General features: G+C 63.2%; 53 protein-coding genes, 1 other RNA gene and 2 pseudogenes (1 of these 56 only partly in view). 30 read left to right on the top strand and 26 right to left on the bottom strand.

Annotated elements, in window-relative coordinates; genetic code table 11:
* Positions 1-69: 69 nt before the first annotated feature.
* A complete protein-coding gene (locus AC1D0I_RS13865; protein ID WP_477395707.1) occupies positions 70-351 on the top strand; it encodes a hypothetical protein in 282 nt (93 codons plus the stop codon).
* Positions 352-494: 143 nt separating this feature from the next.
* On the opposite strand, the gene AC1D0I_RS13860 is transcribed toward AC1D0I_RS13865, so the two are convergent.
* On the bottom strand, positions 495-1070 hold the full coding sequence (locus tag AC1D0I_RS13860; RefSeq protein WP_095086996.1) for a TMEM175 family protein: 576 nt from the start codon (positions 1068-1070) through the stop codon (positions 495-497).
* 166 nt (positions 1071-1236) lie between these two features.
* Positions 1237-2709 carry an MATE family efflux transporter gene (locus tag AC1D0I_RS13855; protein WP_477227003.1) on the bottom strand — a complete coding sequence of 491 codons (1473 nt, stop codon included), beginning with the start codon at positions 2707-2709 and terminating at the stop codon, positions 1237-1239.
* Between the two features lie 143 nt (positions 2710-2852).
* Between AC1D0I_RS13855 and AC1D0I_RS13850 the strand changes: the two genes are divergently transcribed.
* A complete protein-coding gene (locus AC1D0I_RS13850; RefSeq protein ID WP_477395705.1) occupies positions 2853-3641 on the top strand; it encodes a L,D-transpeptidase in 789 nt (262 codons plus the stop codon).
* A 55-nt stretch (positions 3642-3696) separates the two neighbouring features.
* Here AC1D0I_RS13850 and AC1D0I_RS13845 read toward each other — a convergent pair whose 3' ends face one another.
* On the bottom strand, positions 3697-5178 hold the full coding sequence (locus AC1D0I_RS13845) for an esterase-like activity of phytase family protein (protein WP_457151464.1): 1482 nt from the start codon (positions 5176-5178) through the stop codon (positions 3697-3699).
* Positions 5179-5487: 309 nt separating this feature from the next.
* Between AC1D0I_RS13845 and AC1D0I_RS13840 the strand changes: the two are divergent.
* The 4 genes and pseudogenes from AC1D0I_RS13840 to AC1D0I_RS13825 all read left to right on the top strand — a co-directional run bounded on the left by AC1D0I_RS13840 (position 5488) and on the right by AC1D0I_RS13825 (position 10690).
* A pseudogene (locus tag AC1D0I_RS13840) lies at positions 5488-7900 on the top strand (GcvT family protein).
* Between the two features lie 12 nt (positions 7901-7912).
* Entirely contained in the window at positions 7913-9466 is a 1554-nt protein-coding gene (locus AC1D0I_RS13835) for a trimethylamine methyltransferase family protein (protein WP_477395703.1), read from the top strand.
* A 98-nt stretch (positions 9467-9564) separates the two neighbouring features.
* Positions 9565-10320 (top strand): bestrophin-like domain, encoded by a 756-nt coding sequence (locus AC1D0I_RS13830; protein WP_095087013.1) that lies wholly within the window; start codon positions 9565-9567, stop codon positions 10318-10320.
* A 55-nt stretch (positions 10321-10375) separates the two neighbouring features.
* Positions 10376-10690 carry a ferritin family protein gene (locus AC1D0I_RS13825; protein ID WP_095087016.1) on the top strand — a complete coding sequence of 105 codons (315 nt, stop codon included), beginning with the start codon at positions 10376-10378 and terminating at the stop codon, positions 10688-10690.
* Between the two features lie 43 nt (positions 10691-10733).
* Here AC1D0I_RS13825 and AC1D0I_RS13820 read toward each other — a convergent pair whose 3' ends face one another.
* A complete protein-coding gene (locus tag AC1D0I_RS13820; RefSeq protein WP_477395701.1) occupies positions 10734-11759 on the bottom strand; it encodes a LacI family DNA-binding transcriptional regulator in 1026 nt (341 codons plus the stop codon).
* Positions 11760-11957: 198 nt separating this feature from the next.
* Between AC1D0I_RS13820 and AC1D0I_RS13815 the strand changes: the two genes are divergently transcribed.
* The 5 genes from AC1D0I_RS13815 (at position 11958) to AC1D0I_RS13795 (ending at position 16933) form a co-directional block, all read left to right on the top strand.
* Entirely contained in the window at positions 11958-12992 is a 1035-nt protein-coding gene (locus AC1D0I_RS13815) for a Gfo/Idh/MocA family protein (RefSeq protein ID WP_477395699.1), read from the top strand.
* A complete protein-coding gene (locus tag AC1D0I_RS13810; RefSeq protein ID WP_206073730.1) occupies positions 12992-13897 on the top strand; it encodes a sugar phosphate isomerase/epimerase family protein in 906 nt (301 codons plus the stop codon). The genes AC1D0I_RS13815 and AC1D0I_RS13810 overlap by 1 nt, the downstream gene beginning before the upstream one ends.
* 105 nt (positions 13898-14002) lie before the next feature.
* Positions 14003-15010 carry a substrate-binding domain-containing protein gene (locus AC1D0I_RS13805; protein ID WP_477395697.1) on the top strand — a complete coding sequence of 336 codons (1008 nt, stop codon included), beginning with the start codon at positions 14003-14005 and terminating at the stop codon, positions 15008-15010.
* Between the two features lie 85 nt (positions 15011-15095).
* Complete coding sequence (locus AC1D0I_RS13800; protein WP_095087031.1) at positions 15096-15893, top strand: ATP-binding cassette domain-containing protein; 798 nt, start codon at positions 15096-15098, stop codon at positions 15891-15893.
* Positions 15890-16933, top strand: coding sequence for an ABC transporter permease (locus AC1D0I_RS13795; RefSeq protein WP_477395695.1), 1044 nt, complete (start codon positions 15890-15892; stop codon positions 16931-16933). Before AC1D0I_RS13800 ends, AC1D0I_RS13795 begins: the two co-directional genes overlap by 4 nt.
* 57 nt (positions 16934-16990) lie before the next feature.
* Here the strand turns inward: AC1D0I_RS13795 and AC1D0I_RS13790 are convergent, their stop codons facing one another.
* Entirely contained in the window at positions 16991-19654 is a 2664-nt protein-coding gene (locus AC1D0I_RS13790) for an ATP-dependent helicase (protein ID WP_477395693.1), read from the bottom strand.
* An 81-nt stretch (positions 19655-19735) separates the two neighbouring features.
* On the bottom strand, positions 19736-20767 hold the full coding sequence (locus AC1D0I_RS13785) for a DUF2059 domain-containing protein (protein WP_477395691.1): 1032 nt from the start codon (positions 20765-20767) through the stop codon (positions 19736-19738).
* Here AC1D0I_RS13785 and AC1D0I_RS13780 point away from each other — a divergent pair.
* The gene (locus tag AC1D0I_RS13780; protein WP_477395689.1) at positions 20754-23069 is read left to right on the top strand and encodes a glucose/quinate/shikimate family membrane-bound PQQ-dependent dehydrogenase; all 2316 of its coding nucleotides are present in this window, start codon (positions 20754-20756) and stop codon (positions 23067-23069) included. The two genes, AC1D0I_RS13785 and AC1D0I_RS13780, sit on opposite strands and share 14 nt — an antisense overlap.
* Positions 23070-23099: 30 nt before the next feature.
* Here AC1D0I_RS13780 and AC1D0I_RS13775 read toward each other — a convergent pair whose 3' ends face one another.
* Both AC1D0I_RS13775 and AC1D0I_RS13770 read right to left on the bottom strand, forming a co-directional pair.
* The gene (locus AC1D0I_RS13775; RefSeq protein ID WP_477395687.1) at positions 23100-23534 is read right to left on the bottom strand and encodes a hypothetical protein; all 435 of its coding nucleotides are present in this window, start codon (positions 23532-23534) and stop codon (positions 23100-23102) included.
* A 9-nt stretch (positions 23535-23543) separates the two neighbouring features.
* Positions 23544-23699: a hypothetical protein gene (locus tag AC1D0I_RS13770; protein WP_477227016.1), complete on the bottom strand. Its 156-nt coding sequence runs from the start codon at positions 23697-23699 to the stop codon at positions 23544-23546.
* Positions 23700-23955: 256 nt separating this feature from the next.
* Here AC1D0I_RS13770 and AC1D0I_RS13765 point away from each other — a divergent pair, with 256 nt between their 5' ends.
* Positions 23956-24831, top strand: coding sequence for a dienelactone hydrolase family protein (locus AC1D0I_RS13765; RefSeq protein WP_477395685.1), 876 nt, complete (start codon positions 23956-23958; stop codon positions 24829-24831).
* 84 nt (positions 24832-24915) lie between these two features.
* Here the strand turns inward: AC1D0I_RS13765 and AC1D0I_RS13760 are convergent, their stop codons facing one another.
* The 3 genes from AC1D0I_RS13760 to AC1D0I_RS13750 all read right to left on the bottom strand — a co-directional run bounded on the left by AC1D0I_RS13760 (position 24916) and on the right by AC1D0I_RS13750 (position 27566).
* Positions 24916-25365, bottom strand: a complete 450-nt coding sequence (locus AC1D0I_RS13760) for a response regulator (RefSeq protein WP_477395684.1) — start codon at positions 25363-25365, stop codon at positions 24916-24918.
* A complete protein-coding gene (locus AC1D0I_RS13755; RefSeq protein ID WP_477395682.1) occupies positions 25362-26510 on the bottom strand; it encodes a histidine kinase dimerization/phosphoacceptor domain -containing protein in 1149 nt (382 codons plus the stop codon). Before AC1D0I_RS13755 ends, AC1D0I_RS13760 begins: the two co-directional genes overlap by 4 nt.
* Before the next feature lie 141 nt (positions 26511-26651).
* The gene (locus AC1D0I_RS13750; RefSeq protein ID WP_477395680.1) at positions 26652-27566 is read right to left on the bottom strand and encodes an EamA family transporter; all 915 of its coding nucleotides are present in this window, start codon (positions 27564-27566) and stop codon (positions 26652-26654) included.
* Positions 27567-27655: 89 nt separating this feature from the next.
* Here AC1D0I_RS13750 and AC1D0I_RS13745 point away from each other — a divergent pair, with 89 nt between their 5' ends.
* Positions 27656-28135, top strand: coding sequence for an Lrp/AsnC family transcriptional regulator (locus AC1D0I_RS13745; RefSeq protein ID WP_477395678.1), 480 nt, complete (start codon positions 27656-27658; stop codon positions 28133-28135).
* 24 nt (positions 28136-28159) lie between these two features.
* On the opposite strand, the gene AC1D0I_RS13740 is transcribed toward AC1D0I_RS13745, so the two are convergent.
* Both AC1D0I_RS13740 and AC1D0I_RS13735 read right to left on the bottom strand, forming a co-directional pair.
* A complete protein-coding gene (locus tag AC1D0I_RS13740; RefSeq protein WP_095087062.1) occupies positions 28160-28357 on the bottom strand; it encodes a hypothetical protein in 198 nt (65 codons plus the stop codon).
* Positions 28358-28500: 143 nt separating this feature from the next.
* Positions 28501-28986 carry a thioesterase family protein gene (locus AC1D0I_RS13735; RefSeq protein ID WP_477302102.1) on the bottom strand — a complete coding sequence of 162 codons (486 nt, stop codon included), beginning with the start codon at positions 28984-28986 and terminating at the stop codon, positions 28501-28503.
* Positions 28987-29191: 205 nt separating this feature from the next.
* Here AC1D0I_RS13735 and AC1D0I_RS13730 point away from each other — a divergent pair, with 205 nt between their 5' ends.
* A complete protein-coding gene (locus AC1D0I_RS13730) occupies positions 29192-30604 on the top strand; it encodes an FAD-binding oxidoreductase (RefSeq protein ID WP_477395676.1) in 1413 nt (470 codons plus the stop codon).
* A gap of 78 nt (positions 30605-30682) precedes the next feature.
* Here the strand turns inward: AC1D0I_RS13730 and AC1D0I_RS13725 are convergent, their stop codons facing one another.
* Complete coding sequence (locus tag AC1D0I_RS13725) at positions 30683-30901, bottom strand: hypothetical protein (RefSeq protein ID WP_477395674.1); 219 nt, start codon at positions 30899-30901, stop codon at positions 30683-30685.
* A 143-nt stretch (positions 30902-31044) separates the two neighbouring features.
* On the opposite strand from AC1D0I_RS13725, the gene AC1D0I_RS13720 reads away from it, so the two are divergent.
* Positions 31045-32532, top strand: coding sequence for a winged helix-turn-helix domain-containing tetratricopeptide repeat protein (locus tag AC1D0I_RS13720; protein ID WP_477395672.1), 1488 nt, complete (start codon positions 31045-31047; stop codon positions 32530-32532).
* Positions 32533-32675: 143 nt separating this feature from the next.
* Here the strand turns inward: AC1D0I_RS13720 and AC1D0I_RS13715 are convergent, their stop codons facing one another.
* The gene (locus AC1D0I_RS13715) at positions 32676-33662 is read right to left on the bottom strand and encodes a Dyp-type peroxidase (RefSeq protein WP_477395670.1); all 987 of its coding nucleotides are present in this window, start codon (positions 33660-33662) and stop codon (positions 32676-32678) included.
* Between the two features lie 178 nt (positions 33663-33840).
* On the opposite strand from AC1D0I_RS13715, the gene AC1D0I_RS13710 reads away from it, so the two are divergent.
* On the top strand, positions 33841-37755 hold the full coding sequence (locus AC1D0I_RS13710) for an AsmA family protein (RefSeq protein ID WP_477395668.1): 3915 nt from the start codon (positions 33841-33843) through the stop codon (positions 37753-37755).
* Between the two features lie 31 nt (positions 37756-37786).
* Here the strand turns inward: AC1D0I_RS13710 and AC1D0I_RS13705 are convergent, their stop codons facing one another.
* From AC1D0I_RS13705 to AC1D0I_RS13695, 3 genes are all read right to left on the bottom strand, one after another.
* Positions 37787-38668 (bottom strand): sigma-70 family RNA polymerase sigma factor, encoded by an 882-nt coding sequence (locus tag AC1D0I_RS13705; RefSeq protein ID WP_477395666.1) that lies wholly within the window; start codon positions 38666-38668, stop codon positions 37787-37789.
* A gap of 15 nt (positions 38669-38683) precedes the next feature.
* Entirely contained in the window at positions 38684-38989 is a 306-nt protein-coding gene (locus tag AC1D0I_RS13700) for a hypothetical protein (protein ID WP_477227026.1), read from the bottom strand.
* A 124-nt stretch (positions 38990-39113) separates the two neighbouring features.
* Complete coding sequence (locus AC1D0I_RS13695; RefSeq protein ID WP_477227027.1) at positions 39114-39545, bottom strand: MarR family winged helix-turn-helix transcriptional regulator; 432 nt, start codon at positions 39543-39545, stop codon at positions 39114-39116.
* A 152-nt stretch (positions 39546-39697) separates the two neighbouring features.
* Here AC1D0I_RS13695 and AC1D0I_RS13690 point away from each other — a divergent pair, with 152 nt between their 5' ends.
* A complete protein-coding gene (locus AC1D0I_RS13690) occupies positions 39698-41500 on the top strand; it encodes a chloride channel protein (RefSeq protein WP_477395664.1) in 1803 nt (600 codons plus the stop codon).
* A gap of 112 nt (positions 41501-41612) precedes the next feature.
* Here the strand turns inward: AC1D0I_RS13690 and AC1D0I_RS13685 are convergent, their stop codons facing one another.
* The 4 genes from AC1D0I_RS13685 to AC1D0I_RS13670 form a co-directional block, all read right to left on the bottom strand.
* Positions 41613-41834, bottom strand: coding sequence for a ribbon-helix-helix domain-containing protein (locus AC1D0I_RS13685; protein ID WP_477395663.1), 222 nt, complete (start codon positions 41832-41834; stop codon positions 41613-41615).
* A 20-nt stretch (positions 41835-41854) separates the two neighbouring features.
* Positions 41855-42100 (bottom strand): DUF4169 family protein, encoded by a 246-nt coding sequence (locus AC1D0I_RS13680; RefSeq protein WP_477395661.1) that lies wholly within the window; start codon positions 42098-42100, stop codon positions 41855-41857.
* 15 nt (positions 42101-42115) lie between these two features.
* Positions 42116-42658 (bottom strand): SspB family protein, encoded by a 543-nt coding sequence (locus AC1D0I_RS13675; RefSeq protein ID WP_477395659.1) that lies wholly within the window; start codon positions 42656-42658, stop codon positions 42116-42118.
* Between the two features lie 118 nt (positions 42659-42776).
* Positions 42777-43466 carry a TetR/AcrR family transcriptional regulator gene (locus AC1D0I_RS13670; RefSeq protein WP_477395657.1) on the bottom strand — a complete coding sequence of 230 codons (690 nt, stop codon included), beginning with the start codon at positions 43464-43466 and terminating at the stop codon, positions 42777-42779.
* Positions 43467-43655: 189 nt separating this feature from the next.
* Between AC1D0I_RS13670 and AC1D0I_RS13665 the strand changes: the two genes are divergently transcribed.
* Complete coding sequence (locus AC1D0I_RS13665; RefSeq protein WP_477395656.1) at positions 43656-44861, top strand: multidrug effflux MFS transporter; 1206 nt, start codon at positions 43656-43658, stop codon at positions 44859-44861.
* A 42-nt stretch (positions 44862-44903) separates the two neighbouring features.
* Here AC1D0I_RS13665 and AC1D0I_RS13660 read toward each other — a convergent pair.
* A pseudogene (locus AC1D0I_RS13660) lies at positions 44904-45454 on the bottom strand (AAA family ATPase).
* 114 nt (positions 45455-45568) lie between these two features.
* Positions 45569-45928: a transfer-messenger RNA gene (ssrA, locus tag AC1D0I_RS13655) on the bottom strand.
* 169 nt (positions 45929-46097) lie between these two features.
* On the opposite strand from ssrA, the gene AC1D0I_RS13650 reads away from it, so the two are divergent.
* Positions 46098-46409, top strand: coding sequence for a DUF2853 family protein (locus AC1D0I_RS13650; protein ID WP_095087099.1), 312 nt, complete (start codon positions 46098-46100; stop codon positions 46407-46409).
* A 224-nt stretch (positions 46410-46633) separates the two neighbouring features.
* Positions 46634-47428 carry a thymidylate synthase gene (locus AC1D0I_RS13645; RefSeq protein WP_477395654.1) on the top strand — a complete coding sequence of 265 codons (795 nt, stop codon included), beginning with the start codon at positions 46634-46636 and terminating at the stop codon, positions 47426-47428.
* Between the two features lie 38 nt (positions 47429-47466).
* Here AC1D0I_RS13645 and AC1D0I_RS13640 read toward each other — a convergent pair whose 3' ends face one another.
* The gene (locus AC1D0I_RS13640) at positions 47467-47673 is read right to left on the bottom strand and encodes a TOBE domain-containing protein (protein ID WP_095087103.1); all 207 of its coding nucleotides are present in this window, start codon (positions 47671-47673) and stop codon (positions 47467-47469) included.
* Positions 47674-47823: 150 nt separating this feature from the next.
* On the opposite strand from AC1D0I_RS13640, the gene modA reads away from it, so the two are divergent.
* From modA to AC1D0I_RS13615, 5 genes are all read left to right on the top strand, one after another.
* Positions 47824-48618 carry a molybdate ABC transporter substrate-binding protein gene (gene modA, locus AC1D0I_RS13635; RefSeq protein ID WP_477302130.1) on the top strand — a complete coding sequence of 265 codons (795 nt, stop codon included), beginning with the start codon at positions 47824-47826 and terminating at the stop codon, positions 48616-48618.
* A 16-nt stretch (positions 48619-48634) separates the two neighbouring features.
* Positions 48635-49339: a molybdate ABC transporter permease subunit gene (gene modB, locus AC1D0I_RS13630; protein WP_477286977.1), complete on the top strand. Its 705-nt coding sequence runs from the start codon at positions 48635-48637 to the stop codon at positions 49337-49339.
* Complete coding sequence (gene modC, locus AC1D0I_RS13625) at positions 49336-50448, top strand: molybdenum ABC transporter ATP-binding protein (protein WP_477302133.1); 1113 nt, start codon at positions 49336-49338, stop codon at positions 50446-50448. Before modB ends, modC begins: the two co-directional genes overlap by 4 nt.
* An 81-nt stretch (positions 50449-50529) precedes the next feature.
* On the top strand, positions 50530-50871 hold the full coding sequence (locus AC1D0I_RS13620) for a winged helix-turn-helix domain-containing protein (protein ID WP_095087111.1): 342 nt from the start codon (positions 50530-50532) through the stop codon (positions 50869-50871).
* 528 nt (positions 50872-51399) lie between these two features.
* Positions 51400-52023 (top strand): methyltransferase domain-containing protein, encoded by a 624-nt coding sequence (locus tag AC1D0I_RS13615; RefSeq protein WP_477395652.1) that lies wholly within the window; start codon positions 51400-51402, stop codon positions 52021-52023.
* A gap of 32 nt (positions 52024-52055) precedes the next feature.
* On the opposite strand, the gene cobF is transcribed toward AC1D0I_RS13615, so the two are convergent.
* Positions 52056-52835 (bottom strand): precorrin-6A synthase (deacetylating), encoded by a 780-nt coding sequence (cobF, locus tag AC1D0I_RS13610; RefSeq protein ID WP_457153340.1) that lies wholly within the window; start codon positions 52833-52835, stop codon positions 52056-52058.
* Between the two features lie 131 nt (positions 52836-52966).
* On the opposite strand from cobF, the gene AC1D0I_RS13605 reads away from it, so the two are divergent.
* From AC1D0I_RS13605 to hflC, 4 genes are all read left to right on the top strand, one after another.
* Complete coding sequence (locus AC1D0I_RS13605) at positions 52967-53983, top strand: DUF4424 domain-containing protein (protein ID WP_477395651.1); 1017 nt, start codon at positions 52967-52969, stop codon at positions 53981-53983.
* On the top strand, positions 53983-54501 hold the full coding sequence (locus AC1D0I_RS13600; protein ID WP_477227042.1) for a dihydrofolate reductase: 519 nt from the start codon (positions 53983-53985) through the stop codon (positions 54499-54501). The genes AC1D0I_RS13605 and AC1D0I_RS13600 overlap by 1 nt, the downstream gene beginning before the upstream one ends.
* Before the next feature lie 150 nt (positions 54502-54651).
* Entirely contained in the window at positions 54652-55764 is a 1113-nt protein-coding gene (hflK, locus tag AC1D0I_RS13595; protein ID WP_095087121.1) for an FtsH protease activity modulator HflK, read from the top strand.
* Positions 55764-56291, top strand: partial view of a protease modulator HflC gene (hflC, locus tag AC1D0I_RS13590; protein WP_477395649.1) — the 5' portion only. 462 nt of this gene lie beyond the right edge of the window; only the first 528 of its 990 coding nucleotides appear in the window; its start codon is at positions 55764-55766; its stop codon lies off the right edge, out of view. The genes hflK and hflC overlap by 1 nt, the downstream gene beginning before the upstream one ends.

Genomic DNA, 56291 nt, shown 5'->3' with positions numbered 1-56291 from the left:
CCCGGCCGAGGCTGCGCATGTTGCCGCGGCAAAAGGAGACTTTTGCCGTGAGAGATGGAGATTTCCTGATTGACGGACTGGGTCGCAATTCTGAAGGAACAGACCGCCACGGGCGATCAGATGAGCCGCGAGGTGCCGCAGATGCTGGCCAACCCCAACATCAGCGAAGCGCAGGTGAAAACGCTCTTTTCCGCGCTGGAGAAACAAGCCGAGTTCGTCGAGAAGCTGCGCATGGCACTGGAGAAATTCGGCCATGATTTCTCGATCATCAAGGCGGCGGAACGGCTGGAGGAGCGCTATGCCGACCTTGCCGCCTCGGTGGCGGAAAAGCTGAAGGCGATGCGAAAGTGAAGCAATTCCAGGAAAAGTGTGAAACGGTTTTCCGTCCGGAATTGCGTAAGACATAGGTAGAGAAATTCCGTGAAAAGTGTGAAGCGGTTTTCGCGGGAAAAGCGCGTAGCGCTTTCCCTGGGAATCGCGTCAGACAAAAAGCGCTATTTTTCGATCACCCGGGCGAAGCGCCTATCCGGCACAAACCAGATCATCGCAACCAGCACATAAAGCGCGACGCCGATCCACTGACTGACGAAGGTCAGCAGGACGCCTGCGATGTAGAGGCTCAGCGAGATCTTGCCCTTGCGGTCATTGCCCAGCGCCTTGGCAAAGGCGGTCTCGTTGCCATGCAGGCGATGCAGTGCTGCGGCCAGTATCGTATAGGCGACGGCGCATAGCACGAGATCGATGCCATAGACGGCGACCGGCACCGGTGCGAAGTGGTTCTCGCCCATGAAGGCCGTCGTCACCGGCATCAGCGACAGCCAGAACAAAAGATTGAGGTTCGCCCACAGCACGCGGCCGTCGACGCGCTGCACGGTGTGGAACATGTTGTGCAGATTGTTCCAGTAGATGCCCACGTTGATGAAGGACAGCACATAGCTGAAGAAGATCGGCCACAACGGCAACAGGGCGGAAACATCCTCGCCATGCGGCACTTTCAGCTCGAGCACCATGATGGTGATGATGATGGCCACGACGCCATCGGTGAATGCCTCGACCCTGCCTTTGCCCATAAGTCCTCCCCCACTGTCGGCGAAATCTACGCGATGGCGGGACAGGCGGCTACCCGCCATGTGGCTGGGCGACCACCTCTGAGGACGGAACGGATCGGGGCGGTTCGGGTGGAAGAAGAACAATACGCCGCCGTTGCCGGCGAAGTGCGGAGGCATTGCTTGTCTTTCAGCCGTTGGGCATCTCGGGCGCCATATTCGCGCGCTGGCGCGGCACACCAAGGCCGGTATCCGGAGGCTCGCCGGCAGCCGGCCTGTCCTCGATCATGTGCAGRGTGCGCCAGCGGCCGAAGCGGTAGTAGGCCGCGGCCAGCACCAGCGAGGTGATCGAGCCGGCCGGGAAACTCCACCACAGCGCTTCCTCGCCGATCACGCCGCGCATGAAATAGGCGAAGCCGGTGCGCACAACCAGCACCGAAATCACCAGGATGACGAGCGGCGGCATCACAGCGCCGGTGGCGCGCACGGTGGCGAACAGCACGATGGTGATGCCGAACAGGATGAACGACCAGGACGCAACATTGTTGATGTGGGCGGCGATGTCGATCGCAGCGCTGTCGTTGCTCAGGAACAGGCTCAGCACCGAACGGTCGAAAAGCCAAAGCACGGCAACCAATGCGCCGGTCAGCACCAGGTTGAAGCCGACACCGGAGGCGGCGATGCGGCCGATCCGGTCCCAGCGGCCGGCGCCGACATTCTGCGCCGCCATCGAGGAGACCGCCGCACCGATGGCGAGCGCCGGCATCTGGATGTAGGTCCAAAGCTGCGCGGCGATGCCGTAGGCGGCGGCGACCTGCGAACCGTAGGAGTTGACGATGCCCATCACCGTCAGCGCCGCCACCGAGATGACGATCATCTGCAGGCCCATCGGCACGCCCTTGAACACGATGATGCGCAGCAAGGCAGGGTCGGGCCGCAGCAGAGCGAGGTTGGCGCCGGCCAGCCGCAGCGGGTGCTTGCGCACATAGAGCACGATCAGAATGGCGATTGCGCTGACCGTCTGGCCGATCAGCGTCGCGGTGGCGGAGCCAGCGATGCCGAGTTCCGGGAATGGCCCGATGCCACGGATGAGCAACGGGTTGAGCACAATGTCGAGGACGACGGCGAGCGCCATGAACGAAAAGGGCGTGCGTGAATCGCCGGCGCCGCGCAGCACGGTCATGACGAAGGACAGAAGGTTCATCATCGGCACGGCGACAAAGATGATGCGCAGATAGGAGCGCGCCAGCGGCAAGGCATCGGCCGGAGTGCCGAGCGTGTTGAGGATGGCGTCGACCCATATCCAGCCGCAGACCGCGAAGATGACCGAGATGAGGAAGAAGAAGGTCGCGCTGGTGCCGACGATGCGGCGCGCCTCGGGCAGGTCGCGGGCGCCGACCGACTGTGCCACCAGGATGGTGGCGGCCATGCCGACGCCGAACACCGTGCCGAGGATGAGGAACAGGACGAGGTTGGCGTTGGAGGTAGCCGTCAGCGCCGATTCGCCTAGAAAACGGCCAACCCAGACGGCGTTGATCGAGCCGTTGAGCGACTGCAGCACGTTGGAGCCGAGCACCGGCAAGGCGAACAGCAGCAGCGTGCGCGGGATCGGGCCACTGGTCAGGTCGCCGGTGCGCCGGCGCGTGGGCATCTTGTCGTCCATGGCAAGGCAACTCGGCGAAGGCTTATGTCAGGTCCGGTCCGTGCCTTGATCTAATCATGTTCTCAAAGCTTCCGTAATCGGATAGTGGTTCTGGGCGCGTGGGGCGCGTTCCTTACTTGATCAAACTCGTAAGCCGGGGGTTCATGTCCGATATTCCGCTGTTTTTTAAGCGCCTGAACAGGCGCTCGTTTCTCGGTGCCTCCGCTTTGGGCGCGGCCTCCGTGGCTCTTTCGGCGTGCACCACGACGGAGGTGGTGACGCCGCCAGTGGCAGCGCCGCCAAGCGATCCGGCCTTCGGCGATGTCGCAACCATGTATGAGGCGCGCGTCGACGAGGGCTATCAGCTGCCGGCGATCCCGGTGGCCAAGATGGATCCGAAGTTCGTGCGTCAGATCGTGTCCGACCCGACCGGAGAAAAACCTGGCACGATCGTCGTCGATGTCTCCGAGCACTTCCTCTACCTGGTGCGCGACGGCGGCAAGGCTATCCGCTATGGCGTCAGCCTGGGCAAGGCCGGTTTCGGATGGACCGGCAGCGCCGTGGTCCAGGCGAGGAAGAAGTGGCCGGTCTGGACGCCGCCGCCGGAAATGATCCAGCGCCGGCCGGAACTGGCGAAATACAAGGACGGCATGCCGCCCGGCCCGCAGAGCCCGCTAGGCGCCCGCGCGCTGTATCTCTTCCGCGACGGCAAGGACACGATGTATCGGCTGCACGGAACACCGGAGTGGGATTCGATCGGGAAGAACGCTTCGTCCGGCTGTGWGCGCTTCATGAACCAGGACATCATCGACCTCTACGGCCGCGTCAACGGACCCGCGCCGGTCTTCGTACGCGCAAATCTGTCGGCCGCCGCGAAGATCACCGCCGTGTCGAACAGGACGGCCGAGCCGATCGACGCGGGCGTACCGAAGGACGCGGAGATGTTGCAGTAAGTGTGCCTTCACGATCTGTAGGCGGACGCGCTTGGCGTCCGCCTGGGTCGTGTCGTTACTTCTTGGCGAGGCCGGGAAGCGTGACCTGATAGACCGTGAACATGGTGTCGACATCGGCGCCGTCCTCGGCCTTGTAGGGTGCGCCGACCTGGAACCCGTCCTGGGTGAGGAAGTCGTTGTCGTTGGCCACGAACAGGAAATAGTCGTCCGGCAGCTTGGGATCGAGCACGCTGACCACCGACATCGCCTCCCACTTTTCCGAAAGGTTGTTCTTGTCGTTCGGCGCGCCATTGTGCAGGCCGAAGCGGCCGAGTTCGCCCTTGTCGTTGAGGTCGATGAACGGCGTCAGCTTGGCCGGCGTCACCGATGGGTCGAGCACGCCCTTGGGTGCCACCGGCTTGTCGGCGGCGTCGAAGGCGCCACCGGCGATGTCGGTCGCAGCGGAGAGATCGACGATGTTGATCTGGCGAAGCAGCGAGGTGTCGCCCTTCAACCCCTGGCCGTTGCCGCTGTCGCGGGTCAGCATCAGGAAGGTCTGGTCGGACAGGGCGACGATCTCGCTCTGCGCCGCCACCTTGGTCTTGCCCTTGGCATCCTTGAACACCGGCAGCGGCACGACATATTCGTGCGCCAGCTTGAGATGGGCGAGGTCGGAAGCGTCATAGACCAGCGCGCGCGTGTTCTGGCGCGTCGCGCCGGAATCGCCGCCATCCTGCCGGGGCGCCGACTGCAGCACGGCGATCAGGAACTTGCCGTCCGGCGTCATCGCCATGCCTTCGAGGCCCTGGTTGTTCTGTCGGCCGGTATCGGGATCCTTCGGATCGGGCTCGGCAGCACCTGGACCTGGATTGTCCGAGGCGAAGTTCGGCGCGCCATGGCGCATCGGCACGAGGGCAGCCGGCGGCTGGGTCGCCGACAGCAGGCGGCCTTCAGCGGAAAACCGATAGATGTTCGGGCCGTATTCGTCGGAGATGAACATCGAGCCGTCGGCTAGCCGCACGATCGCCTCGTTGTCGAGCGCCAGCTTGCCGTTGGCCTCGGGCAGGATCGGCATGTCGCCGCTTGCTGCGCGCACGCCGTTGAGCGGGTCGAGGCCCGTGGCATCAGCGCCCTTGTCGTCGGTCAGGAGCATGGTGTCGGCGAGTGTCGCCTTGACGCCGGACTGCTCCTGGCCGGCAGCGGGTGCCGCACCAGGCGCGGTTGGCGCGAACTCGATGCCGATCGTGTTGAGGCGCGGCCGGTAGTCGGTGGTGCCGACGACATTGTAGCCGCGGTCCGGCAGCAGCCAGAGCGAACCCTTGTAGCCGTCGGCACCATGCGTCCAGCCGGCGGTGTCGATCGCCATGCCGGAACCTGAGCCGAACGTTTCGCCGAACTTGTCCTTCTGGCTGGCCGGGATGCGGCCGACGCCGACCAGTCCCTTGTTGACGAAGCTGATGCCGCCGACGGTCGCGGTGCTGTCGGCCAGCGCCGGCGTCAAGGCGGTGAACAATGCCAGCGCGACGCCGAGCGACGCGGTTCGGTGCAGGTGTTTCATGGATGATCCTCTTTGTAACAAAGCGTGCCGGAGCGGCCGATGGCGAAAGAGCTGAAAGAGGTGCGGCATCGATGATGCCGCGCGCGCCTCCCCGAAAGCGGTCTACGGCGCAAACATGATGCTTGCGTGACAGCGCGCGCAATGCCCCGTCGGGTTCTTCACACGCCGATAATAACCTGTGGTCGCACCAAAGAATTGATCACTCCCTTCTAGCTCAAGTCGACAAAGCGTGGTGTGCGTGCATCGTACTAGACACATATGTCCAGTGCGTATATGGTGCAGCCTTCGGACTAACCGGGGAGGGAAGCCTTGAAGTCGCACTACCGCGCAGTCGTCATCGGGGGTGGCGTGGTCGGAGCCTCGGTGCTCTATCATCTGACACGGTTCGGCTGGAGCGATGTGGCGCTGATCGAGCGAGCCGAACTGACGGCCGGTTCGACCTGGCACGCGGCGGCCGGGTTCCACGCGCTCAATGCCGATCCCAACGTCGCGGCGCTGCAGGACTACACCATCAAGCTCTATCGCGAGATCGAGGCCGAATCCGGCCAGGACGCGGGCCTGCACATGACGGGCGGCGTCAACATGGCCAGCGATCCCCAGCGCTGGGAGTGGCTGAAATCGGCCTGGGCCGTGTTCCAGTCGGTCGGCATCGAAACGGCTCGCCTAGTGACACCGGAAGAGATCAAGGAGATCTGCCCGATCGTCGATGTCAGTGACGTGCTCGGCGGCCTCTATGATTCCAACGAAGGCCATCTCGACCCTTACGGAGCGACGCATGCCTATGCCGGCGCCGCGAAAAAGCGTGGTGCCGACGTGATCCTGCGCAACCGCGTGGTCGCGTTGAAGGCGCGTGCCGACGGGCACTGGGATGTCGTCACCGAGCAAGGCACGATCGTGGCCGAGCATGTCGTCAACGCCGGCGGGCTATGGGCAAAGCAGCTCGGCCGCATGGCCGGCGTCGACTTGCCGGTGACGCCGATGGAGCACCACTATTTCATCACCGAAGACATTCCGGAGGTTGCCGCTCTCGACAAGGAACTCGGTCTTGCGGTCGATCTCGACGGCTTTTCCTACCTCAGGCAAGAGCGCAAGGGCGTGCTGCTCGGCGTCTACGAGCAGAACCCGAAGCACTGGAACATGGATGGCGCGCCATGGGATTACGGCATCGAGCTGATCCCGGAAGACATCGACCGCATCAGCCCGGAACTGTCCAAGGCCTATGAGCGCTTTCCGTGCCTGAGGACGGCCGGCATCCGCAAATGGGTCAACGGCGCCTTCACTTTCACCCCCGACGGCAATCCGATCGTCGGGCCGGTGCGCGGGCTGAAGAATTACTGGCTTGCCTGTGGCGTCATGGCCGGCTTCAGCCAGGGTGGCGGCGTCGGCAAGTCGCTGGCCGAGTGGATGATCCATGGTGAGCCGCAGGCCGACATCTTCGGCATGGATATCGCCCGCTATGGCGCCTTCGCGGCCAACCGCGAATATCTCAGGCAGACGACGCGCCAGTTCTATTCGCGCCGCTTCGTCATGACCTTTCCCAATGAGCGGCTACCCGCCGGCCGGCCGCTGAAACGCCCCGGCGCCTATGACGGCATGACGGCGGCGGGATGCGAATGGACGGCGTCCTGGGGTCTGGAAATCCCGGCCTATTTCGCACCGATGGGGTTTCGCGAGAACACGACGCTGCGGCGTTCCAACGCCTTCGACATCGTCGGCGACGAGGCGCTGCAGGTTCGGCGTGCCGCCGGTCTCGTCGATATCTCGGCCTATGCGCGTTATGCGGTCTCGGGGCAAGGGGCCGAAGCATGGCTTGACCAGTTGCTTGCCTGCAGGCTGCCGAAGCCGGGACAGGCGAGGCTGGCGCCGATGCTCGGCCATGACGGGCGGCTGAAGGGCGACCTCACGGTCATCAACTGGGGTGGCGGCGACTATTGGCTGATGGGCTCGTACTATCTCAGGGAATTCCACATGCGCTGGTTCGAGAGCCATGCGGCGGAGGGGATCACTGTCACAGACCTTTCCGACACGATGAGCGGCTTCCTGCTGACCGGGCCGAATGCACGCAAAATCCTGGCGCGCACGACGCATCAGGACGTGTCGGGCGCGGCACTGCCGTTCATGGCCTGCGGGGCATTCGACATCGGTATGGTGCCCGCGCGGGTTGCCCGCCTTTCGATCGCCGGTGAGCTCGGTTTCGAGATCAGTTGTCCGGTCACCATGCATGCCAGCTTGCGCGAAACGCTGCTGGCCGCCGGCGAGGATCTCGGCCTTGCCGAGATCGGCTATTACGCGCTGAATGCGCTGCGGCTGGAGAAGAGTTTCGGCATCTGGTCGCGGTGAATTCACCCAGGGCTACACACCCGATCAGGCCGGTCTCGACCGGTTCATCGCGTTTGGGAAGGGTGACTTCACCGGTCGCGAGGCGGCATTGAAACAGCGGGAGGGCGGCAGCGGCCAATGCCTGGTGACGCTGGAGATCGATGCCATCGACGCCGACGCCAGCGGCTTCGAGCCGGTCTGGCATCAAGGCCGGCGCGTCGGCTTCGTCACTTCGGGCGGCTATGGCTATACTGTCGGCAAAAGCCTGGCGCTGGCGCTCGTCGACCGTGATTTCGCAGGCGAGGGCACCGCGCTCTCGGTGCACGTCGTCGGCACGGAGCGGCCGGCGCGCGTCATCGCGGCCTCCCCCTACGACCCCGAAGGCAAGGCGATGCGGCAATAAGGAGGATTTCTGATGGTCGATGAGGCGGCACGTGATAGCAGGCGCGAGCGCCGGCGTGGACGGACGGGCGAAGCCGGCTCGGAAACCAGCCGCCGCCCCAATTACCGTTCGCTGAGGAACCCGTTCCTGCCGCAGCCGATCTTTTCGGATGATCAGGTTGCCGCCATCCACGACACGGCGCTGCGTGTGCTGGAAGAACTCGGCATCAAGGTGCTGCTGCCGCAGGCGCGTGAGCATTTCGCCCGCGCCGGCGCCCTGGTCGATCCGGACACCGATATGGTGCGCATCGGCCGTGACATGGTGACGGCGGCGCTGGCCTCGGCGCCGAAGTCGATCCATGCTCATGGCGGTGCCCGCGCCCGCGATCTGACGCTCGAACTCGGCTCGATGACTTTCCTGGCTGGATGCGGGGCGCCGAACGTCACCGATCTCGAGCGCGGCCGGAGGCCGGGCACGCTGGCCGATTTCGAGGATCTGATACGGCTGGTGCAGCATTTCGATGTGCTGCATATGCTGGGACCCTGCATCGAGCCGCAGGACGTCGACAACCGCTTTCGCCACTATGCGGTCAACCGCGCGCAGCTGACGCTCTCCGACAAGCTTCCGTTCGTCTTCGCGCGCGGCACGCCGCAGGTCGAGGACGGCTTCGAGATGCTGCGGTTGGCGCGCGGCCTGTCGGAGGACGAATTCCTTGCCGGCGCGCACTGCTACACCGTCATCAACACGAACTCGCCGCGCCAACTCGACATCCCGATGGCGCAAGGCATCATCGATTTCGCCAGGGCCGGGCAGATCTCCGTCATCACGCCCTTCTGCCTGGCGGGCGCGATGGCGCCGATCACGGTCGCCGGTGCGCTGACGCTGCAGCATGCCGAAGCGCTGGCGGGACTGACGCTGGCGCAGATCGTGCGGCCGGGCGCGCCGGTTGTCTATGGCTCCTTCTCCTCCAATGTCGACATGAAATCCGGGGCGCCGGCCTTCGGCACGCCGGAGCATGTCAAGGCGACGCTGGGCGCCGGCCAACTGGCGCGCTTCACCGGGCTGCCATGGCGGTCCGGCGGCGGCAGTGCGGCCAACATTTCGGACGCGCAGGCGGCGCACGAGACGCAATTCGCGCTGTGGGGCTCGGTGCTGGCCGGGGCGACGATGTGCATCCATGCCGCCGGCTGGCTGGAAGGCGGCTTGAGTGTTTCCTTCGAGAAGCTGGTCACCGATATCGAGGCGCTGCAGACGGTGGCTGAACTCTGCGCCCCGACGCCCGGCGACATCGATTCCATCGGCTTCGAGGCAATCGCCGAGGTGCAGCCGGGCGGTCACTTCTTCTCGGCCGGCCACACCATGGCGCGCTACCGCACCGCCTTCTACGAACCGCTGGTCGCCGACTGGTCGAATTTCGGCAATTGGACGCAAGGCGGGTCGAAGACGGCGAGCGAGCGCGCCACCGGTGTCTGGAGACGGGCGCTGGCCGATTTCGTGCCGCCGGAATCGGCTATCGCGACCGCCAGCGTCCTCGACGCGTTCATCGCCCGGCGCACGCAAGAGGGCGGCGCAGCACCGGTGTCCTGAGGGCGGGAGCAGTCGCGCAAGACGCGTGACGCAGCTTTCGCGACGTGATCGGTGCCGGGGTCATTGGCAATCGGCGCATCCCGTGCAGAAATGGGCGCATGCGCGAAGCTTTGATCGCAGTGATGATCTTCCTGTGCCTGACAGCGGCGCCGCTGGCCAGCATGGCGATCTGGCCCAGGCTGCCGGTCAGACATCGCGACGAAGATACGAACAATGTGGTTCGGCTCGCCGCGAACCTGTTTGGGGTCATGACCTCGCTTGTGCTCGGCCTGATGATCAACTCGGCCAAGAACACGTTCGAATCGATTGATCACAACGTGCACGACTATGCGACGGAGCTGATCCTGCTCGACAGGACCATGCGCGAGTATGGCCCGGAGACCGACGAGGCGCGCCAGCTGCTGGTCGTCTATGTGCAGAGGGTGGCGGGCGACGCTTCGCCGACCGGTGAAACTCCGGTCGTCGCCAACCGGCTGTCCGAACATCTGCTGACGGAGATCGGCACCCGGCTGAGGGCGCTGGAGCCGGCCGACGCGGCGCACAGCGCCCTTCTGCAGGATGCCGGTCAGCGTCTGCAGAAAGTGGTGGAGTTGCGATGGATTCTGATCGAGCAGTCGGAGGGCACGATCCCTGCGCCGCTGATCGCCATGCTGGTTGCGTGGCTGGTGCTGATCTTCGCCAGCTTCGGGTTCAGGGCACCGCGCAACGCCATCACGGTTTCGACCTTCGTGGTTTCGGCCGTGCTGATCGCCGGTGCGATCTACCTCATCCTGGATATGGACATACCGTTCTCCGGCCCGATCCAGATTTCGCCGGCGCCCCTGCAGAGGGCATTGGCGGAATTGCAGCGATGATACGGAACCGGCGTCGATCCCGGGCATTCTGTGAGATGGCTCCACGGAGGATGACATGGGATTCGACCAGTATCACGAACCGCCTGAAGAACTGTCACAGAAGGTGCGGACCTTTGCCCGCATGATCACCTCGCTGATCGAGGAGGCGGAAGCGATAGGCTGGTACGAACAGCGCATCTCGGTGGAGAAGGACCCGCAGGCCCGCGCCATCATGAAGAACGCGCAAGGCGAGGAGTTCAAGCATTTCGGCATGGATCTCGAATTCCTGCTGCGCCAGAAAAAGGATTGGCGGGCGGAACTGAAGGAAATCCTGTTCACCACGGGCGACATCGTCAAGGCCGGCGAGAGGGGTGAGAAAAAGGTGGATTGAGGCCTGATAGGTAGCGACCGATCTGACTCTGCTTTCGGCCAGATCAATCGCTGTCGCGCGCCACAAGCTCCAGCGGCCAGACCTCGCGCATGATCCGCGGACCTTGTGGGCCGGCGAAGGCCGGGATCGAGGCCAGCAGTATTTCAGCGAGCCGCTGACCCATCGGCTCCAGGGCAGGGCGGAAGGCGGTCAGCGCCGGCGAGAAGTAACGGCAGAGCGGCGTGTCGACGATGACGGTCACCGCCATGTCGTGCCCCGGCCTGATCCCCATCTCGGCCAGCGCCTTGCAACCGCCAAGCGCCATCGCGTCATTGTTGAAGATGATGGCGGTCGGCGGGTCCTTGGAGCGCATGACCTGCGGCGTCACCTCGTAGCCGCCGGCCTCGTTGATGAAGCCGGACGCGATCAGCTCGGGGTCCACTTCGATGTCGTGCCGCCGCAAGGCCTTGCGATACCCGTCGAGGAACAGATAGGCGAAATTGAGATTGAGCGACGGGCGGATGGCGGCAATGCGGCGGTGGCCGCGCGCCACCAGGCGGTCGACTGCATCGGCACCGGCCTTTTCGAAATCGAGGTCGAGCGAAGGGTAGGACTTGGCCCCGGAGCGGCTGCGACCGAGCGTGGCGAACGGGAAGCCGGCCTGGGTGAGATAGTCGATGCGCTCGTCCTCGCGCCGCGTCCAGGCCAGAACCACGGCATCGGCGCGGCGTGTCTCGACGACACGGCGCAGACGTTCCTGCTGGTAGTCGCCCGGCGCGCCCATGACCACGATCAGGTCGAGGCCGCTCTCGGCGAGCTTCGCCTGCAGCCCGATCAGGAACGGAATGAAGAACGGCTCGCCATATTGCTGGTCTCCCGGATGCGGCTGCAGCATGAAGGCGATCGAATGGGTGGCGCCCTGCCGAAGGCTGCGGCCGGACTGGTTCGGCGAATAGTTCAGCGTCCTGGCCGCCTCGAGCACGCGCTGGCGCGTGTCGGCATTGACGTCGGCGCGGCCGTTGAGGGCGCGCGACACGGTGCCGATCGAAATGTTCAGGTGACGGGCAAGGTCATGAATGCTGGACGCCAAGTGACTGTTCTCCCCCTTGCTTGGCTAGCACCGGTAACCGCTCAGGCCAAGGCGACAAGACAATTTTTTGCGAGCGGCCAATTGACATTCTACACCTTCGGGTGTGTTCTCGTAAACGTTTACGGAAAAACGTTTACGGCCATGCCGTCAATGCCGTGACGATCGGTCTGGAGGGACCGAGCGGAGGAGGAGTGCTGGATGATCAATGTCGTCCTGGCCGGCTGCGGAGCGATGAGCAAGCAGTGGCTCGATGCCGTGAGGCAGATCGACGGGCTTTCCGTTGTCGGCCTTGTCGACCTCGACGCCGACAGGGCGAAGGCGAGGGCGCGCGAATACGACCTCACCAGCGCCGTCACCGGCACCAGCCTCGACGCGGTGCTCGACCGGACCAGGCCGGACGCAGTGTTCGATGTGGTGGTTCCCGCCGCCCGGCGTGAGGTCGCGTTCTCGGCCTTTGCCCATCATTGCCATCTCCTGACGGAAAAGCCGCTCGCCGACAGCCCCGAGAATGCGCGCGCCATCGTCGAGGCCGCGCGCCGGGCCGGGCGTATCCATGCCGTCGTCCAGAACCGCCGCTACGTCGCCAATGTCAGGCGTATCCGGCGCTTTCTCTCTTCCGGCGCCATCGGTGCCGCGACCAGCATCCATGCCGACTTCTTCGTTGCGCCGCATTTCGGCGGTTTTCGCGAGGAGATGGCCCACGTCCTGCTGCTCGACATGGCGATCCACACCTTCGACGCCGCCCGCTACATGGTGAATGGCGAGCCGGCCGGCGTCTACTGCCAGGAATGGGAGCCGGCGAGTTCCTGGTACCGGCAGGGATCGTCGGCCAGCGCCGTCTTCGATCTCGGCGGCGGCAAGGTCTTCACCTATGCCGGCTCCTGGTGCGCCGCCGGCTTTCGCACCAGCTGGGAGAGCACATGGCGCATCGTCGCCGAGCGCGGCAGCCTGGTCTGGGACGGCAATGACGAGTTGAAGGCCGAGGTCGTCCTGCCAGCCCGTGAAGGCCTGTTCGACCGTACCGAGCCGATCGCCGTGCCGCCGCTCGATCCCGCCGACCGTGTCGGCGGCCATCTCGGCATCATCCAGGATTTCATGCGCGCGATCGAGACCGGCACCGAGCCGGAGACGCACGGCGCCGACAACATCAAGAGCCTGGCCATGGTCTTCGGCGCTATCGAAAGCGCCGAGACCGGGCGCCGGGTGATGATCTCTTCGCAGGAAGGACAGTGATGCCAAACCCGCTTCTCGACATCAGGATCGGCACCATGGTGCGGGCCAATCTCGATGACCCGGCCGCCTATATCAAGGCGATCCTGCCGCTCGGTTTCGAGTGCATCCAGCCCTTCTTCTGGCAGACGCTGGGCGGCAAGGATCTGCCGCGGCTTGCCGGCCAGATCCGCGAGGCGATCGGCGATGCCGACGTCACGGTCTCCTCGATCGGCGTGTTCGGCAATCCGCTCGAGAGCGGCGACGTCGATCGCGGTGTGCTCCAGGCCTGGGAAACGGTGATCGACAACGCCCATCTGTTCGGCACCTCGATCGTCAGCGGCTTCACCGGCCGCCTCCGCGGCAAGCCGTTGCCCGACAGCCTGCCACGCTTCAAGGAAGTCTGGGGTCCGCTGGCCAGGCGCGCCGCCGATAAGGGCGTGCGCATCGCTTTCGAGAATTGCGCCATGGACGGCAACTGGGCTGGCGGAGACTGGAACATCGCCCACAATCCGGATGCCTGGGAGCTAATGTTCAATGAATTGCCAGACGACAATCTCGGCCTCGAATGGGAGCCCTGCCACCAACTCGTCTACCTGATCGATCCCCTGCCGCAGATCCGCAAATGGGCGCCGCGCATCTTCCATGTCCACGGCAAGGACGCGACGGTGCGCTGGGATGTGATCCGCGAACACGGCGTGTTCGGCCGGCTGCCGTTCGTACAGATGCGCACGCCGGGCTTCGGCGACAGCGACTGGACGCGGGTGATCAGCGAACTGCGGCTGGCCGGCTACAAGGGCGCCATCGACATCGAAGGCTGGCACGATCCGGTCTATCGCAACGAGCTGGAGATCACCGGGCAGGTACGTGCCCTGGACTATCTGAAGCAATGCCGGGGAGGTGCCAGCTACCTGCCTAACCCGGTGTGAGAGCGAGCCGGCGGGAGGTGCCGGCTGGCCAAGATTGCGGCGCACTGCCGAAGCGATCGTCGAAAACCCCTCGGCCTAGCCAGGGAAAAAAGGGAGGATAAGTGCATGAGCATGACGATGAGAAGGACACTTCTGCGCTCGACCATCGTGGCCGCCGCCACGACGCTCGCCGCTGCGATCTCGACCTTGCCGGCGCAGGCGCTCGACGCCCAATGGTGCAAGGACGTCCACATCCGTTTCTTCGTCGGCGGCGCCGAGGGCGACGCCTTCGGCACCATCGTCTACAATGGCGCCAAGCAGGCGGCAGCCGATCTCGGACCAAAGGTCGATTACATCTTCTCCGGCTGGGATGTCGAAAAGATGGTGCAGCAATTGCGCGAGGCGGTCGCGGTGAAGCCAGGCGGCATCGCCATGATGGGCCACCCGGGCGACGCGGCGATCATGCCGCTGGCCGAACAGGCGCATAAGGACGGCATCAAGATGATGTACCAGAATGTGCCGGTGCCGACGGTGACGGCGGCGTTCGGCGGAGGCTATGTCGGCGCCCAGCAGGAGCAGCAGGGCCGCGCGCTCGGCGCCGAGGCGTTCAAGCTGGCCAAGCTGAAGGCCGGCGACAAGGCGATCATGATCGGCCCGTTCGAGAATGAGAGTCGCGGCGCGCGCGAGCGTGGGACAGTCGCCGCGCTGAAAGAGGCCGGCATCGATGTCGTTCAAATCAATTCTCAAACCGAATGGGCAGCCGATCCGAATCTCGCGATCCCGTTGATCACCGCCGCGTTGCTCAACAATCCCGACGTCAAGGCGGTCGGCTATCCCGGCGGACAGATGCTCGGCAATGTGCCGACATACATGCAGGCCGCAGGGAGGAAGGCCGGCGACATCTTCAACTTCGGCTTTGACACCAGCCCGCAGATCGTCGAGGCCTTCAAGGGCGGCTGGGTACAGCTGACGGCCGACCAGCAACCGTTCCTGCAGGGCTATCTGCCGATCCTCAGCCTCTGCCAGCAGGTGGTGCTCGGTCTGGCGCCGATGAATGTCGACACCGGCGCCGGCTTCGTCACGGTTGAAAATTACGAGATCGTCGCCGAACTCGCCAAGCAGGCACTGCGCTGACCTCCCAAGCTGCCGGCCGGGGCTGAGCCCGGCCGGCAGGACCGCCGGCAGAGACGCTGGCAGCGACAACAGAGGTGAGGATCCGATGGCCGAACGCATCATCGAACTGCGCGATATCAGCAAGTCCTATGGCCAGGTCTATGCACTGGGCGGGGTCAATCTCAGCGTCGATCGGGGCGAAGTGGTCGGCCTGATCGGCGACAATGGCGCCGGTAAGTCGACGCTGATCAAGATCCTGTCCGGCGTGGTCAGGCCGACCAGCGGCGAGATTCTCGTGCGCGGAAAGGCGGTGACGGGATGGAGCGCGGCGCGTTCGCGCGACGCGGGCATCGAGACGGTGTTCCAGGACCGGGCGCTGGCCGTGCAGCAGACGATCGTGCGCAACATCTTCATGGGCCGAGAACTCACCGGCTTCCTCGGCTGGCTGAAGGTCAACAAGGAGATCGAGGAAGCCAGCCGGCTGATGCGCGAGATCGGCTTCACCTCGAAAGTGTTCACGCCGCAGTCGATCGTCGGCCAACTGTCGGGCGGCGAGCGCCAGGGCGTGGCGATCGCGCGCGCCATCTACAAGCAGGCGGAACTGATCATCCTCGACGAGCCAACGACGGCGCTGTCGCTGACCGAAACCGCCAAGGTCTTCCATTTCGTGCGCCAAGTGCGGGCGAGCGGCCGCTCGATCCTGTTCATCGGCCACAACATCCATCATGTCTTCGACATCGCCGACCGCTTCGTGGTGCTCGATCGCGGCAAGGTCGCGCTCACCGCCGACCGCAGCGAGGTCAAGTCGGCCGAGGACCTCATCAACTTCATGGAGGATGTCGCACATCCCGGCGGGCTGGCCGGGTTGCACGACACCGGCGACGCCGAGAGGGCAGTGCGATGAGCAAGACCATGGAACCCGATCTGCACGAGCCGTCCACCGCCATTCCCAGCCCACAGAAGGAGTGGAGACACCCATCCGATCAATGGCTGCGCGGCTTCATCCTCGACAATCGTGCTTCGCTCGGCACGCTCGGCGTGTTCATCGTCATGATGGCGGTGTTCATGATCGCCAACCCGACCGTGTTCACCACCTGGTATCTCTACAGTTCAGTGCTRACCACGCTGCCGGTCGCGCTGTTCGTGGTGGTGCCGCTGGTCTTCGTCGTTACCTGCGGCGAGATCGACCTGTCGTTTCCGGCGACGATGGGTTTTGCCTCATGGGTCTTCGCGCTGGTCGTGCAGGCCGGCTACGATCCGTTTCTCGGCATTGCCGCGGCGCTCGTCACCGGCATACTGCTCGGCTTCCTGGTCGGCTCCCTGGTGGTCTATGGCGGGCTGTCGTCGCTGATCGCCACGCTCGGCATGAATTTCCTGCTGCGCGGCCTGATCCAGATCATCAACGAAGGCAAGTCGATGGCGCTGACCAACCTTGCCGACAGCTGGGCCTATAAGATTTTCTCCAGCCAGGTTTATGGCATCCCGGTGCAGATCTTCTGGGCCATCGCCTTCGTCGTGCTGTCGGCGATGCTCTACAACTGCCATCGCTTCGGCGCGCAGGTGAGGGTCGTCGGCGACAATCCCGATAGCGCCCAGCAGATGGGCATCGACGTCAAGCGCGTGCGGGTGAAAGTGTTCGTCTTCGTCGGCATTGGTGCGGCGATCGCCGGCACCTTCTCGGTGATGATCAACTTCACCTGGTGGCCGACCGCCGGCGACGGCTATCTCTWGCCGGTGCTGGCATCGGTGTTCGTCGGCGGCACCCCGACCTGGGGCGGCATCGGCACCGTCGTCGGCGGCGCCATCGGTGCGGTCACCGTGTCGTTCATCCAGACCGGCGTCGTGGCGGCGGGCCTGAGCGGCTTCTACGTGCAGTTCTTCAACGGGCTGATCATCATCCTGTCGCTGCTCGGCCACAAATGGAACCAGGCGCGGTATCGGTGACGGGTGGAGATTTCTGGCTGGGGCGGTCGCTTGTAGGACAACGGGACAAGTGGGCGCTCAAACCGCCGCGACAAACCCGTCCAGCACGCGCTTCTGGCCGGCCTTGTCGAAGTCGATGGTCAGCTTGTTGCCTTCGATGGCGGAAATGTTGCCGTTGCCGAATTTCTGGTGGAAGACGCGATCTCCAACGCTGAAGGCGGATGGCGTATCCGAGACGGATTTGGCGACCAGCTCGCCGTCGATGGTGCGGCCTTTGACGCTGGTGCGGCCGGCGCCGTAACCGGAGTCGGTCTCGCCATAGCCGATGCGCTCGACCTGATGGCCGGAGCGCGAGCCCCAGTTGCGGTCGGTCGCTTCGGTGCGGTTTTGTTGCGCGCGCTGCCAGCCCGGCGTCGCATAGGTGTTGGAGAAGGCGCCCGATTTTTCGGTGTTGGCGCCGACATTGTCGAAGCGCGAGGCGCCATAGGGATTTTGCCGGCCACCGCGACCAGAGGCGAATGAGCCCCCGCCATAGGAATTGCCATAGCCGCCATAGGAGTTGCCGCTTTCGGCGACATCGACATGGGCTTCCGGCAGTTCTTCTAGAAAACGCGACGGGATGGTCGACTGCCAGAGGCCATGGATGCGGCGGTTGGAGACGAACCACAAATGCAGGTTCTTCTTGGCGCGTGTCAGGCCGACATAGGCCAGACGCCGCTCTTCCTCCAGCCCGGAGCGGCCGCCTTCGTCGAGCGCGCGCTGGTGCGGGAACAGGCCTTCCTCCCAGCCGGGCAGGAAGACGGTCTCGAATTCGAGGCCCTTGGCCGAATGCAGCGTCATGATGTTGACGGCGTCGAGCTCGGCATTCTGCTCGGCGTCCATGACCAGCGCCACATGCTCGAGGAAGGAGCGCAGCGATTCATACTCCTCCATGGAGCGGATCAGCTCCTTCAAATTCTCCAGCCGGCCGGGCGCTTCGACCGAGCGGTCGTTCTTCCACATGTCGGTGTAACCGCTCTCTTCCAGAATGGTCTCAGCGAGTTCGGTGTGCGGCGTGGTCTCCAGCGCCTTCTGCCAGCGCTCGAAATTGGCGGCCACTTCGCGCAAGGCGGCGCGCGGCTTCGGCTTCARCTCGTCGCTTTCGGCGAGYTTGGYSGCSGCYTCCAGCATCGGSAYGCGCARCGCGCGCGCSGTGTCGTGRATCTGGCGGATGGTGGYTTCGCCMAGCCCGCGCTTCGGCACGTTGACGATGCGCTCGAAGGCGAGGTCGTCGGCGCCTTGCGCGACGACGCGGAAGAAGGCCAACGCATCGCGGATTTCCATGCGCTCGTAGAAGCGTGGGCCGCCGATGACCCGGTAGTTGAGGCCGAGCGTGACGAAACGGTCCTCGAACTCGCGCATCTGGAACGAGGCTCGGACCAGAATGGCCATGTCGTTGAGATTGTGCTTCTGGCGCTGGTAGGCCTCGATGGTCTCGCCGACGGCGCGGGCTTCCTCCTCGGAATCCCAAGCGGCGTGGACATGCACCTTGTCGTCCTCGGGCTCGTCGCGGTCGGTGAACAGCGTCTTGCCGAAGCGGCCCTCATTGTGGGCGATGAGGTGGGAGGCAGCCCCAAGGATATGCGCGGTGGAGCGGTAGTTGCGTTCCAGCCGGATGATGGTGGCGCCCGGAAAATCCTTGTCGAAGCGCAGGATGTTGTCGATCTCGGCGCCGCGCCAGCCATAGATGGATTGATCGTCGTCGCCGACGCAGCAGATGTTGACTTTGTTGTCGCTCACGGGCTGTTCCGCGCCCGCCGGCGCGGGCCCTCCGCCGGGGCCTCGCAACGGCTCGGACGGACGGTCGTCCTTGCGGCCCTCGGCCGACTGCAGACCGGCGGTCGACGAAGATTGGCGCGACGGTTGCGGCCGCTGCGCCAAAAGGCGCAGCCACATGTATTGGGCGGTGTTGGTGTCCTGATACTCGTCGACGAGGATGTATTTGAAGCGCTTGTGGTATTCCTTCAGCACATCCGGATTGGCGCGGAAGATGCGGATCGGATGGCACAAAAGGTCGCCGAAGTCGCAGGCGTTCAGCGTCTGCAGCCGCGCCTGGTAGGCCTTGTAGAGTTCGCGGCCCTTGCCGTTGGCGAAGGCGCGGGCGTCGCCCTCGGCGATGTCGGCCGGGCCTTGTCCCTTGTTCTTCCAGCCGTCGATCATCTGGGCGAACTGCTTGGCCGGCCAGCGCTTGTCGTCCAGCCCCTCGGCCTGGATCAACTGCTTGATCAGCCGCACGACATCGTCGGTGTCGAGGATGGTGAAGTCGGAGCGCAAACCGGCAAGCTCGGCGTGTCTGCGAAGCAGCTTCACGCCAATCGAGTGGAAGGTGCCGAGCCACGGCATGCCTTCGACATTGCCTTCGCCGATCAGGATGCCGATGCGCTGCTTCATCTCGCGCGCGGCCTTGTTGGTGAAGGTGACGGCGAGGATCTGCGAGGGGAAGGCCTTACCGGTGGCGAGGATGTGGGCGATGCGGGTGGTGAGCACCCGCGTCTTGCCGGTGCCGGCGCCGGCCAGCACCAGAACCGGGCCCTCGGTGGTTTCCACCGCCAGCCGCTGCTCGGGGTTCAGCCCTTTCAGATAGTCGGGCGCGTTGTTGTGGCCGCTGCGGGCAGCCATGGCGCGCGCGGCAATGCCCGACGGGGCCGCGGGCCGCGCATTGGGTTCGTCGAAAAAGGGCATGTCTTCGGAAAAGCCGGACATCTCCCCCGAATGTAGTGATTCGGCGGCGAAAGGCCAGAAGTGTCTACGTTTTGTTCCGCTAAAGTGTCTGATATGGGCCGTTCAGGCCTTGCGGTAACCGAGGGCGACGAAAAATCGATGTCCGAAGGAGCGCGCCTCGTCGGTCATCACGGCGCCGAGAGCGACCTGCATCTGGTCGTAATAGTGGCTGCCGGCGGGCGATGTCAGGAAAGTCTGGTAGAGCTTGAGATCGTCAAGCGGCAGATCCCGGTAGATGTAGGCCACCGATGCCATGACGTCCGTTTCGATGTCATGGCGAAGGCCTTCGGATCGCTGACGCAGCAGGGCCATGATCTGGTCGTCGGGCAGGGGCTTTCCGGCTGCTCCCAGCATCTCGGAAAGCATTGCATAGCCCATGTTCAAGGCCACGGCTTCTCCGGTATCGACAGCGCTGAGATCGTCCACGAGCTTCTTGTACAGTGCGAGCCGAGCCGGATCCCTGGATGGAAGTTCGCCCAGGATCTTGGGACCTTCGATCGTCTTGCGTTGCCTTTCTTCCGGAGTTGAAGCCTGGATTTCCAGTGCTGTGACATGTTTACCGAGGGGCGACGCATAGAACGAGGCCAGGTCGGACAATTCACTGGCGGGCAGTTTGTCCGCCATGCGCGCTTCGATGGCTGCCTCCATCTTGTTCGCGTCAAAAGCGCCTTCCATGGCCGCCGCCAGGGCGTCCTGGACTTTTTGCGGCGGCGTTTCCGGCGCCGATTTCACGGCTGCGATGAAACCCGGACCGATAGCCATCAGCATCTCGTGAAAGCCGTTCGCCTTGTTGATCTCATGCAGCGTCTGCGCAGGCGCAGCCACGGTGAGAGAGACAAGGCAACAGAGTGCAAGCATCAGGCGCGTCAGCGGCGGAACGAACGACGTCATTTGCTTGCTCCTGCGGAGAGATGATTGAGACTGCTGGAAAACCCGACCGCAGGCAAGATGGATTGCCACCTTGGCGTGTGCGTCGCCTTGACAGGCGGGGCGGGCGGGAGAAAGCTGTGCGAAGGGCAGGAACGGGTGCATCGGGCTGTCCTTGGGCGTCGCAAAACGCAACAGTCGAAGGAGTATCATCTTGGCTGTCACCATCACCTCCCTCATCCTTTTCCTGATCGGTCTGGTGCTTGGCGGCGGCGGCATCCGCTTGGCTTCGCTGGGCGGCAGCTGGTACTATATTATCGTCGGCCTCGCCTTCCTGATCGCCGCCTGGCTGCTCTACCGGCGCCGGTCCACCGCGCTGTGGCTCTACGCGGCGATCGTGATCGGCACGCTGGCCTGGGCAGTCTGGGAAACCGGCTTCGACTGGTGGGAACTCGGCCCGCGCGGCGGCATCATCGTGCTGGTTGCACTGTGGCTGCTGACGCCGTGGGCGCGGCGGGGGATTACCGGCCCTGACGCACGCGCGCCGCTGATCCTTGCCGTGCTGGCGTCGCTGGCGGTCGCCGGTTATTCAATGACAGCGGATCCGAAGGACATTGCCGGCGAGCTCGACACCGACAAGGTGATCCCCAATGCCAATCTCGGCAACGATGTGCCGGCCGGTGAGTGGCACTATTACGGACGCACGCAGTTTGGCCAACGCTATTCGCCGCTCGACCAGATCACGCCGGACAATGTCGCCAAGCTGCAGCCGGCCTGGACCTATCGCACCGGCGACGTGAAGGGGCCGGACGATATCAGCGAGACAACGTATCAGGTGACACCGCTGAAGATTGGCGACACGCTCTACATCTGCACGCCGCACAATTTCGCCATCGCGGTCGATGCGGTGACCGGTAAGGAGAAATGGCGCTACGATCCCAAGATCAAGCTCGACAAGGATCGCCAGCACCAGACCTGCCGTGGCGTGTCCTATTATGCCGATGCCGCCATCGCCGCCGGCCAGCCCTGTGCAACCCGCGTCTACCTGCCGACCTCGGATGCGCGGCTGATCGCGCTCGACGCCGCCAACGGGCAGGTCTGTCCGGCCTTCGCCGAGGGCGGCACGCTGAACCTGCTGACCAACATGCCCTATCCGAAGTCGGGCTATTACTATTCGACCTCGGCGCCGTTGGTATCGGGCGGAAAGATCGTCGTCGGCGGAGCCGTCAACGACAATTATTCGACGCAGGAGCCGTCCGGCGTCATCCGCGCCTATGATGTCAACACCGGCGCCCTGGTGTGGAACTGGGATTCCGGTAATCCGGCCCAGACGACGCCGCTGGCGGCGGGCCAGACCTATACCGCCAACTCGCCCAACATGTGGTCGACGCCGAGCGCCGACGAGAAGCTCGGCCTGCTCTACGTGCCGCTCGGCAACCAGACGCCGGACCAGCTCGGTGCCGGGCGCAGCGACAATGTCGAGAAGTTCTCGTCCTCGATCACCGCGCTCGACCTCAACACCGGGCAGTTGCGCTGGGTGCGGCAGACCGTGCACCACGACCTCTGGGACATGGACGTGCCGGCGCAGCCGAGCCTGATCGACATCACCAAGGCCGACGGCACGGTGGTGCCGGCGCTGGTCGGGCCGACCAAGCAGGGCGATCTCTATGTGCTTGACCGCCGCACCGGCGAGCCGGTGGTTGCGGTCAAGGAAGTGCCGGCGCCCGGCGGCGCCGTCGAGGGTGACCACAGCGCGCCAACGCAGCCAGCGTCGGACCTCTCCTTCAATCCGAAGCCGCTGACCGGCGCCGACATGTGGGGCATCACCATGTTCGACCAACTGGCGTGCCGGATCGAATTCCAGGGCCTGCGCTACGAAGGCCGTTACACGCCGCCGTCGGTGCAGGGGTCGCTAATCTATCCTGGCAATTTCGGCACCTTCAACTGGGGCGGCGTCGCGGTCGATCCGGTGCGGCAGGTACTGTTCGGCATGCCGACCTATCTGGCTTTCAAGTCGCAGCTCATTCCGCGCGATCAGGTGCCGCCGCCGGATGAAGGGCGCGGCAGCGAGCAGGGGCTGAACCGCAACGAGGGCGCCCCCTATGCCGTGGTGATGGGGCCGTTCCTGTCGCCGCTCGGCATTCCCTGCCAGGCGCCGCCCTGGGGCTATGTCGCGGGTGTGGATTTGCGGACCGGCACCATCGCCTACAAGCATCGCAACGGCACCGTCTACGACATGACGCCGCTGCCATTGCCACTGAAGGTCGGTGTACCGGGCATTGGCGGACCGATGATCACCGCCGGCGGCGTCGCCTTCCTGGGTGCAGCGGTCGACGATTATCTGCGCGCCTATGACCTGACATCGGGCAAGCAGCTCTGGCAGGCGCGGCTGCCGGCCGGCGGGCAATCGACGCCGATGACCTACACCGTCGCCGACGGACGCCAATTCGTGGTCATCGTTGCCGGCGGCCATGGCTCGGTCGGCACAAAGCCGGGCGATTATGTGATGGCCTACGCGCTGCCGAAGTAGGGGAGACTACTGTCTTGACGGATCGACGCCTCAGCTGATCCCGAGATGGCTCTTCAGGCTGGGCACCGAGCCCAGCACCTCGTTCGTCAGGTCCGGKCCGGCGGCGGCTTTGGCTTGCTGGATCAGCGTCGCGCCCGCTTTCTGGATCTGCGCCATGTCGAGGCCGGATGCCTTCAGCGCCGCAATACCGTTGACCAATGCGCCGGCTTTCTCGCCGAGAACGCCGCCAAGCGCGCCCTGCAGCGAGGACAGAAAGCCGCCACCGCCGGCTGGGGCGGTGGCCATGACGTCATACTTCTGGGCCAACGCATCGGCGCCGGGGATCTTGGCGAAGAATGAGGAGGCGCTGGTGCCTTCCGCTTCGTGCTCGAGCACCGAGAAAATGGTGCCAACGACCTTTTCCGTCGTCGCCTGGTCGAGACCTGCCTTCTGCGAAACAGTGTTCACGATGTCCTGTACGTCCATGACTTCACCTCAACCCTGGGTTTTCGTGTTTGCCGGATGGCGCTGATGGCTGCGGACCTTGATCGTGGACCTTCGACTTGCGGCAACGATCGTCGCGCGCAACGCTGGAATGGCGGTCGCGGCAAACAGGAAGGCGGCTGCCAGGATTGGCGAGGGCATGGTCATCGGCGTCTTTCCTTTCCAGATCGGGCCTTTCAGATCAGGACCGTGACCGCGCCAAGGCGCGGCCGACGTCTGTCAGTGTCCCCCACTATTGTGGCAGCGCCATCAGGATTTGTGGCCGATGACCAAAACGTGATGATGCTGGAAGCCTCCAGGGCATTCGCGAGGGAGGACGAGGTGTCACCGAGCCGTGACTGGACGACAGGAGCCTCGCCCCTATCTTGCGAACGATGCCAAAGCGGATCGAAGGAGCGCGCCCATGACGAAACCAGCCATCACCCAGGCTATGATCGACGCCTATGATGAATACACCCATCTGACGCTCGACCGCCGCCGCTTCATGGAGCAACTGACCCGGCTTGCCGGATCGGGTGCTGCCGCCGCCGCAATCGCACCGCTGCTGGCGGCAAATTCGGCGCAAGCGGCAATCGTCGCCGACAACGATCCACGCGTGAAGGGCGAGGACATCACATATGCCGGCAGCGGCGGCGAGATGAAGGGCTATCTGGTCAAGCCGGCGAGCCAGTCCGGCAAGCTCGGCACCGTCATCGTCATCCACGAGAACAGGGGGCTCAACCCGCATATACGCGATGTGGCGCGGCGCGTCGCGCTGGAAGGGTTTGTGGTGCTGGCGCCGGATTTCCTGTCRCCGCTCGGCGGCACGCCTGACGACGAGGACAAGGCGCGCGACATGTTCACCAAACTGGATTCCGCGCAGACTGTCGCCAACGGGGTGGCAACGGTCGCTTTCTTCAAGGCCGAAAAGGATGGCAACGGCAAGGTCGGCGCCGTTGGCTTCTGCTGGGGCGGTGGCACGGCAAACATGTTGGCCGTCAACGCGCCCGACCTCAGCGCCTCCGTCGCCTATTACGGCATGCAGCCGAAGGCCGCCGATGTGTCGAAGATCAAGGCTGCACTGCTGCTGCACTATGCCGGGCTGGACGAGCGCACCAATGCCGGCATCGACGCCTTCAAGAAGGAGCTCGATGCCGCGCATGTCGAATACACGGTGTATGTCTATGAAGGCGCCAACCACGCCTTCAACAATGACACCTCGGCAGCGCGCTACGACAAGAAGGCGGCCGATCTCGCCTGGGGGCGCACGATCGCTTTCCTCAAGGAGAAGCTGGCGTAGAGCTTTTCATCGCGGTAACGCCGCGTCACTCGGATTTGCCTTAGGGAAAGCGCTACGCGCTTTCCCGTGCTCCAGCTTTTGGAGTCAGGCACCTGAGGACGCCCAGACGGTTTCGAAGGCCGGCGACAGCGTGAAGCCCGACGGCAGCACCGAAACGGGCGGCGGACGGCGCACGCCTTCCTGCAGATAGCGTAACGCGGAGCTCAGCCCGTTCATCGTGTAGGGTTTGACAATCACGCCGATCGCGCCTGCGAAATGATCGGGAATACGTTTCGGGTTGGCGGTCATGAACACCACCATGGCGTTCTTCTTCTGGCCGATATACTCGGCCACTTCGACGCCGGTCGGCCCGTCGGTCAGATGAATGTCGACAAAGGCGATGTCGGCGGCCGTTGTATCCACCATGGTCCTTGCTTCGGTCAGGGAGGTCGCCCAGCCAACGACGCTGTGGCCGGCGTCCTCGACAAGGCCTTCCAGTTCCATTGCCAGCAGCGCTTCGTCTTCGACGATCAGGACCTTGAGCGGTTCAATCATGACACATTCCCTTTTTGCTGCGGTTCGTTCGGCATCGAGATGATAACTTTGGTGCCGGGGCCGGCGTCGCGCCATTCGATGTCGGCGCGCAGCTGACGGGCCAGCGACTTGATCAGCCGCATGCCGAAAGACGCGTCGCCGCTGGCATCAGCCATGCCGACCCCATCATCGGACACCTCGATGTTGAAGTGGCCGTCAGGCTGGCTCATCTTGATGCCGATGCGCCCCGTCCTCGTGCCGTCAGGCTTTTCCTTGAAAGCATGTTTTAGCGCGTTGGTGACAAGCTCATTGACCATCAGGGCGACGGGAGTTGCCTTTTCAGCCGAAATGACGATGGGTTCGAGGTCGAGGGTCGACTTGATCTCCGAACGTCCCGAAGCCGTGAGCAGGTCGGATACGAGATCCCTGGCGAAATCCGAGACGTCGAACCGGCTAACGTCCTTCGACTGGTAGAGCCGGCGGTGGACGGTGCTCAGYGCCTCGATGCGCGCCAGCATGGTGGACAGCGACTGCTTGGTCGATTCCTCCTTCATGGTCCGGCTCTGCATGATGATCAGTGAGGAGATCATCTGCAGGTTGTTCTTCACCCGATGGTCGACCTCGTGGAGCAGGGTTGTCTGCGCCTCGAGTGCGGCTTCAAGCTCGCTGGTACGTTCCTGTACTGCCTTCTCGAAGCGGTCCTTGTCCGCTTTTACGCGATGCTCCGAGCTCTTGCGGTCCGAGACGTCCAGTTGCGAGGCGAAAAAGAACTGCAATTCGCCTTTGTCGTTGGAAACCGGACTGATATAGAGCGCATTCCAGAAGCTGGAACCGTCCTTGCGGTAGTTCAGAAGATCGACGGCGATGTCGGCTCGATCTTCGATCGCGGCGCGCACCTTGTCGACGGCGGCCTTGTCGGTCTTGGGTCCTTGCAGGAAACGGCAGTTCTTACCCATGACCTCGTCGCGCTCATAGCCGGTCAGGCGCAGGAACGCGTCATTTGCAAAGACGATCGGATTGTCCTGTTGCCGGGGATCGGTGATGATCATCGACATGCGGGTGGCGCGAATTGCGGCGGCGAACGGATCGCCCTTGCCGTGTTCTGCATGCAGATCGTCTGTCATGCGCCAGGCGTCAGCCGGTTCCCTGGTCCGTTTCCAGTCCATTTCTTTCTACTCCAAGCCGTTTTCGTGGGGACCAACGGCTCAGGAGTGGAAATAGTTCAATCTTGAGCCGTTTTATCGCGGTCTGGCGAATCGCGGAGCTCAAGAGTTGTTGATTTAAGCCTTTGATAATAAAACGTTTTACTAAACTTGTCTGACGGCTGCGGGTTTATGCAAGGCAACGCCAGCGACGACCAAAATGATGCCGAAGCAGTCAATAAGGCTCGGAATCTGGCGCAAGACGATGACGCCGATCAGCGTCGCGGTGACCGGCAGCAGCGACAGCATCAGCGCAAAGCTCGCGCGCGGCAGCCGCGACATGGCGAGCTGGTCGCAGATGTAGGGAATGACCGACGAGCAGATGCCGACGCCGATGGCGGCGAGCAACAGCATTGGTGAGAAAAGGGCCGGCAGCGCGTCGGTGAGGCCGATCGGCAGCACGACCATGAAGGCAATGGCCATCGCCGCGCCGAGGCCGGCGATGCCGTCGCCTGCGCCCGCGCGGGCGACGCGGTGGCCGAGCACGATGTAGCCGACGAACAGCGCGCCGTTGAGGAAGGCCCAGAACAGGCCAAGCGGATCGCTCGACCACTTGACGTCGATGAGCAGCAATGTGCCGGTGACGGCAATGGCAAGCGCTGCGAGATTGCGCGGGCTCCTGAGGCCGATCAGCGCAATGCCGATGGTGCCGACGAATTCGATTGCCGCGACCAGCGAAATCGGCAAGCGGTCGAGCGCCAGGTAGAACGAACAGTTCATCACCGCCAGGCAGGCGCCGAAGGCCAGCAACAGCAGCCGCGTCAAGCGATCGGCGCGGGCGAAGGTTCGCCATGGACGGGTCACTGGCGCGAAGACCAGGGCTGCGGTGGCTATGCGCAGCCACGCCATGCCGAGCACGCCGACATGCGGAAACAGCAGTACGGCGAACGCCGGCCCGAGATAATGAAACACGGCGCTGACGCCAAACCAGACATGTGGCGGCAGTCTCGTCGCCAGCCCGCTCTCGACAGGGTTAGAAGGGGAAGGGCTTGCCGCGAGAGCTTGCGTTTGATCATCCATCGGATCAGTATCGCAGGCGGTTTTGTCGATTTATATGGGTGATGATTGGCTCTTCTGGCTATCTCTCTCCCGGAAGCAAGGAGATTTCCTTGAAACGCCTTCGAACTGAAAGTGCCGACCTCGATGCGGCGGACATGAAGATCCTGCGGCTGCTGGAAAAGGACGCGCGCATCAGCACGGCGGAGCTTGCCCGCTCGGTCGGCCTGTCGGCGCCGAGTGTCGCCGAGCGCATCAAGCGACTGCAGGAGAGCGGCGTCATCGAGGCCTATTCTGTCAGGATCAACCCTGCGGCACTTGGCCTGCCGCTATCGGCATGGCTGCGCATCCGTCCGGTGCCGGGACAACTGGCTGTGGTGGCCGAGATCGTCCGCGAGCTGCCGGAGATTGCGCAATGCGACCGGGTGACAGGTGAGGACTGTTTCATCGCGCTGGCGCATGTCGGCTCGGTGGCCGAGCTCGAACGGGTGATCGACCGCATCATTCCCTACGCGATGACCAACACGGCGATCATCCAGTCGTCGCCGGTGGTGGCGCGCTCGCCGCTGGGAGCGGTGAAGCGCCAGTCTTGAAGGCGAGGATGTCGGTCGAAGGCTCTAGGCGTGGCCGCGCTTCATGCGCGCCTGCTTCAGGATGGCGCGCCAGCGGATCATGTCGAACGGGATCGGCTCGTTGTTGTTGGCGATGTGGAAGATCTCGTTGTTGACGTTCTTGAGCGAGCGCCAGAAATCATAGTCGGTGATGCGCGGATCGGCTACGAGCCTGTCCACTTCGACCTTGATGTCGGTTTTCATGCACGTCCCTCGAACCGGCTTCGCCCGCCGCCGTATCGCAACCCATGAGCATCGTTCTCGACCGCTCCGCTGAGTCGTTCAATGGCTCAATTGGCTTGTTCCCGTTAAAACCTCGGTAAGGTTAACGTGGCCGTCGTGTCGCTTCAAGCGGTCTTGCGGCGAATCCCGATCGAACGGCCGGCGCGCTCCGGCATCGGCAGTGCCGAATGGGCGGCGCGCATGGCTTCGACCTTGGCAAGCACATCGGCGGGAAAGGGCGCCACCTTCGGCCCGGACATGTCGACATGCAGTGAAAGCGATTCCGATGTCGCGGCCAGCCAGCCGTCGACGTGGCGGATTTCCTGGTAGACCCGAAGCCGCTTGTCGTCATGGTCGATCAGCTGGAAGGTGACGGTGACCTTGTGCTCGAGGTGCAGCTCCTGCACGTAGCAGACATGGACTTCCGCCGTGTAGATGGTGAGGCGGCGGTCCCTGGCGTAATTCGGCCCCATGCCCATCGCCTCGAAGGCGTCGTCCGAGCAGCGGTCGAACAGCACGTTGTAATAGGCCATGTTGAGATGGCCGTTATAGTCGATCCAGTCCTTCTCGATGTCCATGGATTGGGAGACGAAGGGGGCGGGAATAGGCATCGAAACTTCCTTGTTCTGGTGCTGGACAGACTGTTGCCGGTGAGACTAGATCGGTTCATCGTTTCACGGAAACGCCGAACTGCTCTATCTCCTTGTTTGACGCAATTCCGATGGAAAGCCGCTCCACGCCTTTCCTGGGATTGCCGAGCGCATCATCCATAGATGCACAACAAGGGTGCGCGCTGGTCCATTCGCGGAGGAATTCATGGCTCTGAGCGACCTCAATCCGGTCGAACGCAACGAGGAGGGCATCGCGGCGGTGCTCGGCATCCTCAAGCAGCGGCTCGGCGAGCGCTTCCAGACCGGCCAGGCCATTCGTTCGCAGCACGCGCACACCACCACCTATATCCCGACGCAGGCGCCGGATGGTGTCGCCTTCCCGGAGACGACGGCCGAGGTGCAGGAGATCGTGCGCGCCTGCGCCGTGTATCGGGTGCCGGTGATTGCGTTCGGCGTCGGCTCATCGCTGGAAGGCCACACCAATGCGCCGGGCGGCGGCATCTCGGTCGATACGTCGCGGATGAACCGCATCCTGGCGGTCAATCCGCAGGATCTCGACTGTACTGTCGAATCAGGCGTTACCCGCGAGGATTTGAACCGGCATTTGCGCGACACCGGTCTTTTCTTTCCGATCGACCCGGGCGCCAACGCCTCGCTCGGCGGCATGGCGGCAACGCGGGCGTCCGGCACCAATGCGGTGCGCTACGGCACGATGCGCGAGAACGTGCTGTCGCTGACCGCCGTCATGGCCGACGGCGAGACGGTGACGACCGGCAAGCGCGCAAAAAAGAGTTCGGCCGGCTATGATTTAACCCGACTGCTGATAGGCTCGGAGGGCACGCTTGGCATCATCACATCGCTGACACTGAAGCTGCAGGGCATTCCGCAAGCGATCTCCGGCGGCGTTTGTCCCTTCCCGAGTGTCGAGGCGGCCTGCAACGCGGTCATCGCGACGATCCAGATGGGCATTCCGGTGGCGCGCATCGAACTGGTCAACGCACTGCAGATGCGGGCAATGCAGAACTATTCGAAACTCGATTATCCCGAGAGCCCGTGCCTTTTCGTCGAATTCCACGGCAGCGACGCCGGCGTTGCCGAGCAGGCCGAGACCTTCGGCATGATCGCCGAGGAGAATGGCGGCGGGCCGTTCCTGTGGACCAGTGTCGCCGAGGAGCGGGCGAAACTGTGGAAGGCGAGGCACGACGCCTACTGGTCGTCGCTGACTCTGCGGCCGGGCGCCAAGGGACTGTCGACCGATGTCTGCGTGCCGATCTCGCGCTTTGCCGAATGCGTCACGGAGACCGAAGCCGATATCGCGGAGATGGGGCTGATCGCGCCGATCGTAGGCCATGCCGGCGACGGTAATTTTCACGTGCTGGTGCTGATGGACGTCGACGACCCCAAGGAGATCGCGCTGTCGGAAAAGTTCGTCGCGCGGCTCAACATGCGGGCGATCGCCATGGATGGCACCTGCACCGGGGAGCACGGCATCGGCCAGGGCAAGATCGGCTTCCTGCGCCATGAACTCGGGCACGGCGTCGACATCATGCGCACCATCAAGCAGGCGCTCGATCCGCTTGATATCATGAACCCGGGCAAGATATTGCCTGGAAACTAGGGCGCGGACTTGTTAGCGCGTAGTTGGCTCGACCCAGTCGCGAAGCTTGCGCTGAACCACTCGGCGAGGATTTGCAGGTCACCAGTTGGGATCTCGGCCTTCAAGATCTTCGTCCGGGACGATCGGCGGTTGGCGACGAAGACCGGTGTATGGGTCCAGGTAGGCCATTTTGAATGCGTCGCCCATTACACCGCATATGGCGTTGAGAGTTGCGCCGATTGCAAGCCTCGGAAAGCCTAGCCGAGGCAGTTTAAGGCGTCGGATGTTAATCAGGACGGTGGTGGAGATGTTGGCCATGGTGTCCTCCAGTGACGGTGAGAATGACACCGTGTCCCACCCAGGTCCTTGGCTCGGACCTGAAAGGTTCTGAACTACCCTGAAGTTCGCCTTCAGGACCGTCTTGGGTTATCGTTGCCCTCGAGGGACGGGTTCTTTTGCAAATGGACTTGGAGTTTGGGAATTATCGTCTGAAACGCGCCGAACGGCTGCTGCTGGGTCCCAAGGGGCCGATGGAGCTGTCGACGCGGTCCTTCGACATCCTCGCCACGTTGCTGGAGAGGCCGGACGAGGTGATCGGCAAGACCGAACTCTTCGATGCTGTCTGGCCCGGCGTGGTGGTGGAGGAGAACACGCTGCAGGTCCACATTTCGGCGCTGCGAAAACTGCTGCCCCCCGAGATGATCGTAACCGTGCATGGTCGCGGCTACAAATATGCTGGTCCCAAGCCCTTTGTGGCCACGGCAGAGGCTACAGCGCCGGCCAGAGCGTCCATCGCCGTCCTTCCCTTCGACAACATGAGCGGCGACCGGGAACAGGGCTATTTCAGCGACGGGATAACCGAAGACATCATCACCGAGCTTGGCAAGTTCAGGGAGTTCCTGGTCATTGCGCGGAACTCTTCCTTCCAGTTCCGCGGCAAGGCGAATGACGTGGCCGAGGTGGCGAAGAGACTTGGCGTCCAGTATGTCGTCGAAGGCAGCGTGCGGAAGATCGGCAACCGGGTGCGGGTCACCGTGCAACTGATCGACGCATCCTCAACAGCTCACATCTGGGGCGAGCACTACGACCGCGAACTCGATGACATTTTCGCCATCCAGGATGAAATCACCCAGATGATTGCAGCCCGCCTGGCCCGGCAGGCCAGAACCGCGATTGCATCGCGCGCCAGGGCCCGGCCGACGGACAACATGTCGGCCTATGAGTTTTACCTCCGGGCGCTGCAATTGGCGGCCGTCTATGACGCCGCGCATGAAGCGGAACCGTTTCTGCGCCAAGCGGTAAAGCTCGATCCGCGGTTTGCTGCTGCCCACGCCATGCTCGGCGTTGTAGAGACCCTCAAATTCTTCTGGGTCTACTACAATTCAGATTATCTGCATTCCGCGCTGGAGATGGCAAAAACCGCGTTGCAACTCGACCCCGACGGGGCGTACGGCCATCTCGCGACCGGCTTTGCTCTCTTGTACTTGCGCCAATTCAGGCAGGCTGAAATCAGTCTTGACCGTGCGGTTGCCCTGAATCCGAACGACCCGTTCATTCTCAGCATCCGTGCCCTTTTCCTCAATTACACGGACAGGCCGAATGAGGCGCTTGTTGAAATAAACCAAGCCCAGCGCCGCGACCCATACGCCGTGGGATGGTATGAAGACTTTCGCGGCATCATACTGACCACTGCTGGACGATATCGCGAGGCAACGGCCTGCTACGCGAAAATGGCGAGCGTACCGCGGTGGTCGCTCGTTCGTCTTGTCGTCTGCCATTGCGAACTCGGCGAAATCGAGCAAGCGCAAGACGTCCTGGCAAAAGTCAAGGCACATTACCCTGGACTAAGACTTGACGAGATAGTCGATGCGGAATTGGATTTCTTTGAGGATCCCGCTGTGTGCAGCCGTTATCGCGCGATCCTGGAGCGTGTCGACAGGCAAGAATAAGCGTCTCCCAAGCCGCAGCCCGCTGTGAGCTGTGAGTGCCCATAGACCCGTCTTAAGACAACGCGCCGCCTCGGACGGCCCTGCCTTCAACTCGCGCACCGCGCGCACGGGAATGCGGTCGGTGGCAAACCAGAGACGGCGGACTACCGTGCGGCCGCAGGCTTCTCCTGCGCGCCCTGAACAAGCGTTTGCAGCATGGGGCGGGTTGGCGCGAAGAACGTCGTGCCGGTGTGCGGCGTGGAGAAATCGAGCAGCCGGTCGTAAGCGCCCGGCGGGTCACCGATGTACATTCGCTGCAGCATCTTCTCGATCACCCAGAGATACCTGGTGTAGCCGATAAAATAGGTTCCGAATTCTCGTCGCCCCGGCTGGCCGAAAGGCATGTTGTCGCGCAGGATGTCATATTCGTTGCCATCGGCATCCTCGATGGTGGCCAGCGACTTGTGCGATTTGCGCGGCGCGGCGTCATCATCGATTTCGATGTTGTCGATCTTGGTGCGGCCGATGATCTCTTCTTGGAGGGGCGTTGGCGTTCGCGCCCACGCATTGAGATCGTGCAGATATTTCTGAACGACGACATAGCTGCCGCCGGCGAAGTCGGCATCTTCATCGCCGACGAGCGCCGAGGCAGGCAGATCGAGGCCGGTCGGGTTGGCCGTGCCGTCGACAAAGCCGAGCAGGTCACGCGCATCGAAATAGCGGAAGCCCGAGACCTCGTCGACGACCGTCACGCCGTCGCCAAGGCTGTCGAGCAGAATGCGCTCGAACTCGAAGCACATGTCGGGGCGTTCGGACCGGATGTGGAAGAGAAGGTCGCCCGCTGTCGACGGCGCCGAATGAACCGCGCCCTTGATCGGCGCAAACGATCTCAGCTCCAGCGGCCGCCGGTCTGGAGAGAGACGATCCCAGAGCTCACGGCCGATGCCGGCAATGCAGGACAGGTGGCCGGACAGGTCACGGAATCCGACAGTCTTGACGAGATCGTCAAGCCCGCCGAGCACGGCCGCGACCTTGGCCAGAGCGCTTTGCTCGCCGGCGACGGTGACGACAAGAAAGACCGCCGACAACGACAGTGGAGCATCGACGCTCTGCGCATCGATCGGCACGCGGTCCCAGTTCTTCCCTGACATCCGAAAAATCTCCGCTTTTCCAGGATTTGTTTCAGATCATCCGACTTCACGCAACTGCGGATGAGACATCACGCAACCTGCGGATGAGACATCACGCAACGCTGGACGAATTGCCTCTTTATCGACACGCGGATGCAGGTAGAGTGCGGCAGAATTTCAATCGATCCGTTTGGAGCTGATGCTCGCACGCCTGTTCGTGATCTTCGGTGGCCTGTTCGTGCTGGTGCTGTGTGCGGCACTGGTGGTGCCGTATTTTGTCGACTGGACCGGCTACCGCGCCGAATTCGAGCGCGAGGCCAGCGCCATCCTCGGCCGCAAGGTGACGGTGCAGGGCGATGCCACGGCGCGGCTGTTGCCGTTTCCCTCGGTGACCTTTTCCAACGTCACCGTCGCCGGTGGCCCGAATGGCCAGCCGGCCATGACCGTCGAGACGTTTTCGATGGATGCGGAGCTGGCGCCCTTCCTGCGTGGCGAGGTGCTGATCTTCGACATGCGGCTGGTGCGGCCGCAAGCGACCATCGATATTGCCAGCAACGGTACCGTCGACTGGGCGATGCGACCGTCCTCGCCCTTCGACCTCAACCAGATCTCGATCGAAAAGCTGACGGTGACGGAAGGGCAGATCAAACTCAGCCATGCCGCCGGCGGACGCAGCCATCTCATTTCCGAGATCAATTCGACGATCTCGGCCAAGTCGCTGGCCGGGCCATGGCGCATGGACGGCACACTGCGGCTCGACGGCCTTCGCACCACGGTCGTGGCGTCCACCGGCAAGGTCGAAGGCACCGGGCAGATGCGGCTTCGGCTGAAGGCCGATCCCGATGCCTATCCGCTGGTCATCGAAACCGACGGCAATGCCGGCATCGTCAAGGGTGCCGCCGTCTACTCCGGCCAGTTCAAGATCTCCGGTGCCGACAAGAACAGCGCCGCGCTGCGCGGCAACGACGGCGAGACGGTGAAGGTCAGTGCTGGCAAGCCCGATCCGGGCTTTCGGCTGAACGGCAAGTTTTCGCTCGACCACCAGAAGCTCGGTGTCGACGAATTCCGCTTCGAGACCGGGCCGCTCGACAACCCGTACACCGCCGACGGCAAGGCTTCGGTCGATCTCGGCCTGAAGCCGAGCTTCGCCATCGAGGCCAGTGGCGCGCAGGTGCAGTTCGACGAGGCGGTAGGCGCCGAGGCCGGCGCCGGCGCGACGCTCGACCAGCGCATCGCGGCGCTTGAGCAAGCGTTGCACGAGCTGCCGAAGCCGACCATACCGGGCACCGTCGAGGTCAAGCTGCCGGCGGTGGTCGCCGGCGACACCACGGTGCGCGACGTCCATCTTTCCGCCCAGCCGACCGATGGCGGCTGGTTGGTGGAATCGCTCGCCGCGACACTGCCTGGCCGCACCACGCTGGAAGCCAACGGCATGCTCAGCGTCGAGAATCATTTCGGCTTCACCGGCTCGCTGCTGCTGGCGGTCGCGCAACCTTCAGGCTTTGCCGCCTGGCTGTCGAAGGATGTCGACGAGGCGATCCGCCGACTGCCGGCCGCTGGCTTCAAGGCTACGGTCGATCTCACGGAAAAGCGCCAGGCCTTCAGCGATCTGGAACTGATCCTGGGCAAGGCGAAGTTTTCCGGCAGTATCGATTCCAGCCAGCCTGACGATTCCAAACCGTCGGTGCTGATGCGGCTCGAAGGCGGTGAGCTCGATGTCGACGGGCTGGCGGCCTTCGCCTCGATCTTCGTCAGCGACAAGGGCGCCAACCGCTTTGCCGACCGCGACCTGGATTTCCAGATCAAGGCCGGGCCGGTCAGCGCCGGCGGCCTGACCGCCGACACGGTCGACACGGCGCTGAGGCTACGCGACGGGTTGCTTGAAATCGACCGAATGTCGTTGGGCGGGTTGGCCGGCGCCTCGATCAGCGCCACCGGCCGGATCAAGGATTTTCCGGCAAGTCCGACCGGCAAGCTCGACGCTTCGGTGGTTGCCGTCGATCTCAAGCCGCTGGTCGACGTTGCTGCCCAGCACTATCCCGACAATGCCGTACTGAAGGGGCTGGCAAGCCGTGCGGCGGCCTATCCCGAGCTGTTCCAAGATGCACGCGTCGACCTTGTGGCAAGTGCCGCCGACAATGGCGATGGCACTACGGGGCTGGCGGTGAGCGGCCAAGGCAAGGCCGGCGGCTCGGCCTTCTCGGCATCGCTGTCGGGGAAGGGAGCAGCGGACAAGTTGCTCGAAGCGCCGGTGACGCTGACCTTCAACGCCAGGAACCCTGACGCCACCGCGCTGCTGGCGCTCTACGGCCTGCCGGCGCTGCCGCTCGGCATGCTGGGCGAGGCGAGCACGGACGTTCAGGCCAAGGGCACGCTTGGCGGCGGCCTGGCGACGACTTTCAGCCTCGCCGGCAACGACTTTAGGGCCGGTTTCGAGGGAACCGTCGCGGACACGCCGCAAGGGGCTACCGTCAAAGGCAAGCTCAGCCTCGATGCCGCCGACATCGAGCCGTGGCTGATGACGACCGGCATCGGCCTGCCGGGTATGGGCGCTGGCATGTCGGCGTCACTCGCGGCGCAGGGCGACTATGGCAACGGCCTGTTGGTGCTGGATAATCTCAGCGGTGCCCTAAACGAGGCGGCGGTGTCCGGCGACGTCAATGTCGAGGTCAAGGACGGCGTGCCGCATCTGGCCGGCGCGCTGGTGCTCGACGAACTTGATCTCGATCCGATGGCGGTGGCGCTGTTCGGCGATTCCGCTTTCCTTGTCAATAAGAGTGGGGGCGACAAGAATGGTGGCTGGCCGGCTGCTCCGTTCAGCCAGAAATCCAGTCTGCCGTTCACCGCCGACCTCGATCTGACGACCGCGGCACTTGCCGCCGGGCCGTTCGCCACCGCCTATGACGCCGGCTTTTCGCTCAAGCTCGACCAGGAAGGCATCCGGGTTTCGGATCTCAAGGCGAAATTCCTCAATGGTGCGCTGACAGGCCTGTTCGAATTGAAGAACAATGACGGCACCGGACTTTTCACCGGCCAGATGAAACTGGCCGGCGCCGATCTGGCGACCGTGCTGCCGAATGCCGGCATCAGCGGCAATGGTGATTTCTCGACGGCGCTGTCGACCAGCGGCAAGTCGGTCGATGCGATGGTGGCGGCTCTGTCCGGCTCCGGCACGGCGGCGCTGAAGGGCTTGCAGGTCGCCGGCGTCAATCCCGATGCGTTCAACGCGTTTCTTGCCAAGGCGGATGCGATCGGGCGCGACATCGATGCGGCCAAGACCGCCGCCTTCGCGCCGCAAATCGCCGCCGATGGCAGTTTTGCCGCCAAGGATACATCTGTCGCCTTCACGGTTGCCGGCGGCACGGTGCGGGCACCGCCGATCAGCCTGGAGAATCCGGCGGCGACCTTGTCCGCCGACATCATAGCGGACCTCAACACAGCCATGGTTTCCGCCAAGGGGGAGATCACCTATCGGCCTGGCGACGACGCGCTGGTCGGCTCCGAGCCGGTTGTGAACTTCACCGCCGAGGGGCCGTTCGGCGCTGTGAAACGGCAGTTCGACAGTGAGCCGCTGTCACAGTTCCTGACCCAGCGCGCGCTGGAAAGGGAACAACAGCGCGTCGAGGCGATGCAGGCGGCGCTGCTTGAAAAGCAGCGGCTGCGGCGCGAGGTGCGCTACTACGCGGCGTTGCAGGACGAACGCGACAGGGCGGCCGAGGAACTGCGCCAACAGGAGGAAGCGGCGCGGCTGAAAGCCGAGGCCGACGCCAGGGCAAAGGCCCAAGCAGATGCGCAGGCCCAAGCTGAAGCGGATGCAAAGGCGAAAGCCGATGCCGAAGCGAAAGCCCAGGCAGATGCCGAGGCCGCGGCCCAGCAGCAGGCCGCCGACGAGGCAGCCAAGGCGCAAGCTGACGAGCAGGAGCGGCAGAAGGCGGAGGAGGCGAGACGCATCGCCTCGCAGGAAAAGGCAAGGCTCGAGGCCGAACGCAAGGCCGCGCAGCAGGCCCCGAAGGTGGAGCGTGCGCCGCTGCCGGAGGCCAACGACAGCCCGCCGCCCGCCAAGCCGAAGTCCAATCCGTTCACCATCGACAATCTGCTGAAGTCGTTGCAGTAGCGGAAACTACCGCCGGCGCTGAACAATTGCCTCAGAGGACGGACATCTCGGCGCTGTCCGCAACGTAGCGAGCGTGACGAAAATCGCGAATGGCGGCAAGCCTGCCCGCCTGCCATCCCAGCAGCACGAAGTAGGAAGGCCGCACCGTCGGGTCACTTGGATCGCAGACAAGGACTGCCGGCCTGCCTTCGACGAAGCCCGGCACGAAACGCCAATCCTGGACCGACGAATAATTGCGGAAGTAGGTGCCCACTTGCCCGCGGCCATTCAGCCGCGCCCTGGCCACCAGTTCCAGCCGCACCTCGTCCGCCAGCATGTCGCGCACCGCATCGAAATCGCGGGCGTTGAAACGATCGATGTAGGCGTCGAGGAGCAGGCGTTCGGACGCACTCAGCCTGGGGGAAGGGCGATCCTCGGGTTCATCGGCGAGTTGGCGCAGGCGGCCGCGGCCACGATGCAGCGCCGCCTTGATGGCCGGAATGCTGGTGTCGAGCATGGTGCTGATCTCCTGCAGCGAATAGCCCAGGACGTCCATCATGATGATGCTGCTTCGCTGTGCGACGGGAAGGCGCATGAAGGTGTGCAGGCCGGCGGCCGCGGCCTGACGATCGACGGTGGGGTTGGCCGGGTCGACGATCATGTCCGGATCCTCATCGGAAAAGGCCTTTTCACGGGCGCGACGGCGCAGGAAATCAAGCGCCGCATTGTGGGCGATGCGGAACAGCCAACCTTCCGGATTCGCTATCGGGCCGGTGTTGGGCAGGGCTTCGAACGCCTTGGCCAGGGCTTCCTGGAGCACGTCTTCACCGTCGATGGCCGAGCCCGTCATGCGGGCGCAGTAGCGGTGTAGCTTGGGGCGCAATTCCCCGAACAGGCGATCGAAGGGATCGCGGATATCGCCAGGGATGTTCATGCGCCTCTATCCCGACTACTCGCCCAGCATCCGATAGCTGCCTACTACGGTCATTTCGTCACGTTGAGGGCGCTCAACGCAACGGTCCCGGATGCCGTTCTGAAAGGCCTCGAATGCCGCAAGCCCGGTGATGAGTTCGGCATGGGCATCAGTTTCCGTTTCGACCAGATGGACAAAGGTCCCGTCGCCGGCCCGCAATGTCATATAGCGAACGCCGTCCGGAGATTTATCGCTCAGTTCCTGGAATACGGCCTTGATCAGCCGCTCGTTCTCATCGGCCAGCTCCGGCTTGGTCTTGTAGCGTATCAGGTGGCGTTTCATCGTGGTTGTTCCCTTGAATCGTGTTTCGCCTTGCCGGCCCACTCCTGTCGAGACGTTCCCGGGAAGCCCAAGGATTCAGGGTGCCAGGAATAATTTGCTGCCGTGCTGCAACGATGCCGGCGCGTCACTCGCGGACGAGCAGGCGCTTGAGCATGGGTTCGATGCGTGACAGCTCGTCGAGATGTGCTGCCGACAGCTCGGCCAGACAATCGTCGGCGCGCTCGGTCAGCCGCAGCAGCACACGGCGATGGTCATCCTTGTCCTGATCTCTTGCCACCAGCCCTGCCTCGCAAAGGCGATTGACCAGCTCGACGGCGCTGTGATGGCGAATGCGAAGGCGCTCCGCCAGGTCGCCGATCGTCACTGGTCCGCCGCCCGGGAATCCCTTGATTGCAAGCAGCGCCTGATGCTGGCGCGGCGTCAGGCCGGCGTCTTCCGCCTGGATCTGGCTGAATTCGAGGAAGCGCCGGATCAGGTAGCGAAATTCGGACAGCCGCTGGTAGTCGGACTGCTTGATCGCCGGGCGTAGTTTCTGTGGCTGCGTCATACCAGACATTTGTTCGTTTTCCAGGAAAGCTCAAACGGATTTCGCGCAAAAGCGACTTGAATATTTATATCGTGTTACGATATATAGCCAGCCGACAAAGCCGGCTGGCCGCCTCGACCATGCCGCGAGATACGGCTCGCCGCCAGAAAGCAAAGTCCGTCATGAAGCCCAATCACTCCAATCCTGGTCATCTCAGGGATTTCACCACCGATGCCAGGGTGCTGCTGGTCGCCGCCATCGCCGTGGTGGTGGCGACTGCGGGGCTGTTTGCCGGCATCGCGCTTTTGAAACTGATCCGTCTTGCCACCAACATTGCCTATTTTGGCCAGTTCACGCTTGCCGATATGAAGCTGCAGGACACGCCTTTGGGTTATGCCTCTGTTGTCGTCCCGGTGATCGGCGCGCTGATCATCGGCGTGATGGCGCGCTTCGGCAGCGAGAAGATCCGCGGCCACGGTATTCCGGAGGCCATCGAGGCGATCCTGCTCGGGCGCTCGAGGCTCGACGCCAAGGTTGCGATCCTGAAGCCGCTGTCGTCGGCGATTTCGATCGGCTCGGGCGGCCCGTTCGGGGCCGAGGGCCCGATCATCATGACGGGCGGCGCGATCGGCTCGCTGATCGCACAAATGCTGCCGGTCAGCGACAATGAGCGCAAGACGCTGCTGGTGGCAGGTGCGGCGGCCGGCATGACCACGGTCTTCGGCACACCGATCGCGGCCATCATGCTGGCGGTCGAACTGCTGCTTTTCGAATGGACCCCGCGCAGCTTCATTCCCGTGGCGGTCGCGGCAATCATTGCGGAGGTCGAGCGCACCATGCTGCATCTGCCCGGGCCGATCTTTCCGTTTCAGGGCGGCATGGAGGTGTCCTTTGTCGGGCTTGCCGGCTGGGTCTCGATCGGCGTTGCGGCCGGCCTGTTGTCGGGGCTGCTGACGCAGATGGTCTATGCCTGCGAGGACGGCTTCCAGAAGCTGCCCATTCACTGGATGTGGTGGCCGATGCTGGGCGGCCTGGTGGTCGGCCTAGGCGGACTGATCGAGCCGCAGGCGCTCGGCGTCGGCTATGACAACATCACCGACATGCTGGATGGCCGCACGGTCGCCACCGCGGCACTTATCCTCCTTGTGGTGAAAGCCATCATCTGGTCGGTGGCGCTCGGTTCGGGAACGTCCGGGGGCGTGCTGGCACCGCTGCTGATCATGGGCGGTGCGATGGGAGCGGTGCTCGCCGGCATTCTGCCTGCGGCCGATCCGGGCTTCTGGGCGCTGCTTGCCATGGCCGCCACCATGGGCGGCACGATGCGGGCGCCGCTGACCGCAACCTTCTTTGCCGTCGAGCTGACCGGCAACACGCACATGCTGGTGCCGCTGATCGCGGCCTGCGCGGCGGCACATGCCGTCACCGTCCTTTTGATGAAGCGTTCGATCCTGACCGAGAAGATCGCCAGAAGGGGACACCATCTGGTTCGCGAATACCGTGTCGATCCCTTCGCCCTGACCAGGGTGCGCGAGGTGATGACCTCTCAGGTCGAGAGCGTGCCGGCGACGATGACGCTGCATGGCGCGGCGGCGTTCCTGACGGCGCCGGAAACGCGGCATCCGAGCTTTCCCGTCGTCGACGAGAACGGGCATGTGATCGGTCTCATCGATCCGCCGGCAATCCTGCGCTGGAGACGCGCCGGCAGGCACCGTACCACGACGCTTGGCGAGCTGCTGGCCGGCAGCAAGATCACGCTGGCCTATCCGGATGAATATCTGGAGGGTCTCTCCGACAAGCTGCTGCTGGCCAACGTGTCCCATCTGCCCGTCGTCACCCGAGAGGGCCTGCAGCTGGTCGGTTATGTCGGCTGGAAGGATCTGATGCGCGTGCGGTCGAGGAAACAGGCCGAGGAACGCGATCGCTCGACCCTGCTTGCCTTCGGCACCAGACGCAGGAAAAAGGCGGACGTGGTCGAGAGCCTCTAGAAGCAATTCCAGGAAAAGTGTGAAACGGTTTTCCGTCCGGAATTGCGTCTAGCAGGAATTCCAGGAAAAGTGTGTGGCGGTTTTCCGTCCGGAAGGGCGTAAGGACAAAGATTTAGCCGGCGCCGCGCTTTGCCCACTCCAGGACAAAGAGCCGGAGCGCCGAAGACAGGTTGGTGTCGCGGGGCCGCGTCTCGTCGACTTCGGCGACAAGAGCGGCGAGCGTCAGCTTCCTGGTCGCCGCGATCGCGACGAGATCGTCATAGAAGGGCTTTTCCAGCGAATAGCTGGTGCGGTGACCGCGAATGGTCACCGAGCGCTTTTCGACGGCGCTCACGGTGGAGTGCTCATTTTGCTCTAAGCATCGGATTCATCCGGAAGCCGACGCGCACCTTTTTGTCCGATGCTCTGGTTGTCTTTATCGCCAAAGGGTTCGCGACGGTGGCCTGCGACGAATTTGTCGCTCTTGTCGGCGATCATGCGGTCGTGTTCCTTTTCGGCCTTGGAACGACCGTGCAGCGCCCGGTTCTGTTCGGCGAAGCGCAGTTTCTCGTCCCGCGCCTTCTGCTTGCGGGCCTGGCGGAGGTTGACGATGTCGGCCATGGCGCGAGGCGTGGACTATTTCTTGCGGAAGGCGTCGAGCGAGACCACTTCGGCGCCCTTGGTGGCGGCGTCGGCAGCAGCGGGCTTCTTCTCCGACTCGGCGGCGGCGGCCTTCTTCTCGGCCTTCGGCYTTTTCTCGGAGACAATGGTCAGTGGCTCCGGCGAGGCTTCAGCGGCTAGTTCCTCGGCTGCCACACCGTCCGTCTTGACGTCGAATTCGAGTTCGAAATTGACCGAAGGATCATAGAAGCCGCGTACGGCCGAGAAGGGGATTTCGAGTTTCTCCGGCACGTCGGAGAAGGACAGGCCGACCTCGAAGCCGGTGTCGGTCACCTTCAGGTCCCAATACTGGAACTGGATGACGATGGTCATCTGCTCGGGATAGCGCTCGCGCAGCCGCGACGACACGCGCACGCCCGGCGCGCCAGTCAGGAATGTGATGAAGAAGTGGTGGTTGCCGGGGAGGCCGGTGCGCGCGACTTCGGCCAGGACCTTGCGCATGACGCCGCGCAACGCCTCCTGGGCGAGAATGTCGTAGCGGATGTGGTCGTCGGCCATGTGGCGGTCGGGTTCCGTTGAATCGTCCGCATAGCTGTAATCAAGCTTGAGCGCGGCGTAAACCGCATATAGATCACCTCCGCACCGAGACGAGGACTATTGCCGACGATTTGATCGCTCAGGCGCTGGCCAGCGCGGCCTGCTTTTCAACCGATGCGGCGGACCGGCGCTTGCCAAACGCACGCAGGAAGGTGCGCACGCCATTGGTCGCCGACTGGAGCACCTCGTCCTCGCGCGGCGTGCCGCCGAGCATGAAGGTCGTTTGCAGCTCGGCATTGACGAGGCCGAGAAACTGGCGTGCCGCTACATCGGGATCCTCGATCGCGAGGTAACCGCCATAAGCCAGCCGCGCGAAGCGGGCGGCGATTGCCGGCCATGTCCGGCCTGGGCCCTGCTCGAGCCACTCGGCAAACAGTTCGGGATAGCGCTCGCCTTCGGTCTGGATCAGCTTGCGCAGGAATTTTCCGTCGCGGTTGCAGATGCAGTTCTGGTTCAAGCGCACGGCAAAGCCGATCAGATCGGCTTCGAGGTCCTTGGGTTGATCGGGGAAGGTGGCAATGGTGGCGAAAATGCCGGTATTGCAGCGCTCGGTCAGATCGCGCACCACGGCGACGAACAATTTTTCCTTGTCGCCATGATGGTTATAGACGGTCTGGCGTGAGACGCCGGCCTCGACCGCGATCAGGTCGATGTTGGCGCCGGCATAACCTTCGCGACAGAAGACTCCAGCTGCGGCGTCGACGATCGATATGCGCTTGGCCTCATGGCCGCGTGGCGGGAAAGTGTCAGGAGAAACGTGCAGCTTCATATAAATCTATATAGAGGTGATTGACGAATTAGACAAGGGTGTCTAAATTTGTGGACACAATACGAAGAGATTTGGCTCCGGAGGGACGAACAGAGTTCGCTCTTGGAGAGTCGGAATTTCAGGGGATGGAACGTCCTTGGGTTACCCGCCGGCCCGCGGCGGCAACCAGATTCGAAAGAAGCCTTTATCATGAGTCCCAAATTCCTCCGCATCGCGGTCGTGCTCGGCTTGTTGTCCGCCATCGGCCCGTTCGCCATCGACATGTATCTCCCCGCGCTGCCTTCGATCGGCGCGGATCTGCACGCCGGCACCGCCGCCGTGCAGATGAGCCTGTTGATCTTCTTCCTGTCGATGGGTTTTGGCCAAATCGTCGTTGGGCCGATCTCCGACATGGTCGGCCGCAAGCTGCCGCTCTATGGCGGCCTTGCGCTGTTCATGATCGGCGGCATTGGTTCGGCAATGGCGCCGACCATCGAATGGCTGATCGCTTTCCGCTTCCTGCAGGGCCTTGGCGCCAGCGCCGGCATGGCCATTCCACGCGCCATCGTGCGTGACCTGCACACCGGCAATGAGGCTGCCAAGCTGATGTCGCTGCTGATGCTGGTGTTTTCGGTGTCGCCGATCCTGGCGCCGCTGACCGGCAGCCAGATCATCGAGAATTTCGGCTGGCGCGCGGTGTTCTGGACGGTGACGGGTGCGGCAGTGCTTGCCACCATCCTGTTAGCGACTTCGCTCAAGGAGACGCGGCCGGTGGAAGACCGCGCCGGTTCCTCCTTTGCAACCGCGCTTTCCGGTTACCGCTTCCTGATGGGTGATCGCAACTTCCTCGGTCTGGTGGCGATCGCCGGTTTCGGCATTGCGAGCTTCTTCGTCTATCTGTCGAGCTCGTCGTTCATCCTGATCGACCACTACGGGCTTTCGCCTTCGGTCTATAGCGTGTTCTTCTCGATCAATGCGGTCGCCTTCATCGGCATGTCGCAGCTGACGGGTCTGCTGGCCGAGCGCTTCGGGCTGCGGCGCGTGGTGCGTGTCGCGGTGACTGGCTACGCGACGACGATGGTGGTGCTGTTCGCGGTGATGGCCACAGGCATCGACCGGCTCGACGTGATGGCGGCGCTGTTGTTCGTCGGCTACGGCTTCCTCGGCCTGGTCATCCCGACCACCTCGGTGCTGGCCATGGAAGAGCATGGCGAGATCGCCGGCACGGCTTCGGCATTGATGGGCACGCTGCACTTCGCCATCGGTGCGGTGGCCATGGGCGTCGCCGGGGTGTTCTTCGACGGTACGCCGCTGCCGATGGTGGCCGGCATCACGCTCTGTGCGGTCATCTCCTTCACGCTGGCCAAGGTCACGCTCGGCCGCTCGCGCGAAGCTGTCGAGGCGCCGGCGGAATAAACAATTACAATCCACGAAAAGGCCGGGCTCGCCCGGCCTWTTTTATCTCAAACCTGCCTCGGCCAGCACAAATCGCAGCCGGACCTCGATCGGCGCCAATGGCAGCGGGACCAGCTCATAACCCAGTTCCGAATAGACGCCGACCGGCGCATGATAGGTGCGCTCGGCCTCGTCGAGCGTCTGCTTTCTCTCGGCATCCTGCGTGAAGATGTCAGGCCATGGCGGAGCAATGAAGACGCGGCCGGCATAGCGGAAGCGTTCGGCGGCATGCATGACGTGCTCGGGAACGGGCAGGTCGATCAGGCGCAGATAACCAAGCGTATCCGGTACGCCGCGATCAAAAAAGACCGGGCCTGAGTGTTCGCACGCGACCTGATGGGAGCGCATCTCCCACGACAGCATCAACTCGGCGAACAGCGCGCGATCGTGCCAGGGCAGGGCGGTCCCGCCTATGGCGGACTGGTCGCGGATGATGGCGCGGCCGGCTTCGACCGCAGTGGCGAAGCCGGCCCGGCGCAAGGCTTCGATCAAAGTGGTCTTGCGGAGCCGGGACCACCGGTCAGCACGAAGAATCGATCTGAATCGTTTTGCATCTTTTGTCCATGGAGACGGGCACGCGGTGCTGCGCCCTTCGCGGCCATGGCGGTGCAAAGGGGCTGATCAGCCGAAGCTGTCGTTGCGCGTGAGGCGTATTGAAAGAGGGGAGAAGTGGAGGTTTCTGTTGCCAGGTACCTCCGAACCCCGCCTAGAAGTGCGAACCTCTAGGACTTGAATTGAAGCTATCGCACCGCATTAAGCAGCGAGACGTGCTTCCGCATAGTTGTCGTTGGCAACTATAAGTTTAGCCCGATGACGGTGGTACAATGCCGGGCAAAAGTACGATCTTTACACCTTCGTCGATCCTATTTCGCCCCCAGCAAAAACCGCCCTGTCTCGGCAGCGGCTTTTGGTGGAGGCGCCGGGTACCGCCCCCGGGTCCGAACGGCTTATTTCATCGCCCATTTATCGCCATAGTCGGTCAAGCCGACAAAACGAATATAGGGGCCGATGGTGGAAAATGAAAGGCCGCAATGGCACTTTGTCCCCATGGCAAAACCGCATTGCCAAGGGTTGACTTGGACGCGGTCTCAACCGAAGCTTTGCGACGGTGAGGAGTTACCGACCTAGCGCACAGGTTGCAGCAGCGCGCCACAGCCCTCATCGATCAGATTCGTGGCGCCGACGAGGGGAATTCTGATGGCCGACTATCTTGCAGACGTGAAGAAATACGACGCCGCGGCAAGCGCCGACGTGGTCGACAAGATCGTGAAGCATCTGGGCATTGCGCTCAGGAACCGCGATTCCTCGCTGGTGTCCTGCACCGACCCGAAGGAGCTCGACCGCGTCAAGGCCGGCTGGGTGTCAAAAAAGCTTGGCATATCAGACGACAAGAAGGCTGATGCGTCGATCGAAAAGGTCTGCAAGGCGATGGCCGCCGACAACACCAAGAACCGGGTGACTTTCTACTATCTGGTCGCCAAGGACCTGGGCAAGCTCGGCTCCCTCTGAGACCTTTTGATAATTCTACTCTGGCGGCCGACTAGCGCAGTTTTCTGCGCTTCCGGTGCTCACGTACTTTAGTACGCTCCGCTCCGGTTCTCGAAAACCACGCTATTCGACTCGCCAGAGCGAATTCTGAAAAGGTCTCTCGCTCGGGGGAAGATTTCAGACAAGCGTGGCGTCAGCCCACACATGCGCTATGATTGGTGAAATCTCGAATCGAGCCGGAACCGATGCGCCAATATCTTGACCTCTTGCAGCATGTGCTGGACAACGGCGCCGATCGCGGCGACCGCACCGGAACCGGGACGCGCTCCGTGTTTGGCTACCAGATGCGTTTCGATCTGGCGCGCGGCTTTCCCGTCACCACCACCAAGAAGCTGCACTTGAAGTCGATCATCCATGAACTGCTGTGGTTCCTGGCCGGCGACACCAATATCAAATATCTCACCGACCATGGCGTTTCGATCTGGGACGAATGGGCCGACGAGAATGGTGATCTCGGCCCGGTCTACGGCAAGCAGTGGCGCTCGTGGCCGGATGGCCATGGCGGGTCCATCGACCAGATAGCGAATCTTCTGAACGAGATACGCCGCAATCCTCAATCGCGGCGGCTGATCGTTTCAGCCTGGAATCCGGCCGAAGTGGAAGCCATGGCSCTGCCGCCATGCCACTGCCTGTTCCAGTTCTATGTTTCCGAGGGCCGGCTTTCTTGCCAGCTCTACCAGCGCTCCGCCGATATCTTCCTCGGCGTGCCGTTCAACATTGCTTCCTACGCGCTGCTGACTTTGATGGTGGCGCAGGTGACCGGGCTGAAGCCAGGTGATTTCGTCCATACGCTCGGTGACGCGCATCTCTACGCGAACCATTTCGAACAGGCGCGCGAACAATTGCAGCGCACGCCAAGGGCGCTGCCGACAATGTGGATCAATCCCGAGGTGAAGGACCTGTTCGCCTTCCGCTTCGAGGATTTCCGGCTGGAAAACTACGTCGCCGATGCGACCATCAAGGCGCCGATCGCGGTCTAAGTCCCGCCGATCGGCTCACCCTCGAAATCAGGTACCGATCAGTCGATGCCGACCATCACGTCCGAAGCCTTGATCACGGCATAGGCCTGCTTGCCCTTTTCGAGCTTAAGATCGGCGACGGCCTCGTTGGTGATCGAAGCGGTGACGACGGCGCCGCCAATGTCGATCCTGACATGCGAGGTGGTGGCTCCCTTGACGATCTCGGTGATCGTTCCCTTGAGGATATTGCGGGCGCTGATTTTCATCGGAGTTTCCTTTCCAGGGTTTCTTTGCCCGTCTTACCAGACCAATCGGTGTCGCATAGGGGTACGGGGCCTTCCCTTGTTATATTCATGCGGATATATCGGTTGGCAGGCTTCGAGCCGATCGGAATTTCAAACCCAGGGGAGTTTTCCATGACGCGCAAAGGTTTCGGATTGGGAGCGATCGCCATTGGCGGTTTTGCCGCGACGCTGATGGCGGCAGTGCCGGCCGCGCATGCCGAAGACAAGGTGGTGGTGTTTGCCGCGGCCAGCCTCAAGGACGCGCTCGACGCGGTGAACAAGGCATGCGAGGCCGATGTCGGCGAGGCCGCGACCGTCTCCTACGCCGCAAGCTCGGCGCTGGCCAGGCAGATCGAGGGCGGCGCACCTGCCGACGTCTTTATTTCGGCCGACCTCGACTGGATGAAATATCTCTCCGACAAGAAGCTGACCAAGCCGGACACCGAAGTGAAGTTGCTCGGCAACGAGATCGTGCTGGTGGCGCCGAAGGACTCGACGGTTGAAACCAAGATCGAGAAGGGTTTTGACCTTGCCAAGCTGATTGGCGACGGCAAGCTTGCCATGGGCGACTTCAAGGCTGTGCCGGCCGGCAAATACGGCAAGGCCGCGCTTGAATCGCTCGGTGTCTGGTCGTCGGTCGAAGGCAAGGTGGCGCAGGCCGAGAATGTGCGCGCGGCGCTGAAGCTGGTTTCGACCGGCGAAGCCGCCCTCGGCATCGTCTACGCCACCGACGCGCATGCCGAGAAGGGCGTCAAGGTGGTCGGCACCTTCCCGGAGGATTCGCATCCGCCGATCATCTATCCGGTTGCCCAGACCGCCGATTCGAAGGACAAGGATACGCCGGCTTTCCTGAAATGCCTGCAGTCGGGCAAGGCTGGTGCGCTGTTCAAGGAGCAGGGATTTACTGTCCTGACGCCGAGCAATTGAGGTACGAAACCAACGCATGAACTGGCTGCTGGACCTCACTCCCGACGAATGGAATGCGGTCCGGCTGTCGATCAAGGTGGCGACGGTGGCGATGCTCGCCAGCCTGCCGCCGGGCATACTGATCGCGCTGCTGCTTGCCCGAGGACAATTCTGGGGCAAGACGCTGCTCAATGGCCTGGTCCATCTGCCGCTGATTCTGCCGCCGGTGGTGACGGGCTATCTGCTGCTGCTGACCTTCGGCAAGCGAGGGCCGGCCGGCGCCTTCCTGGCCGAGCATTTTGGCATCGTCTTCTCGTTTCGCTGGACGGGTGCGGCGCTCGCTTGCGGCGTCATGGGCTTTCCCCTGATGGTGCGCGCGATCCGGCTGTCGATCGAGGCGGTTGACCGCAAGATGGAAGCGGCGGCGGGAACGCTCGGCGCAAATCCCTACTGGGTGTTCGCCACCATCACGCTGCCGCTGATCCTGCCCGGATTGATCGCCGGCGCCATCCTGGCTTTTGCCAAGGCGATGGGCGAGTTCGGCGCGACCATCACCTTCGTGTCCAACATCCCCAACGAGACGCAGACACTGCCGTCGGCGATCTATACCTTCACGCAAGTGCCGGGCGGTGACGAAGGCGCGCTCAGGCTGACGCTGATCTCCATTGTCATCTCGATGGCCGCACTGGTCGCTTCGGAGGTGCTGGCACGGCGTGTCGGACGGCGGATGGACATTGAATGACCGTCCTCGTCGACATCAGCCATCGCCTCGGCGATTTCAGCCTCGATGTTCGCTTTGAGAGCGCCGGGCGGCTGACGGCGTTGTTCGGACCCTCCGGGTCTGGCAAGACGACGCTGATCGATATGATCGCCGGACTGATCCGGCCCGACAAAGGGCGCATCGAGGTCGATGGCCGGGTGCTGGTCGACACCGGCGCTAGCATTTTCGTGCCAAAGCACAAGCGCCGCATCGGCATGGTGTTTCAGGATGCGCGCCTGTTTCCGCATATGAGCGTGGCCAGCAATTTGCGCTATGGCCGCTGGTTCACGCCGGCAGCGGAGCGCTACGCTGAGATGGATGCCGTTGTCGAATTGCTCGGCATTGGACCGCTGCTGGACAGGCGGCCGGCAAGGCTCTCGGGCGGCGAGAAGCAGCGCGTGGCGATCGGCCGGGCGTTGCTGGCCAGCCCCAGATTGCTGCTCATGGACGAACCGCTGGCCTCGCTCGACGAGGCGCGCAAGGCCGAGATCCTGCCCTATGTCGAGCGGCTGCGCGACGAGACGAAAATTCCGATCGTCTATGTCAGCCATTCGGTTGCCGAGGTGGCTCGGCTGGCCACCGACGTGGTGACGCTGGCGCAAGGCCATGTCATCGCCAGCGGACCAACAGAGGCGGTGATGCAAAGGCTCGACCTGCTGCCGGCGGAGGAGCGCGCCGAGGGCGGCGCCGTGCTGGACACGAAGGTGCTGCACCATGACGAGATTTTCGGCATGACCGTGCTCGGCTCGGCCGCCGGCGAGATCCGGGTGCCGCGGCTGGCGATGAAGACAGGGGCGCGGGTGCGCGTCCGCATCCGCGCCCGCGACGTGATGATCGCAACGGAGAAACCGACAGGCCTCAGCGCGCTCAACATTCTGCCGGGCACCATTGTCGCCATCAATCCGGGCGAGGGCGCGACAGTCGAGGTCGGCATCGACTGCAACGGCGCAACCGTGCTTGCCCGCATCACCGAGCAGTCGCGGCAGGGGCTGAAGCTTCGGCTCGGCGGCAAGGTTTTCGCGGTGGTCAAGACGGTGAGTTTCGACCGGGCAAACACCGGCGCCGGCCTGCCCGTCGAAGTGGACGGCTGACCATCGCTATGTTTTTTTGGAATAGCGGTATCACTAAAGAGCTTCTAGTATGGGATCGGGCGTGATCGCGGAGGAGCCAAAATGCCGTCGCTGAGCTTGCGGATAAATCTAGACCCCGACGGGCGCATCGGACCGGGCAAAATCGAGCTTCTCGAGCAGATCGCCGCCTTCGGGTCGATCTCTGCGGCCGCGCGTGGCATGGAAATGTCCTACAAGCATGCCTGGGACCTGGTCGAGGACATGAACCGGGTGTTCGGCAAGCCGCTGGTCGCGGCGCAGACCGGCGGTCGCAAGGGCGGCGGCGCGCAACTGACAGCGGTGGGGCTTGCGGTTGTCAGCCGCTTTCGCGCCATCGAGCGCGCGGCTGCGGCTGCGGCTGCGACGCATATGGAGGCATTGCAGGCTGAAATCGACGCCGGGTGAGAGCTGCCGAGCGGAAGATGGGACGCCCAGTTCACGGCGCCAACCAGAGGCCGACAGCGCGGTGCCAACAACATCATCGCAACGGTTGCTTTGTGCGCTCGCGGGCCAGTTGTCCGGCTCCGGATTCTTGGTTAGAATTGGCACCTCTTGGTTAGACGACACGTTGATGCACAGCAGATCGGCCCCCTGAGCACTCCATACATCGAGGAAACTGAGGCCATGATCTTGGAAACAGCGCAGCACTAGCAACAACTCAACACGAAGAGGCGCTGCGCGATGAGGGTACTGCTTCGGCTTACCTATGTCTGGCGGCTATTGCCTCGCGCAATGCGGGCTCGGCTTGCCTCGCTTCCCCTGTTGAGAAGACTGCTGCCGCTGCTCAGGCGCGGGCTAATTCGAAAGGACGCCGGCCCCACAGAGTTTCACCGAAACGACCTGACTGCCCTTGTCGGACGCAAATCAGCCCTTGAGATCGGGCCTTTCACCAACCCAACGCTTCGGGGTCCAAACGTCAGATATCTCGACGTCTTGGACAAGCAGGGCCTGATCAAGAGGGCGGATGCGGTCGGCTACCCATACTCCACCGCCCCTGTGGATATCGACTATGTCTCCAGCACCGGCGATTTGGGTATCGTCGCCGAGACGTTTGACTTCTGCCTGAGCAGTCACTGCATCGAGCATCAGCCGGATCTGATCCACCATCTGAGACAGGTCGAGAGGATTCTCGTGCCGACAGGCAGATACCTCCTGATTGTACCGGACAAGCGCTATTGCTTCGATCACTTCATTCCAGAGAGCTCAATTGCAGATTTCATCAACGCTCGGGGCAACAGCGTTCACTGCCTAAAGAGCGTCATCGAACACAGAGCACTGATCACGCACAATGACGCTGCCCGTCATTGGGCCGGAGATCATGGGCTGCCGGTTTATCGGCAGAATATTGCCGCCGTCTCCGTGGCCATGAGCGAATATGACAATTCCGGCGGGGCATACGTCGATGTTCACGCGTGGCAATTTACGCCGCACAGCTTCCGCGACGGCATAGAGGCACTTTCCAATCTCGGTCTCATCGGGCTGGATGTCGAGCAAGTCTATGCCACGCCGCACAACAACTTTGAATTCTGCGCAATTTTGAAACGACGGCAGGCGTAGGTCGTTAGGTTTGGACCTTCGGTTCCTGAAAATTACCGATCGTCCTGCGGCTCACCAGGCTTGCGCAGCAGATACGTATCCATGATCCAGCCCTTTTGCAGACGGGCTTCCTCGCGGACCCTTTCGATCTCCGGGCCGACATCGCCGATCCGGCCCGAGAGAATAATCTCGTCCGCTGTGCCGAGATAGGCGCCCCAATAGATAGCGACATCCTTGTCGGCAAGCGTGTTGAACGCGCATTTTCCATCCAGCATGACGACGGTGCTGCCGGCATTGTCGGCCAGGCCCTCTTGGGAGAGGCGGCGGCCGGTGGTGACGAGGACGGAATCGCCAATGCGGTTCAGCGCCATTTTGTGGCTGGCGGCAAGCGCCTGGATAGCGGTGATGCCTGGAATGACCTCCAGTTCGAACGCGACATTGCCTCTCAGGCGCACGCGCTCGAGGATTCGCAGCGCGCTGTCGTAGAGCGAGGGATCGCCCCAGATCAGAAAGGCGCCGCAGCCATCCTGCGCAATCTCGTCGCGGATCAGGGCTTCGTAGATGGCGGCAATGGCCTCGTGCCAGTCGTCGACCGTCGAGCGGTAGGAGGGCGCCGGCTCGGCGCGCACCGGCACGTCGAATTCGACGCGGCGCGACTTCGGGTTGGTGACGAAGCGATCGCAGATCTGGCGGCGCAGATCGGCAAGGTCGTTCTTTTTCGCGCCCTTGTCGGGGATGAACAGCACGTCGGCGCGGTTGAGGCCGTTTATGGCCTGAACGGTCATGTGGTCTGGATTGCCGGCGCCGATGCCGATGACGAGAAGCTTGCGCATGGAACGATCTCCTGCCCGATCGAAACCTGTTAGTCCAGAGCGTCATGGCGCGCCCGCGGATGCGGAAGGGCTTTGAAACGCCACATTGAAACGGCTAGGGTCGTGTCGGCATTCTAGCCGAGGGGGCTTCCATGTTGCGATACGTCCTGACCGCCGTGCTGGCGCTTTCAGCCGCGCCTGCATTCGCCAATGATTCGGTTGCCGAGCTCGGCACCGGCGGCCTGATCCTGTCGCGCAGCGATGCCGTGTCGATGCAAAGCGAGGACCTCTTCATCTCGCCGCAAAAGGTGACGGTCGACTACGTCTTCCACAACAACACCGACAAGGATGTCGACGCGATCGTCGCTTTCCCGATGCCCGACATTTCTGGCGATCCCGAGGAGATGCCGGCGATCCCTGAAAATCAGAGCGACAATTTTCTCGGCTTCGAGGTGACGATCGACGGAGTCGCCGCCAAGCCCCAGCTCGAGCAGAAGGTGTTCGCGCTCGGCATCGACATCGGTGCCGATCTGAAGGCTCAGAATGTGCCGTTCAACCCGTTCGGCGACGAGGCGAAGGCCGCATTGGCAAAGCTGCCGCAAGCGGTGGCCGACGATTGGGTCAACCGCGGCATCATCATCGAGGACACGATTGACGACAGCCCCGGCGCGAAACCCAACTACGCGCCGTTCTGGCAATTGCGGTCGACCTACTGGTGGCGCTCGACCTTTCCGGCCAACAAGGACGTTCATGTCTCGCACCGTTACAAGCCGAGCGTCGGCGGCACGTCTTCGGTCAGCTTTTACTTCGACGGCAAGTTCCAGGGCCAATACGCCAGCTACAAGACGCGTTACTGCATGGACGACACCTTCGAGAACGCGGTGCGCAAGGCGGCGAAGGATGGTCCAGACGGCTATCCCCAGTACAACGAAAGCCGCATCGCCTATATCCTGACCACCGGCGGCAACTGGGCGGCGGGCACCATCGGCAAGTTCAAGCTGACCGTCGACAAGGTCAATCCGAAAGCGCTGGTCTCGTTCTGCGGCGACAATGTCAAAAAGGTCGGGCCGACGACGTTCGAGATGGCGGCAGACGATTTCTATCCCGAGCACGACATCGACATCCTGCTTCTCGATCCGACGGCCAGCAATGGCGGGGAGGCCAACTGATGCATGTCGCGATTTATGTTGCCATTGCCGAGAACGGCGTGATCGGGCGGGATGGCGGGCTGCCCTGGCGGCTGTCCACCGATCTCAAGCGCTTCAAGGCCGACACGATGGGCAAGCCGATCATCATGGGCCGCAAGACCTTTGAAGGCATCGGCCGGCCACTGCCGGGCAGACTGAACATCGTGGTCACCCGCGACAAGGCCTGGCGCGCCGAGGGTATCGAGGTGGCGCATTCACTCGAAGCCGCGATCCAGCTGGCGAGGGTGCGCGGGCGCTGCATGGTCGGTGTGGACGAGGTCTGCGTCATCGGCGGCGGCGAAATCTACGCCCAGGCGCTGCCGCTGGCCGACCGGCTGCACGTCACCCATGTGCTGGCAGCGGTCGACGGCGATGCGCATTTCCCGCCGATCGATCCCAATTCCTGGCGTATGGTCAGCTCACAGGAGATTCCGGCGGGGGAAAAGGACAGCCACGCGACGCGCTATTCGGTTTACGAGCGACGCCGCGACGTGCATTGAAAGACGACAAAGGGTCGCGACCGGGCCAAATCGGACGAAGTCGGCAACGCATCGCGTTGAAAGCGTCTCGTGGCGTCCCTATAGAAGAACGATACTGGATTTCGCGCCATAATACCGGCGCTTGAGGGAATTCCATGCGAAAGGACATTCATGCCCTGGAACGATAAAAGCGGCGGCGGCGGCCCATGGGGCGGCGGCGGCAACAATCAGGGACCCTGGGGGCAGGGACCAAAGGGACCGAGCGGCCCGCAGGGCTCGCCTCCCGATCTCGAAGACATCATCCGCCGCGGCCAGGACAGGCTACGGCGCGCACTGCCGGGTGGCGGTGGCGCAAGCCCGGCTATTTTCGCGCTGATCGCGGCCGCACTTGTGGTGCTGTGGGCGTTCCAGGCGGTTTACACCGTGCAGCCCGATGAGGTCGCGGTTGAACTGCGCTTCGGCAAGCCGAAGGCCGAACTGTCGCAGCCCGGCCTGCATTTCCATTGGTGGCCGCTCGAAACCGTCGAGACGGCCAAGATTTCCGAACAGCTCGTCGATATTGGCGGCGGCAACACCAGCGGCAACGGCTTGATGCTTTCGGGCGACCAGAACATCGTCAACGTCCAGTTCTCCGTAGCCTATCAGGTCTCCGACCCCCGAGCCTATCTGTTCGACGTCTCCGATCCCGACGGCATGCTGCGGCAGGTTGCCGAAAGCGCCATGCGCGAAGCCGTCGGCCGCCGGCCGGCGCAGGACATCTTCCGCGATGACCGCCAGGGCATCGCCGCCTCGGTTCGCGAGATCATCCAGACCACGCTGGATGGCTACAAGGCCGGCCTCAACGTCAATGCCGTCTCGATCGAGGATGCAGCACCGCCACGCGAGGTGGCCGATGCGTTCGACGAGGTGCAGCGTGCCGAGCAGGACGAGGACAAGTTCGTCGAGCAGGCCAACCAGTACTCCAACCAGAAGCTCGGCCAGGCGCGCGGCGAGGCCGCACAGGTCCGCGAAGACGCGGCCGCCTACAAGAACCGGGTCGTGCAGGAAGCCGAAGGTGAGGCGCAGCGCTTCATCTCCGTCTATGACGAATATGCCAAGGCGCCGGATGTGACACGCAAGCGCCTCTATCTGGAAACCATGGAGAGAGTTCTGAAGGATTCGAACAAGGTGATCGTCGAGCAGGGCAACGGGCAAGGGGTCGTTCCCTATCTGCCGCTGCCGGCATTGCAGCCGAAGGCGCCGGCACCGGCCGCCCCTGCTGCCGTTACGGGAGGTAACCAGTAATGGCCAATCGTCTCCCCATCATCGTCGTCGCCGTGGCGATCATCCTGTTCCTGCTCTATTCGTCGGTCTTCGTGGTCAATGCGCGCCAGCAGGCGCTGGTCCTCAGGTTCGGCGAGATCGTCGACGTCAAGAGCGAACCCGGCATCTACTTCAAGGCGCCGTTCTCGTTCTTCGACGCCGATACGGTGCAGCTGATCGAGAACCGTGTGCTGCGCTTCGACCTCGACAACATCCGCGTCCAGGTGTCGGGCGGCAAGTTCTATGAGGTCGATGCCTTCATCGCCTATCGCATCTCGGATCCGCGCGTCTTCCGTGCCGCCGTGTCCGGCCAGATCGAACTGGCCGAAGCCCGGCTCAGGACGCGTCTCGACGCTGCCTTGCGCCGCGTATACGGTCTGCGCGATTTCGAGGCCGCGCTCTCCGAACAGCGCGCCGTAATGATGCGCGAAGTCCGCGATCAGCTCCGGCCCGACGCCACGTCGCTCGGCCTGCAGATCGAGGATGTCCGCATTCGCCGTACCGATCTC

The sequence above is a fragment of the Mesorhizobium sp. P2_D1 genome (genome assembly GCF_056404455.1).
Note: the sequence above shows the minus strand (reverse complement) of the source record. Positions and strands in the feature narration are given on the sequence as shown.

Bases quoted from the DNA above. Each gene is read 5' to 3' on its own strand.
- AC1D0I_RS13815 (WP_477395699.1), top strand. From the start codon at position 11,958: ATGATCAATGTCGTCCTGGCCGGCTGCGGAGCGATGAGCAAGCAGTGG.
- AC1D0I_RS13605 (WP_477395651.1), top strand. From the start codon at position 52,967: ATGTTGCGATACGTCCTGACCGCCGTGCTGGCGCTTTCAGCCGCGCCT.
- modB (WP_477286977.1), top strand. From the start codon at position 48,635: ATGAACTGGCTGCTGGACCTCACTCCCGACGAATGGAATGCGGTCCGG.
- AC1D0I_RS13750 (WP_477395680.1), bottom strand. From the start codon at position 27,566: ATGGATGATCAAACGCAAGCTCTCGCGGCAAGCCCTTCCCCTTCTAAC.
- AC1D0I_RS13665 (WP_477395656.1), top strand. From the start codon at position 43,656: ATGAGTCCCAAATTCCTCCGCATCGCGGTCGTGCTCGGCTTGTTGTCC.
- AC1D0I_RS13620 (WP_095087111.1), top strand. From the start codon at position 50,530: ATGCCGTCGCTGAGCTTGCGGATAAATCTAGACCCCGACGGGCGCATC.
- AC1D0I_RS13735 (WP_477302102.1), bottom strand. From the start codon at position 28,986: ATGCCTATTCCCGCCCCCTTCGTCTCCCAATCCATGGACATCGAGAAG.
- AC1D0I_RS13785 (WP_477395691.1), bottom strand. From the start codon at position 20,767: ATGGTGACAGCCAAGATGATACTCCTTCGACTGTTGCGTTTTGCGACG.
- AC1D0I_RS13710 (WP_477395668.1), top strand. From the start codon at position 33,841: ATGCTCGCACGCCTGTTCGTGATCTTCGGTGGCCTGTTCGTGCTGGTG.
- modC (WP_477302133.1), top strand. From the start codon at position 49,336: ATGACCGTCCTCGTCGACATCAGCCATCGCCTCGGCGATTTCAGCCTC.
- AC1D0I_RS13650 (WP_095087099.1), top strand. From the start codon at position 46,098: ATGGCCGACTATCTTGCAGACGTGAAGAAATACGACGCCGCGGCAAGC.
- AC1D0I_RS13845 (WP_457151464.1), bottom strand. From the start codon at position 5,178: ATGAAACACCTGCACCGAACCGCGTCGCTCGGCGTCGCGCTGGCATTG.
- AC1D0I_RS13720 (WP_477395672.1), top strand. From the start codon at position 31,045: ATGGACTTGGAGTTTGGGAATTATCGTCTGAAACGCGCCGAACGGCTG.
- AC1D0I_RS13835 (WP_477395703.1), top strand. From the start codon at position 7,913: ATGGTCGATGAGGCGGCACGTGATAGCAGGCGCGAGCGCCGGCGTGGA.
- AC1D0I_RS13800 (WP_095087031.1), top strand. From the start codon at position 15,096: ATGGCCGAACGCATCATCGAACTGCGCGATATCAGCAAGTCCTATGGC.
- AC1D0I_RS13725 (WP_477395674.1), bottom strand. From the start codon at position 30,901: ATGGCCAACATCTCCACCACCGTCCTGATTAACATCCGACGCCTTAAA.
- AC1D0I_RS13805 (WP_477395697.1), top strand. From the start codon at position 14,003: ATGAGCATGACGATGAGAAGGACACTTCTGCGCTCGACCATCGTGGCC.
- AC1D0I_RS13700 (WP_477227026.1), bottom strand. From the start codon at position 38,989: ATGAAACGCCACCTGATACGCTACAAGACCAAGCCGGAGCTGGCCGAT.
- hflK (WP_095087121.1), top strand. From the start codon at position 54,652: ATGCCCTGGAACGATAAAAGCGGCGGCGGCGGCCCATGGGGCGGCGGC.
- AC1D0I_RS13695 (WP_477227027.1), bottom strand. From the start codon at position 39,545: ATGTCTGGTATGACGCAGCCACAGAAACTACGCCCGGCGATCAAGCAG.
- AC1D0I_RS13730 (WP_477395676.1), top strand. From the start codon at position 29,192: ATGGCTCTGAGCGACCTCAATCCGGTCGAACGCAACGAGGAGGGCATC.
- AC1D0I_RS13740 (WP_095087062.1), bottom strand. From the start codon at position 28,357: ATGAAAACCGACATCAAGGTCGAAGTGGACAGGCTCGTAGCCGATCCG.
- AC1D0I_RS13690 (WP_477395664.1), top strand. From the start codon at position 39,698: ATGAAGCCCAATCACTCCAATCCTGGTCATCTCAGGGATTTCACCACC.
- AC1D0I_RS13600 (WP_477227042.1), top strand. From the start codon at position 53,983: ATGCATGTCGCGATTTATGTTGCCATTGCCGAGAACGGCGTGATCGGG.
- AC1D0I_RS13680 (WP_477395661.1), bottom strand. From the start codon at position 42,100: ATGGCCGACATCGTCAACCTCCGCCAGGCCCGCAAGCAGAAGGCGCGG.
- AC1D0I_RS13825 (WP_095087016.1), top strand. From the start codon at position 10,376: ATGGGATTCGACCAGTATCACGAACCGCCTGAAGAACTGTCACAGAAG.
- AC1D0I_RS13770 (WP_477227016.1), bottom strand. From the start codon at position 23,699: ATGACCATGCCCTCGCCAATCCTGGCAGCCGCCTTCCTGTTTGCCGCG.
- AC1D0I_RS13810 (WP_206073730.1), top strand. From the start codon at position 12,992: ATGCCAAACCCGCTTCTCGACATCAGGATCGGCACCATGGTGCGGGCC.
- AC1D0I_RS13860 (WP_095086996.1), bottom strand. From the start codon at position 1,070: ATGGGCAAAGGCAGGGTCGAGGCATTCACCGATGGCGTCGTGGCCATC.
- AC1D0I_RS13830 (WP_095087013.1), top strand. From the start codon at position 9,565: ATGCGCGAAGCTTTGATCGCAGTGATGATCTTCCTGTGCCTGACAGCG.
- cobF (WP_457153340.1), bottom strand. From the start codon at position 52,835: ATGCGCAAGCTTCTCGTCATCGGCATCGGCGCCGGCAATCCAGACCAC.
- modA (WP_477302130.1), top strand. From the start codon at position 47,824: ATGACGCGCAAAGGTTTCGGATTGGGAGCGATCGCCATTGGCGGTTTT.
- AC1D0I_RS13715 (WP_477395670.1), bottom strand. From the start codon at position 33,662: ATGTCAGGGAAGAACTGGGACCGCGTGCCGATCGATGCGCAGAGCGTC.
- AC1D0I_RS13670 (WP_477395657.1), bottom strand. From the start codon at position 43,466: ATGAAGCTGCACGTTTCTCCTGACACTTTCCCGCCACGCGGCCATGAG.
- AC1D0I_RS13640 (WP_095087103.1), bottom strand. From the start codon at position 47,673: ATGAAAATCAGCGCCCGCAATATCCTCAAGGGAACGATCACCGAGATC.
- AC1D0I_RS13705 (WP_477395666.1), bottom strand. From the start codon at position 38,668: ATGAACATCCCTGGCGATATCCGCGATCCCTTCGATCGCCTGTTCGGG.
- AC1D0I_RS13760 (WP_477395684.1), bottom strand. From the start codon at position 25,365: ATGATTGAACCGCTCAAGGTCCTGATCGTCGAAGACGAAGCGCTGCTG.